At 65.2% G+C, this 54,649-nt stretch carries 56 protein-coding genes and 1 pseudogene (1 of these 57 running past the window's edge); 36 read left to right on the forward strand and 21 right to left on the reverse strand.

Going from position 1 to position 54,649, the window contains the following annotated elements; all coding sequences use genetic code 11:
• The first annotated feature begins 54 nt into the window (after positions 1–54).
• Positions 55–846, forward strand: a complete 792-nt coding sequence (locus tag ACW7G1_RS04640; protein WP_456978552.1) for a BON domain-containing protein — start codon at positions 55–57, stop codon at positions 844–846.
• Positions 847–869: 23 nt separating this feature from the next.
• Here the strand turns inward: ACW7G1_RS04640 and ACW7G1_RS04645 are convergent, their stop codons facing one another.
• The gene (locus ACW7G1_RS04645) at positions 870–1,097 is read right to left on the reverse strand and encodes an RNA-binding S4 domain-containing protein (protein ID WP_456978553.1); all 228 of its coding nucleotides are present in this window, start codon (positions 1,095–1,097) and stop codon (positions 870–872) included.
• 90 nt (positions 1,098–1,187) lie between these two features.
• On the opposite strand from ACW7G1_RS04645, the gene dbpA reads away from it, so the two are divergent.
• Positions 1,188–2,582, forward strand: a complete 1,395-nt coding sequence (dbpA, locus tag ACW7G1_RS04650; RefSeq protein WP_456978554.1) for an ATP-dependent RNA helicase DbpA — start codon at positions 1,188–1,190, stop codon at positions 2,580–2,582.
• A 12-nt stretch (positions 2,583–2,594) separates the two neighbouring features.
• Here the strand turns inward: dbpA and ACW7G1_RS04655 are convergent, their stop codons facing one another.
• Positions 2,595–2,987, reverse strand: coding sequence for a DoxX family protein (locus tag ACW7G1_RS04655; protein WP_456978555.1), 393 nt, complete (start codon positions 2,985–2,987; stop codon positions 2,595–2,597).
• Between the two features lie 53 nt (positions 2,988–3,040).
• Positions 3,041–3,988, reverse strand: a complete 948-nt coding sequence (locus ACW7G1_RS04660) for a DMT family transporter (RefSeq protein ID WP_456978556.1) — start codon at positions 3,986–3,988, stop codon at positions 3,041–3,043.
• A 110-nt stretch (positions 3,989–4,098) separates the two neighbouring features.
• Here ACW7G1_RS04660 and ACW7G1_RS04665 point away from each other — a divergent pair, with 110 nt between their 5' ends.
• Positions 4,099–5,004 carry a DMT family transporter gene (locus tag ACW7G1_RS04665; RefSeq protein ID WP_456978557.1) on the forward strand — a complete coding sequence of 302 codons (906 nt, stop codon included), beginning with the start codon at positions 4,099–4,101 and terminating at the stop codon, positions 5,002–5,004.
• A gap of 21 nt (positions 5,005–5,025) precedes the next feature.
• Here the strand turns inward: ACW7G1_RS04665 and ACW7G1_RS04670 are convergent, their stop codons facing one another.
• Positions 5,026–5,877, reverse strand: a complete 852-nt coding sequence (locus ACW7G1_RS04670) for a DUF72 domain-containing protein (RefSeq protein WP_456978558.1) — start codon at positions 5,875–5,877, stop codon at positions 5,026–5,028.
• Positions 5,878–5,957: 80 nt separating this feature from the next.
• A complete protein-coding gene (locus ACW7G1_RS04675) occupies positions 5,958–6,257 on the reverse strand; it encodes a hypothetical protein (protein ID WP_456978559.1) in 300 nt (99 codons plus the stop codon).
• 123 nt (positions 6,258–6,380) lie between these two features.
• Here ACW7G1_RS04675 and speG point away from each other — a divergent pair, with 123 nt between their 5' ends.
• Positions 6,381–6,995 (forward strand): spermidine N1-acetyltransferase, encoded by a 615-nt coding sequence (gene speG / locus ACW7G1_RS04680; protein ID WP_456978560.1) that lies wholly within the window; start codon positions 6,381–6,383, stop codon positions 6,993–6,995.
• Between the two features lie 8 nt (positions 6,996–7,003).
• Here the strand turns inward: speG and ACW7G1_RS04685 are convergent, their stop codons facing one another.
• The 3 genes from ACW7G1_RS04685 to ACW7G1_RS04695 form a co-directional block, all read right to left on the reverse strand.
• A complete protein-coding gene (locus ACW7G1_RS04685; RefSeq protein ID WP_456978561.1) occupies positions 7,004–7,945 on the reverse strand; it encodes a peptidylprolyl isomerase in 942 nt (313 codons plus the stop codon).
• Positions 7,946–8,044: 99 nt separating this feature from the next.
• Complete coding sequence (locus tag ACW7G1_RS04690; protein WP_456978562.1) at positions 8,045–9,292, reverse strand: polyhydroxyalkanoate depolymerase; 1,248 nt, start codon at positions 9,290–9,292, stop codon at positions 8,045–8,047.
• 86 nt (positions 9,293–9,378) lie between these two features.
• Positions 9,379–9,987, reverse strand: coding sequence for a class I SAM-dependent DNA methyltransferase (locus tag ACW7G1_RS04695; RefSeq protein ID WP_456978563.1), 609 nt, complete (start codon positions 9,985–9,987; stop codon positions 9,379–9,381).
• Positions 9,988–10,117: 130 nt separating this feature from the next.
• Here ACW7G1_RS04695 and ACW7G1_RS04700 point away from each other — a divergent pair, with 130 nt between their 5' ends.
• Positions 10,118–10,540, forward strand: a complete 423-nt coding sequence (locus tag ACW7G1_RS04700; RefSeq protein WP_456978564.1) for a CopD family protein — start codon at positions 10,118–10,120, stop codon at positions 10,538–10,540.
• A gap of 23 nt (positions 10,541–10,563) precedes the next feature.
• Here ACW7G1_RS04700 and ACW7G1_RS04705 read toward each other — a convergent pair whose 3' ends face one another.
• From ACW7G1_RS04705 to bla, 3 genes are read right to left on the reverse strand one after another with little or no spacing between them, the layout of a single operon-like run.
• Complete coding sequence (locus ACW7G1_RS04705) at positions 10,564–12,255, reverse strand: alkaline phosphatase (RefSeq protein WP_456978565.1); 1,692 nt, start codon at positions 12,253–12,255, stop codon at positions 10,564–10,566.
• Between the two features lie 60 nt (positions 12,256–12,315).
• Positions 12,316–12,804 (reverse strand): NUDIX hydrolase, encoded by a 489-nt coding sequence (locus tag ACW7G1_RS04710; protein WP_456978566.1) that lies wholly within the window; start codon positions 12,802–12,804, stop codon positions 12,316–12,318.
• Positions 12,804–13,676: a subclass B3 metallo-beta-lactamase gene (bla, locus tag ACW7G1_RS04715; protein ID WP_456978567.1), complete on the reverse strand. Its 873-nt coding sequence runs from the start codon at positions 13,674–13,676 to the stop codon at positions 12,804–12,806. Before bla ends, ACW7G1_RS04710 begins: the two co-directional genes overlap by 1 nt.
• A gap of 137 nt (positions 13,677–13,813) precedes the next feature.
• Between bla and ACW7G1_RS04720 the strand changes: the two genes are divergently transcribed.
• On the forward strand, positions 13,814–14,305 hold the full coding sequence (locus tag ACW7G1_RS04720; protein WP_456978568.1) for an acyl-CoA thioesterase: 492 nt from the start codon (positions 13,814–13,816) through the stop codon (positions 14,303–14,305).
• 40 nt (positions 14,306–14,345) lie between these two features.
• On the opposite strand, the gene ACW7G1_RS04725 is transcribed toward ACW7G1_RS04720, so the two are convergent.
• Both ACW7G1_RS04725 and ACW7G1_RS04730 read right to left on the reverse strand, forming a co-directional pair.
• On the reverse strand, positions 14,346–15,005 hold the full coding sequence (locus ACW7G1_RS04725) for a C40 family peptidase (protein ID WP_456978569.1): 660 nt from the start codon (positions 15,003–15,005) through the stop codon (positions 14,346–14,348).
• Positions 15,006–15,122: 117 nt separating this feature from the next.
• Positions 15,123–15,623 (reverse strand): C40 family peptidase, encoded by a 501-nt coding sequence (locus tag ACW7G1_RS04730; RefSeq protein ID WP_456978570.1) that lies wholly within the window; start codon positions 15,621–15,623, stop codon positions 15,123–15,125.
• 186 nt (positions 15,624–15,809) lie between these two features.
• On the opposite strand from ACW7G1_RS04730, the gene ACW7G1_RS04735 reads away from it, so the two are divergent.
• The 5 genes from ACW7G1_RS04735 to hutG all read left to right on the forward strand — a co-directional run bounded on the left by ACW7G1_RS04735 (position 15,810) and on the right by hutG (position 21,096).
• Positions 15,810–16,289, forward strand: coding sequence for an FKBP-type peptidyl-prolyl cis-trans isomerase (locus ACW7G1_RS04735; RefSeq protein WP_456978571.1), 480 nt, complete (start codon positions 15,810–15,812; stop codon positions 16,287–16,289).
• A gap of 39 nt (positions 16,290–16,328) precedes the next feature.
• Positions 16,329–17,561 (forward strand): DUF418 domain-containing protein, encoded by a 1,233-nt coding sequence (locus ACW7G1_RS04740; RefSeq protein WP_456978572.1) that lies wholly within the window; start codon positions 16,329–16,331, stop codon positions 17,559–17,561.
• Positions 17,562–17,619: 58 nt separating this feature from the next.
• Positions 17,620–18,876 (forward strand): NAD(P)/FAD-dependent oxidoreductase, encoded by a 1,257-nt coding sequence (locus tag ACW7G1_RS04745; RefSeq protein ID WP_456978573.1) that lies wholly within the window; start codon positions 17,620–17,622, stop codon positions 18,874–18,876.
• Between the two features lie 73 nt (positions 18,877–18,949).
• Complete coding sequence (gene gorA / locus ACW7G1_RS04750; protein ID WP_456978574.1) at positions 18,950–20,293, forward strand: glutathione-disulfide reductase; 1,344 nt, start codon at positions 18,950–18,952, stop codon at positions 20,291–20,293.
• A gap of 23 nt (positions 20,294–20,316) precedes the next feature.
• A complete protein-coding gene (gene hutG, locus ACW7G1_RS04755; protein WP_456978575.1) occupies positions 20,317–21,096 on the forward strand; it encodes an N-formylglutamate deformylase in 780 nt (259 codons plus the stop codon).
• Positions 21,097–21,132: 36 nt separating this feature from the next.
• Here the strand turns inward: hutG and parE are convergent, their stop codons facing one another.
• Complete coding sequence (parE, locus tag ACW7G1_RS04760; protein ID WP_456978576.1) at positions 21,133–23,052, reverse strand: DNA topoisomerase IV subunit B; 1,920 nt, start codon at positions 23,050–23,052, stop codon at positions 21,133–21,135.
• Between the two features lie 223 nt (positions 23,053–23,275).
• On the opposite strand from parE, the gene ACW7G1_RS04765 reads away from it, so the two are divergent.
• The 9 genes from ACW7G1_RS04765 to ACW7G1_RS04805 all read left to right on the forward strand — a co-directional run bounded on the left by ACW7G1_RS04765 (position 23,276) and on the right by ACW7G1_RS04805 (position 30,641).
• A complete protein-coding gene (locus ACW7G1_RS04765; RefSeq protein ID WP_456978577.1) occupies positions 23,276–23,557 on the forward strand; it encodes a hypothetical protein in 282 nt (93 codons plus the stop codon).
• Between the two features lie 160 nt (positions 23,558–23,717).
• Entirely contained in the window at positions 23,718–25,403 is a 1,686-nt protein-coding gene (locus ACW7G1_RS04770; RefSeq protein WP_456978578.1) for a CTP synthase, read from the forward strand.
• Positions 25,400–26,233, forward strand: coding sequence for a 3-deoxy-8-phosphooctulonate synthase (kdsA, locus tag ACW7G1_RS04775; protein ID WP_456978579.1), 834 nt, complete (start codon positions 25,400–25,402; stop codon positions 26,231–26,233). Before ACW7G1_RS04770 ends, kdsA begins: the two co-directional genes overlap by 4 nt.
• An 18-nt stretch (positions 26,234–26,251) precedes the next feature.
• Positions 26,252–27,538: a phosphopyruvate hydratase gene (gene eno / locus ACW7G1_RS04780; protein ID WP_456978580.1), complete on the forward strand. Its 1,287-nt coding sequence runs from the start codon at positions 26,252–26,254 to the stop codon at positions 27,536–27,538.
• 8 nt (positions 27,539–27,546) lie between these two features.
• Positions 27,547–27,864 carry a cell division protein FtsB gene (gene ftsB / locus ACW7G1_RS04785; protein WP_456978581.1) on the forward strand — a complete coding sequence of 106 codons (318 nt, stop codon included), beginning with the start codon at positions 27,547–27,549 and terminating at the stop codon, positions 27,862–27,864.
• A 53-nt stretch (positions 27,865–27,917) separates the two neighbouring features.
• Complete coding sequence (ispD, locus tag ACW7G1_RS04790) at positions 27,918–28,619, forward strand: 2-C-methyl-D-erythritol 4-phosphate cytidylyltransferase (RefSeq protein WP_456978582.1); 702 nt, start codon at positions 27,918–27,920, stop codon at positions 28,617–28,619.
• Positions 28,620–28,642: 23 nt separating this feature from the next.
• On the forward strand, positions 28,643–29,146 hold the full coding sequence (gene ispF / locus ACW7G1_RS04795) for a 2-C-methyl-D-erythritol 2,4-cyclodiphosphate synthase (protein ID WP_456978583.1): 504 nt from the start codon (positions 28,643–28,645) through the stop codon (positions 29,144–29,146).
• The gene (gene truD / locus ACW7G1_RS04800; protein ID WP_456978584.1) at positions 29,143–30,231 is read left to right on the forward strand and encodes a tRNA pseudouridine(13) synthase TruD; all 1,089 of its coding nucleotides are present in this window, start codon (positions 29,143–29,145) and stop codon (positions 30,229–30,231) included. Before ispF ends, truD begins: the two co-directional genes overlap by 4 nt.
• Positions 30,232–30,413: 182 nt before the next feature.
• Complete coding sequence (locus ACW7G1_RS04805) at positions 30,414–30,641, forward strand: hypothetical protein (RefSeq protein WP_456978585.1); 228 nt, start codon at positions 30,414–30,416, stop codon at positions 30,639–30,641.
• A 55-nt stretch (positions 30,642–30,696) separates the two neighbouring features.
• Here ACW7G1_RS04805 and ACW7G1_RS04810 read toward each other — a convergent pair whose 3' ends face one another.
• Entirely contained in the window at positions 30,697–31,254 is a 558-nt protein-coding gene (locus ACW7G1_RS04810) for a Smr/MutS family protein (RefSeq protein WP_456978586.1), read from the reverse strand.
• Positions 31,255–31,461: 207 nt separating this feature from the next.
• On the opposite strand from ACW7G1_RS04810, the gene surE reads away from it, so the two are divergent.
• From surE to ACW7G1_RS04830, 4 genes are all read left to right on the forward strand, one after another.
• On the forward strand, positions 31,462–32,262 hold the full coding sequence (surE, locus tag ACW7G1_RS04815) for a 5'/3'-nucleotidase SurE (protein WP_456978587.1): 801 nt from the start codon (positions 31,462–31,464) through the stop codon (positions 32,260–32,262).
• The gene (locus tag ACW7G1_RS04820) at positions 32,259–32,936 is read left to right on the forward strand and encodes a protein-L-isoaspartate(D-aspartate) O-methyltransferase (RefSeq protein WP_456978588.1); all 678 of its coding nucleotides are present in this window, start codon (positions 32,259–32,261) and stop codon (positions 32,934–32,936) included. Before surE ends, ACW7G1_RS04820 begins: the two co-directional genes overlap by 4 nt.
• 5 nt (positions 32,937–32,941) lie before the next feature.
• Complete coding sequence (locus ACW7G1_RS04825; protein ID WP_456978589.1) at positions 32,942–33,601, forward strand: exopolysaccharide biosynthesis protein; 660 nt, start codon at positions 32,942–32,944, stop codon at positions 33,599–33,601.
• A gap of 84 nt (positions 33,602–33,685) precedes the next feature.
• Positions 33,686–34,417: a peptidoglycan DD-metalloendopeptidase family protein gene (locus tag ACW7G1_RS04830; RefSeq protein WP_456978590.1), complete on the forward strand. Its 732-nt coding sequence runs from the start codon at positions 33,686–33,688 to the stop codon at positions 34,415–34,417.
• 35 nt (positions 34,418–34,452) lie between these two features.
• Here ACW7G1_RS04830 and ACW7G1_RS04835 read toward each other — a convergent pair whose 3' ends face one another.
• Together ACW7G1_RS04835 and yhbY are read right to left on the reverse strand one after the other, a co-directional pair.
• Positions 34,453–34,827 (reverse strand): Mth938-like domain-containing protein, encoded by a 375-nt coding sequence (locus ACW7G1_RS04835; RefSeq protein WP_456978591.1) that lies wholly within the window; start codon positions 34,825–34,827, stop codon positions 34,453–34,455.
• 38 nt (positions 34,828–34,865) lie between these two features.
• Complete coding sequence (yhbY, locus tag ACW7G1_RS04840; protein ID WP_456978592.1) at positions 34,866–35,171, reverse strand: ribosome assembly RNA-binding protein YhbY; 306 nt, start codon at positions 35,169–35,171, stop codon at positions 34,866–34,868.
• 79 nt (positions 35,172–35,250) lie between these two features.
• On the opposite strand from yhbY, the gene rlmE reads away from it, so the two are divergent.
• The 11 genes from rlmE (at position 35,251) to ACW7G1_RS04895 (ending at position 48,319) form a co-directional block, all read left to right on the forward strand.
• Positions 35,251–35,883 (forward strand): 23S rRNA (uridine(2552)-2'-O)-methyltransferase RlmE, encoded by a 633-nt coding sequence (rlmE, locus tag ACW7G1_RS04845; protein WP_456978593.1) that lies wholly within the window; start codon positions 35,251–35,253, stop codon positions 35,881–35,883.
• 66 nt (positions 35,884–35,949) lie between these two features.
• Positions 35,950–37,866 carry an ATP-dependent zinc metalloprotease FtsH gene (gene ftsH, locus ACW7G1_RS04850; protein WP_456978594.1) on the forward strand — a complete coding sequence of 639 codons (1,917 nt, stop codon included), beginning with the start codon at positions 35,950–35,952 and terminating at the stop codon, positions 37,864–37,866.
• A 79-nt stretch (positions 37,867–37,945) separates the two neighbouring features.
• Positions 37,946–38,800, forward strand: coding sequence for a dihydropteroate synthase (gene folP / locus ACW7G1_RS04855; RefSeq protein WP_456978595.1), 855 nt, complete (start codon positions 37,946–37,948; stop codon positions 38,798–38,800).
• 181 nt (positions 38,801–38,981) lie between these two features.
• Entirely contained in the window at positions 38,982–40,490 is a 1,509-nt protein-coding gene (gene putP / locus ACW7G1_RS04860; RefSeq protein WP_456978596.1) for a sodium/proline symporter PutP, read from the forward strand.
• Between the two features lie 45 nt (positions 40,491–40,535).
• Positions 40,536–41,492, forward strand: a complete 957-nt coding sequence (gene miaA / locus ACW7G1_RS04865) for a tRNA (adenosine(37)-N6)-dimethylallyltransferase MiaA (protein ID WP_456978597.1) — start codon at positions 40,536–40,538, stop codon at positions 41,490–41,492.
• Positions 41,493–41,619: 127 nt separating this feature from the next.
• Positions 41,620–41,901 (forward strand): RNA chaperone Hfq, encoded by a 282-nt coding sequence (hfq, locus tag ACW7G1_RS04870; RefSeq protein ID WP_456978598.1) that lies wholly within the window; start codon positions 41,620–41,622, stop codon positions 41,899–41,901.
• Between the two features lie 67 nt (positions 41,902–41,968).
• Positions 41,969–43,276, forward strand: coding sequence for a ribosome rescue GTPase HflX (gene hflX / locus ACW7G1_RS04875; protein ID WP_456978599.1), 1,308 nt, complete (start codon positions 41,969–41,971; stop codon positions 43,274–43,276).
• A 96-nt stretch (positions 43,277–43,372) separates the two neighbouring features.
• Positions 43,373–44,515 carry an FtsH protease activity modulator HflK gene (gene hflK / locus ACW7G1_RS04880; RefSeq protein ID WP_456978600.1) on the forward strand — a complete coding sequence of 381 codons (1,143 nt, stop codon included), beginning with the start codon at positions 43,373–43,375 and terminating at the stop codon, positions 44,513–44,515.
• On the forward strand, positions 44,512–45,375 hold the full coding sequence (hflC, locus tag ACW7G1_RS04885) for a protease modulator HflC (RefSeq protein WP_456978601.1): 864 nt from the start codon (positions 44,512–44,514) through the stop codon (positions 45,373–45,375). Before hflK ends, hflC begins: the two co-directional genes overlap by 4 nt.
• A gap of 171 nt (positions 45,376–45,546) precedes the next feature.
• Positions 45,547–46,839, forward strand: a complete 1,293-nt coding sequence (locus tag ACW7G1_RS04890; RefSeq protein WP_456978602.1) for an adenylosuccinate synthase — start codon at positions 45,547–45,549, stop codon at positions 46,837–46,839.
• A 118-nt stretch (positions 46,840–46,957) separates the two neighbouring features.
• On the forward strand, positions 46,958–48,319 hold the full coding sequence (locus ACW7G1_RS04895; RefSeq protein ID WP_456978603.1) for a sulfatase-like hydrolase/transferase: 1,362 nt from the start codon (positions 46,958–46,960) through the stop codon (positions 48,317–48,319).
• Here the strand turns inward: ACW7G1_RS04895 and ACW7G1_RS04900 are convergent.
• From ACW7G1_RS04900 to ACW7G1_RS04910, 3 genes are all read right to left on the reverse strand, one after another.
• Positions 48,316–48,678 carry a response regulator gene (locus ACW7G1_RS04900; RefSeq protein ID WP_456978604.1) on the reverse strand — a complete coding sequence of 121 codons (363 nt, stop codon included), beginning with the start codon at positions 48,676–48,678 and terminating at the stop codon, positions 48,316–48,318. The two genes, ACW7G1_RS04895 and ACW7G1_RS04900, sit on opposite strands and share 4 nt — an antisense overlap.
• A complete protein-coding gene (locus ACW7G1_RS04905) occupies positions 48,675–52,664 on the reverse strand; it encodes a chemotaxis protein CheB (protein ID WP_456978605.1) in 3,990 nt (1,329 codons plus the stop codon). The genes ACW7G1_RS04900 and ACW7G1_RS04905 overlap by 4 nt, the downstream gene beginning before the upstream one ends.
• Positions 52,665–52,826: 162 nt before the next feature.
• Positions 52,827–53,285 (reverse strand): hemerythrin domain-containing protein, encoded by a 459-nt coding sequence (locus ACW7G1_RS04910; RefSeq protein WP_456978606.1) that lies wholly within the window; start codon positions 53,283–53,285, stop codon positions 52,827–52,829.
• Between the two features lie 273 nt (positions 53,286–53,558).
• Between ACW7G1_RS04910 and ACW7G1_RS04915 the strand changes: the two are divergent.
• Positions 53,559–54,338: pseudogene (locus ACW7G1_RS04915) on the forward strand (type I restriction-modification enzyme R subunit C-terminal domain-containing protein); the annotation flags it as partial.
• A 14-nt stretch (positions 54,339–54,352) separates the two neighbouring features.
• Here the strand turns inward: ACW7G1_RS04915 and ACW7G1_RS04920 are convergent.
• Positions 54,353–54,649, reverse strand: partial view of a hypothetical protein gene (locus ACW7G1_RS04920; RefSeq protein ID WP_456978607.1) — the 3' portion only. It continues 42 nt past the right edge of the window; the window shows 297 of its 339 coding nt (coding positions 43–339); its start codon lies off the right edge, out of view — the gene reads right to left on this strand; it ends in the stop codon at positions 54,353–54,355.

Below are 54,649 nucleotides of genomic sequence, written 5' to 3' on the forward strand. Positions count from 1 at the left end.
GCGGTGACGTGCCAGCAGGCTCGGTGCATCCAACGCAACGGAAGGAGGTGACCGGTGCAAGACAGGAACAGGAACAACGTCGGCAATGATCTCAAGGCGATGGCCCAGGACGTCGTCGACATGGGCGCGCAATGGGTTCAGTCGGGGCGTGAATGGATGGATGAACGCAGAGACGGGATGACCCACCGTAACCAGGCCCCCGATGGATCGCGACGAGACCAGAACCAGTACCGGCATGACGCCAACCCCCGTTCTCGCGCGGATCAGACGGAACCTGAGGTTGGCCCCGGCTATGCCGGCGCCGGGCCGGATACGTATCTGGGCGAAAACGTGACCCGCCACGCCCAGCGCTATGCTGTGCCTGGCGACACCCAGCCCGACTATTACGACCGCCCGGGTTACAGCCAGACGGCTTACGCCGGAGCAGACTATCGCGGACCGCAGCGGCGCAGTTACAGCGGCATGGGGCCCAAAAACTACGTTCGCTCCGACGGTCGCATCAACGAGGACCTGTGCGAGCGGCTGAGCCGGGACCACGATGTGGACGCCAGCGACATCGAGGTCAAGGTTGTCGATGGCACCGCGACGCTGGACGGTACGGTCGCGCAACGCTGGATGAAACATCGCGCCGAGGATCTGGCGGATGGCTGCAGCGGTGTACGCCACGTGGAGAACCGGATCCGCGTGCGGGCGGCGGCCGACGGTGATGACCGGCAGCCCTGGTCGTCCGGGACGGCCAGTGCGCAGGCGGCACCGGATGTCGCTGGTAGCGCCGGTGTCGCCAGCGATCGCGGTGGCGCGGCATCAGGCAGCAGCACGCCAGGAGGCAGCACGACGAGCGGATAAGCCGCGTCGCCGGGCACGAGCGGTCAGGACGCCGGGATCACCCTGATTTCGGCGTCTCCCAAGGTGACAACCTGGCCTGCCCGGATCTTGCAGGTCTTGCGCAACTCGGTCACGCCATCCACGGCGACGGCACCGCTGGCGACCATGGCCTTGCCGGCGCCGCCGCTGTCGCACAGCCCGGCCAGTTTGAGCAACTGGTTGAGTTCGACATGGTCGTGGGCGGGATCGAGTTCGAAAACGGATGCTTGCATCGGCGGCTCAGTCAGCGGGGAGGGTGCAGGGTCGCAGCCTGCATGAACGTGCGCAATACCTGACCGGCCGGCAACCTGCGATCATGGCGCATGACCCAGACTGCCACCGACCCGTCCTTCGCTTCGCTATCGCTGCCCACGAACCTGATGCAGGGCGTCGAGGCGCTGGGATACCGGCAGCTGACCCCGATCCAGGCGCAGTCGTTGCCGGCGATCCTGGACGGCCGTGACGTAATTGCACAGGCGCCCACCGGCAGCGGCAAGACCGCGGCGTTCGGTCTGGGCCTGTTGCACCGCCTGGATCCGGCGCGGATCCAGACCCAGGCGTTGGTGCTGTGCCCCACCCGGGAACTGGCCGATCAGGTTGGAAAGCAACTGCGCAAGCTGGCGCTGGGTATCCCCAACCTGAAGGTATCGGTGCTGTGTGGAGGCATGGCGCTGGGGCCGCAGCTGGCGTCACTGGCGACCCACGACCCGCAGGTGGTGGTCGGCACGCCCGGACGCATCCAGGAATTGCTGCGCAAGAAGGCTCTGCATCTTCGCGGGGTGCGCACGCTGGTGCTGGATGAGGCCGACCGGATGCTCGACATGGGCTTCGAGGAGCCGATCCGGGAGATCGTCGGCAAGACCCCGAAGGATCGTCAAAGCCTGCTGTTCTCGGCGACCTTTCCCGATGCCATCCGCGGGCTGGCGAACGCGATGCTGCAGCAGCCACTGGAAATCACCGTGGAAGCGGCCGAAAGCCAGGCCCCGATCCAGCAGCTTTTCTACGAGGTCGAGTCCGCGCGCAAAACGCCGTTGCTGGCTGCGTTGCTGCTTGAGTTCCGTCCCGTGTCCTGCGTGGTGTTCTGCAACATGCGCCGCGATACCGCCGAGGTGGTCACGTCGCTTGAGCACTACGGTTTCACCGCGCTGGCCCTGCATGGCGATATGGAGCAGCGCGATCGTGACGAGATCCTGGTGCGTTTCGCCAACCGCAGCTGCAGCGTACTGGTCGCCAGCGATGTCGCCGCGCGAGGGCTTGACGTCGAGGACCTGGCAGCGGTGGTCAATTACGAGCTGCCGACCGATCCGGACATCTACGTGCACCGCATCGGCCGCACCGGTCGTGCAGGCAAGGATGGATTGGCCCTGAGTCTGTGCGCGCCGCGCGAAGTACCCCGTGCGCTGGCGATTGCCGAACACACGGGTACTGCACTGGCTTGGCGACGCGGCACACCGCTGGCCGGCAAGGCCTCCGGGGTGAAGCAGGCGGCCATGGTTACCCTGCGGATCGATGCCGGGCGCACCGACAAGTTGCGACCTGGCGATATCGTCGGCGCATTGACCGGCGATGCCGGTCTGGCGGCCTCGGCAGTGGGCAAGATCGACGTCTTCGCAACCCGTTCCTACGTCGCCATTGCCCGCGACCAGGCCGACACCGCGCTGGCGCGGTTGCGTGCAGGAAAAATCAAGGGTCGCCGCTTCCGGGTCAACCGGATCTAGGCGGGTTTGCGGCTATCGGCCGTTGACGCTGAACCGTCCCGGGCCAAGCAACGCGATCGCCAGCCCGGTGACAAAGTACATCCCCTGCAGTTCCAGTGCCCAGCCGCCACCGCTCATGCTGCCCAGTTGACCGGCATGAACGAGAACGACGGCGACGATCATGTTGATGGCAATCAGCAGCCCGCCAATCCGCGCGTGGAAGCCGATCAGCACCATCAACGGCGCTACCACCTCGCCGATCAGTACCGCGTAGCCGAGGAAGCCGGGCAGGCCGCGCGCCTCGACCATGCCGGTGATGGACGCCAGACCGCCGTCAAGTTTGGAGAGTCCGTGGAGCAGGATCAGTAGCCCCAAAGCGACCCGCAGGAACAGTTTGGCGAGGTCTTGCTGCAGCGCTGGATTCATCGGAGCGGTCCTGGTCGGGAGGAGGGGACAAGCATACGTTTGATTCTGCTCGACTATTCCACCACGCTCTTGGATTCCGTCGTCACCAGCATCTCGGGGTGCTCGACCCGGCGTGGCTTGCCGAGCAGCGGATGGACGAACACGGCCGAAAGGATGATCAATACGCCCAGGTAGAAATATATCGTCAGTTCGTGCTGTTCACCCAACAGCAAAATGGCCAGCACGATGGCGTAGACCGGCTCCAGATTGACCGCCAGCTGGGCGGAGAAGGCGCTCATGTGGCGCAATGCCACCAGCGACAGCGCGAACGGAAGCAGTGTGCAGGCCAGCGCCAGCACCAGTAACAGGACCATATCGCGACTGCCGGGCATCACCAGCAAGTCGCCGGAGAAGGCGGGAAACACCAGCGGCATCACCGGCGCCAATGCCGTCAGCGCAAGGGTACCGGCGCCCAGTTCCAACGCGGTGACCGTCAACGGGTCGGCGTGGTGGACCAGTCGTTTGTTGAGCGATCCGAACAGGGCCACGAACAAGGCCGACAGCGCACCCACGGCAATGCCGATCCGCATGTCGGCAGGGACGCCGCCGACGATCAGCGCGACGCCTGGTAGCACGGCAACGCCCAGGGCCAGGTCGCGTCGATTGAATCGGGTACGTGCCAGGCTGGGTTCGATCAGCGCGGTGAACACCGTGGCCAGTGCCATGCAGGTTGCACCCACCGAAGCGTTGGCCAGTTTGATCGCGCCGTAGAAGGTCAGCCAGTGCAAGGCCACCAGCACACCGATGCCGGCGTAGGCCCATAACAGCCTCGCCGGCATCGCGCGCAGTCCGCGCCAGACCCTGGGCAGCAAAGCCAGCGCGACCACCACGATCAGCATCCGTGTCCACACCAGGGGCAGGGCCGGAAGCGTGATCAGCTTGCCCAGGATCGCCGTGAACCCCCACAGCAGCACGCAAAAGTGGATCTGCAGGAAGGCCCTGCTGTGCGGAGTCATCGGCATGGCGTGATGGGTGGCGGGGTTTCGGTCAGAACCAGTAATTATGCGCTTGCGATGGCGGGCCAGTGGAGGACAATGGCGGCTCGATTCAAGCCAGACCGGTCCATCGCGCCATGCCCACCACACAAGCCTGCGTTGCCGAACTTTCCGTTACCGCCACGTCGGAGCGTGCCTGGCTGGCGCCGCTGGAGCTGGTCGTGCTGGCCGCGATCTGGGGTGTGTCGTTCATGTTCCAGCGCGTTGCCGCGCCCGAGTTCGGCACTGCGGTGCTGTCGGAATTGCGGCTTGCGTTTGGCGCCCTGGTACTGCTGCCGTTCCTGTGGCGCGGTCGCGCGGCATTTCCGCTCCGGGCCTGGCCAAAAGTGATCCTGCTGGGCGCGATCAACTGCGCGATCCCGTTTGCCCTGTTCGCCTGGGCCGCCCAGCACGCGCCCGCCGGTATCAGTGCGATTGCCAATGCCACCGCGGTGTTGTTCACCGCCCTGATCGGCTTTTTGTTCTTCGCCGAGAAAATCGGGGTACGTCGGGCGATCGCCTTGCTGGTGGGTTTTGTCGGCGTGGCCGTGCTGGCCAGCGGTGAGACTGCCGGCGCCAGCATCGGCTGGGCGGTTGCAGCGGGCTGTACGGCATCGTTCCTGTATGGCGTTGGTGGGCACATGCTGCGCCGCTACTTCTCGGGCATGCCACAGGCCGCATTGGCCGCGGCGACCCTCGGGGCATCGGCCCTGCTGACGTTGCCGTTCGCGGTCGCACAATGGCCGGCACAATCGGTATCGATGAACGCGTGGCTGTCGGCCATCCTGCTCGGGGTGCTGTGCACCGGCGCGGCCTATGCGGTGTATTACCGGCTGGTGCAGCGCATCGGGGCCAGCCGCGCGGTCACGGTCACCTACCTGGTGCCGCTGTTCGCGGTCGGCTGGGCATGGTGGTTGCTGGACGAGCCGGTGACCTTGTCGATGGGAGTCGCCGGCGCGCTGATCATGGGTAGCGTGGCGATCAGCCAGAAAGCCCGCAAGTGATGGGCACGCCGTGGTGTCGGATCAGTTGCGAAGCTGCTCGATCAGCGCCATCGCGGCGGCGGGGTTGCGGCGCTTGGCCGCGCTGATGAAGAAGACGAATACGTCGCGCGGCTTGTCCGTCGCGATGGCGCTCGGGCCGATCCGCGGCACATCCCCGGGTTCACGCCCATCGGCCCAGATGCGCGCGCGCCTGGCCCAAAGCGCCAACTCTTCGGCGCTGTAGCCGCTGCTGAGCCCGGCTTGCGAGCGCATCAGCCGCAGGTACACGAAATCCGCGGTCACGTCGGCAAACGACGGGTACTCCCTGGAGTCGGTGAACACGGTGGCCATGCCGCGGCTGCGAACCATCGCGAGGTAGTTGGCATCGACGAAATCGGGCGCGCGCACGTCCAGTACGTGTCGCAACGGATGCCCGTCGACCTGGGGCGGCAGCAGGTCGAGGAACCTCTCGAAGTCGTCATGGGCGAGTTGGGTGCCCCGGTCGAACTGCCAGACGATGGGACCCAGACGGTCGCCCAGGGCGGTGATGTCGGCAAGAAAACCTTCCACCTGGCCGCCCGCGCTGGCCAGCACGCGCGACTGCATGATGCGCTTGGGTGCCTTGAGCGAGAACACGAAGCCGGGAGGGGTTTCGCTGGCCCAGCGCGCATAGGTTTCGGGTTTCTGGGTGCCGTAATAGGTGCCGTTGATCTCGATCGCGCTGAGCTGGCGACTGGCGTATTCGAGCTCGCGGCGCTGGACCAGCCCGGCGGGATAGAAGCTGCCGCGCCAAGGCTCGTACGTCCAGCCACCGACGCCGACCCTGATGCCGTCGATCGCATTCACTGCGTCGGCGGTCGCGGCAAACAGGTCGTCGTGGTTTTGGCGGCTCATGGGGGCCAGTCGAGGGCGAGTGTCCAAAGGATAGCGCCGCGATGTTAACTGGCCGTTCCTGTTCGTCGTTGGTAGCGCTGTTATTGCTCCGCTTCGGCGCTCTCGAACTCGACCAGTACCTCCAGATCAAACGCCAATGCCTCCACGGTCTCGCGCACCTTCTGCGCAGTGGCGTTGTCGGGCGCCTCGATCTCCAATACATGGGTGCCCGGACCCATGTTGTCGATCGAGCCGGCCGAGCTGGAGTCGGGGTCATCCATGTGCGGCATCAGGCCGGAGATTTCCTCGACGTGTTCGATGCCTGGAATGCTGGTCAGCAGGTCGGCGATCGCGCGTGCATCGTCTTCGCCGCCGGTGATTCGGATACGTAACTGGGGCATGGCAGCGGTCTCTGGTGTGGGGGTGTCAGGCTAGGCAGGCGGCGGCCAAGATGGCGTGACGGACAGCGTGATGGCTGCAGCGTCCTCACCTGGATTGGCCTTCGACTCGTTTAGGCTTGGCCCATGGAATCCGATAAGAATCCGCGCGAAACCCCGGTTGCACCGGTCGTGACCCTGCGGCCGCTTGAGCGCAGCGACCTGCATTTCGTCCACGTCCTGAACAACAACCGCAGCGTAATGGGCTACTGGTTCGAGGAGCCGTACGAGTCGTTCGTCGAGCTGGAAGAGCTCTACCGCAAGCACATCCATGACCAGTCCGAGCGACGCTTCATCGCCGAGCACCAGTTCACCACCGGACACGATTCCAGCGGGCAGGCAATCGAGGCCCCGGCACACGAGCGGGTCGGCCTGGTCGAGCTGGTGGAGATCGACCACCTGCACCGCCGTGCCGAGTTCCTGATCATGATCACCCCTGAGCATCAGGGCCGTGGCTTCGCCAAGGCCGCCACCCGCAGCGCCATCAACTACGCATTCCGGGTACTCAACCTGTACAAGCTGTACTTGCTGGTGGACGTCGACAATGCCGCGGCGATCCGGGTCTACGAAGGCGCGGGCTTCAAGCGCGAGGGCGTGCTGGTGGACGAGTTCTTCAGCGATGGCCGCTACCGCAGCGTGATCCGGATGTGCATGTTCCAGCACGAGGTGCTGGGCAGCGAAGTTACCCGACGCGACGGTTGAGGTCGTGACTACGGGGTGACGGCAGGCGCTTGCCGGGTTGGCAACAGCACGTTGCACAGGTCGATATGCCCGGCCGATACCTTGTACCAGTCGCCACCGCGGTTGCGGCGCGCTTCGGTAACGGCATCGAAGGTTGCGCTGTCGGTACGCAGCAACTGCAGCGTGCTGCGTGCATCTGCGGGGACCTCGCTGGCCAACTGGATCGTGTTGATCACGGTACGCCGGTCCGGGTCTTCGTAGACACCCATGGGCTCCGGTCCGCGCGGGATCACCGATAGCAGCTCGATGCCGTCGATCACACGCCCGACCAGGGTGATGTTGCGGTCGAGTTGGCGCGGGGACTGGCCGGTGACCACGTACAGTTCGGCGCCGGTGCTGGAGTCGGCCGCCATCGCCCGCCCGGCGCCGAGCGCGCCGTAGCAATGCGCCATCCACGCGGTCTTGGCCTCGGGGTCACGCGCCGCAGGGAAGCCCGCGACAAACCCCACTTGCGGCGCCCAGCCGTCAACGTCGGGCAGGACACGGAAGTCCAGACCCACCGACGAACGCTCGAACTCGGCCGGCAACTGTGTCTTGGCGGTGCCGAGCGACTTGGCGTTGGCCGCGTCCGCATCGGGATCGCCAAACTGGACCACGAAGTTGTCCTGCGAACGGTAGATGCTGAGCCCGTCCCAGAAGCCTTCCTTCGCCAGCGTGCTGATGTTGCCGACGTGTTGCGGAGCGAACTGCGGCGCCAATTCGATCACCACCCGCCCACCCGCGAGGTCCATGTACAGGGTGTTGGCCGGGTCAGGTGTGCGCCAGTGCTCCGCCGGTGAGGCGTCGAGGATGTCCTGGACCGATGGTGGTGTTGCCTGGCGCGCCGCCTCGGTGGTTTCCGGCTCCTGCGCGGCTGCCGCGAACGTGAAAGTGAGCAACAGGGCGGTCGCTAGCAGGCGTGGTTTGGGCACGGTAGGGCTCTCGGGGTCGGTGATGCTCGGTGATGCCGATTCTGGCTGAATCCCCGAGCGTCCGCCACCGACCGGCACGGACGGGAAGAACGTGCGCCCTCAGCCCGCATACCTGGCGATGAAGTCGCGTACCTGCGGGTAGACCTGCCCGCGCCAGCGGCGACCACTGAAGATGCCGTAGTGACCAGCGCCCTCAATGGTGGCGTGCTCCCGGTCGCGTTCGTTGATCCCGGTGCACAGCGTGTGCGCGGCGCGGGTCTGGCCCTGGCCGGAGATGTCATCCAGCTCGCCCTCGATGGTCAGCAGCGCGGTGTCCTTGATCGCCCTCGGGTCGACCCGCTCGCCCGCCACGTCCCACAAGCCGCGTGGCAGCAAGTGTTGCTGGAACACCACCTGGACGGTGTCCAGGTAGTACTGGGCCGGCATGTCGAGCACCGCGTTGTACTCATCGTAGAAGCGGCGGTGTGACTGGGCAGCGTCCAGGTCGCCGTTGAGCAGGTCCTGGTAGAAGTCCCAATAGGATTGCGCATGGCGCTCCGGATTCATCGCCATGAATCCGCTGTGCTGCAGGAAGCCCGGGTAGACCTTGCGGCCGTGGCCGGGATAGTTTCGCGGGACCTCGTGGATCAGGTTGTCCTGGAACCATGACAGCGGCTTGTGGACCGCCAGGTCGTTGACCTGGGTCGGACTCTCGCGCGGGTCGATCGGCCCGCCCATCATCACCATCGAGCGCGGGGTGGCCTCGCCGCGCGCCGCCATCAGTGAGATCGCCGCCAGTACCGGCACGGTCGGCTGGCAGACGCTGATCACATGCAGGTTGTCGGCACCGATGGTGCGGATGAACTCCTCGATGTAGGCAACGTAGTCGTCCAGCCCGAACGTGCCCTCACCGGCATCCACCATGCGTGCGTCGGTCCAGTCGGTGATGTAGACCTTGTGGTCGCGCAGCAGGGTGGTGACGGTATCGCGCAACAGGGTGCTGTGATGGCCCGACAGCGGTGCGACCACCAGCACCGGCGGTTGCCCCTTCAACTCGCGGATGTTGTCCGCATCGTCGGCGTAGCGCTTGAACCGCAACAGCCGGCAGAACGGCTTGTGCAGCATTTCGCGCTCGATCACCGGGTAGGCGGTGCCGTCGATATCGATGGAATGGATGCCGAACTCGGGCTTCTCGTAGTCCTTGCCCATGCGGTACAGCAGCTCGCAGCCCGCCGCGAGCTGACTGGCGCCGGGCAAAGATCCCGCGAAGTTGCTGGGAGTGCTGAGCATTTTTGCGCTGGCATCGGCCCAATAGGTCATGGGAGCCATCCACGCGCGGCCCAATTCGTGCATCTGGTATAGCGGCATGTGAAGCCTTCGTTGGTAATGTTGCGCTGCAGCGTAGCGGATCGGGCGTGCGAAAACGTGAACTGGCGAGACCCGGTTCACTTTCTTCAGGCCGGCAACTCCAGTGCGGCGGCGTCAGCGCATCGCTCCAGGCTCAGCCAAAGGTGGGAACCCAGGGCCTGCAGACCGATACTCGAGAAGCGCTGCCGATAGAAACTGGCCGGTCGTGCCTTGAAGCCCTCGGTGTCACCGTCAATCCTGTCGCTGCGGGTGAAGGTTTCCAGAAAGGCGATGCCGCCGCAAAGATCGGCCAATGCCGGCAGGCCACGGTCCAGTTCACGACTTGGCAGGTAGTGCAGTACGTCGCTGCACACCAGCAGGTCGACCGGTGCGCAGGGGCGCAGGTGCTCGAAGTCGGCGAAACGTGCGTAGTGCAGATTACGCCGCGGACCAAACCGGGTGATGGCGTACTGGCTGCTGTCAAAGCCCAGGTACTGCAGGTTCGGCCGCAGCTTCAACAACGGTGCGCGCCAGCCGCCTTCACCGCAGCCGATATCCAGCACGCTGCGGATCGGGCGTTCCAAGTGGTATTCAGCGGTAGCGACCGCCATGGCTACCTTGCGTGAGAGCCTTGCGGGCCCGCTGATCGCCTTGTCGCCCGAGGCGCGGTTGCGGTACCACTGGTCGAAATAGGCTTGGTCGTACTGCTTGGTCATGGGCTTTGCTGCGGCAGTGGGGAGTCAGGATGAAAGCGACGCGGTCGCAGGGCCAGGTCGGCACCGCGTCGTGTCATCCTAGCCGACGACATGCCAAACAAACGCCCAACCCACCGAGGACCTCGACTGCATGAATGCCTATCTCTGGACGAAGACGTTCCACCTTGTATTCGTGATCGCCTGGATGGCAGCGGTGTTCTACCTGCCGCGGATCCTGGTCAACATCGCCGAGGCAGGTGATGAGCCGTCGGTGCGTTCCCGGCTGACCCTGATGGGCAAGCGGCTGTATCGCTTTGGCCACGTGATGTTCGGGCTGGCGGTGATCCTGGGTTTGGCGCTGTGGATGCATTTCGGGATCAGCGGCGCCTGGCTGCACGCCAAACTGGTGCTGGTGGCGGTGCTGCTGGGTTACTACATCGTCAGCGGTCGTTGGCTGAAGGGTGTGGATGCCGGTCGTCCACTGCCCTCGTCCAGGGCATTGCGCTGGTTCAATGAAGTCCCGGTAGTGCTGTTGATCATGATCGTGTGGCTGGTGCTGGCCAAGCCGTTCTAGGCCAGCACCCGTCATTACGCGCCTCAGTCTACGGTGAGGGCGTCCGCCACCGGCAACTCCACCGGCACGCCGTCGGCGTTGCAGTAGCCGGCCTCGCACATGGCCTGGCGCAGGTGCGGGGTGGACTGCAGCAGGAAGTGGAAGATGGTGTTCTGCTCCACGCTGCCACGCACCGCCGTGCTGCCGGGCCCGCTTGCCCAGATGCCGACGTCGTCACCGCCATGCGATTCGGAGCTGGTGGGGACCAGTGCTTCCTGCATGTAGTCGGGTGCGGCGGTGTCGACGTCGGTCAGGTCCGGCCGGCCGATCGCGGCAGAATATTCCTTCGGGCTGTGCGGGAAGGTCTTGGGGCCCGCCGCCTGGCGGTCGCTGGCGCCGGTATAGCCGGGTCCGTTGGCATAGCTGAGCGTGGTGTAGGGCATGCCGCGGGCGTCTTGCGCCAGCTCCAGTTCACCGTCCTTGTCGGCTTCGTGGACCTTGCCGAGGATCGGGTTGCCGCGCGCCGGGTAGCCGACAAAGCTGAGGGTGTGTGCGTGATCGGCGGTGACCATGATGAGGGTGTCATCGGTCGACGTCAGCCGGGCCGCCTCCTCGACCGCCTGGCTCAGGGCAATGGTGTCGGTCAGCGCCCGATAGGCGTTGCCGTCGTGATGGGCATGGTCGATCCGGCCTGCCTCGACCAGCAGCACGTAGCCGTTGGGATTGTCGGCCAGGCGACTGATCGCGGCGCGGGTCATTTCTGCCAGGCTCGGCTCCCCGGCGGCGTCATCGGGGCGATCGTTTTCGTATTGCATGTGGCTTGGCTCGAACAGCCCCAGCAGTGGTGCACCGGCAGGCGCGGCCGCAAACTGCGTCGCGTTCCACACGTAGGCGCCGTCGGGATGGCGCTGCTGCCAGGTGGCGATCAGGTCATGACCGTCCTCGCGTCGGCCGGATTTGTCGGGGTATTCGGGGTCCACCTGGTCGGCGGGCATGAAATTGGTGCGGCCGCCGCCCATCAGCACGTCCAGACCATTGCCGTAAGGCGACTCGATCATCTGGCGAGCGATATCGATGCAGCCGGCAGCCTTCGCTTCGGCCGACATCGCGGCATCACTCTCCCAGTTGCGGCTGGCCGAATGGCTTGCCGTCGCTGCCGGGGTCGCATGGGTGGCCCGGGCGGTGGTGACCACGCCGGTAGCCATGCCGCTGGCAGCTGCCAATTCCCATAGGGTGGCCATCGGTGCCGCCAGCCCGCCTGCGCAGTCACCGAACTTGGCGGATTGGCCAATGCTGATCACGCCGGCGCGGGTCTTTACCCCGGTCGCCATCGCGCTCATGGTGCCGGCCGAGTCGGGGGTCTGCTGGTCGGTGTTGTAGGTCTTGCTCAGGGCCGTGGCGGGGAAGTGCTCCCAGCTCAGCCGGTTGTGTTCGCCCGGCGTGCCTTTGCGCTGGCCGTCGAGGATGCGCGCAGCGGCCACCGTTGGCAGGCTCATCCCGTCGCCTACAAACAGGATCACGTTTTTTGCCTGGCCGGCCATCGCGCCGCGCTCGGCGGCCTGTGCGGCGCCGTCGACGAACCACCAGGCGGCGGTCTCGTCTTGCGGGTGCTCGATCGTCGGCACGCTGACCTGGACCGCATCGGCGACGGATGCGCGTGGGGGTGCGATAGTCGCGCACGCGGCGACGAGCAGGACGGGAACCAGGGTGAGACAGGCGCTGCGCGGTGTGGACATCGATAGGACCCTTGAGCGGAATGGTCTGATTATGCCGGCTAAGTGTTGCATCCTGAATCACTATGCCCGCGAGTAGCGCCACGACACCATCGCGCCATTCTGGTACGGCATAACGCCGTGGAACGCGAGCGGATTGCCGTCGAAGATCAGCGGCAGGAACTCTCGGTCGCCCTCCCACATTGGAAATTCGTGCAGGCGTTCAACCGGCACCCACTCCAGGGATCCCTCGACGTTGCTGGTGAACGGCGTGCCGCTGAACCGGGTGATCAGGAACACGAAGCCGAACCAGTCCTCGCCATTGGGACCAAACCCGGGCCAGCTGATGGTTCCGCGCAGGCTGAGCTGATCGCACTCGATGCCGGCCTCCTCGAAAATCTCCCGACGCATGCCGGCGACCACGTCCTCGTCGGCCTCCAGCTTGCCGCCCAGGCCGTTGTATTTGCCCAGGTGCTGGTCGTCGGCACGGGCATTGCGGTGGATCATCAGCACTTCTCGACCGTCCGCCGACAGGACATAGCCAAGCGTGGCGACGATGGGGCAATAGGGCATCAGTCGGTAGCCTCCCGTTGCGCGGCCAATTGCCGGTCGAAGTCGCGCTCGGCATTGTCGGCGTACTCGCGGCAGGTCATCGGGTGCGGGTGGGGAGCTTCGGTTGAGGCGGGCCGCCAGCCGACGCCCTCTGGATGCGGTGCAATCAGCAGGTCGCAGGGCAGGGCCCGTACCGTTGCAAAGCCGTGGCGATACGCATCCACGATCTGCGGGAAACGCGGGTTGTCGATCAGTTGATAATCCGGAGCGCTCAGGCTGTCTGCGTAGGCGATGCGCAACGGTTGGCCGTCGTGCTGGTCGCTCCAGGTCCAGCTCATCGAACCCGGGGTATGGCCCGGGGTGAAATGGACCGTGAATGCAATGCCACCGAACGCGACGATTTCCCCGTCCTGCAGTAACCGGTCGGCATGCACCGGGGGAAAGAGGAGGCGGTCGTCATAGTTGATGTCGTTGCTGCCGCCGCGGGCGAGCAGGGCGGCCGACTCGGCGTTGCTGACCAGCGTCGCCCCCGTCGCGCGCTTGATCGCGGCCAGTGGACCGGCGTGGTCGGCATGGGCGTGGCTGTGCAAGATCAGCTTGAGCTCGTGAGGCGCAACACCCAGTGCCGCCATGTGCTGCAGCAGCATGTCGGCGGCCTGCGACAGGCCGCCGTCGACCAGCACGGCGCCGTCGGTGGTTTTCACCAGCAACGCGCTGAGGCCTTCGGTACCGATGTACCAGGTGTGTTCTGCGATCTGGAAGGGCGCCACCGGTTGGCGCCAACTGTCGCGCGTCACGTAAGCTTCTGACTGAGGCAGGATCGGGTCGGTGGCCACTGCTATTGTCGGCCAGAGCAGGGCGAAGGTCAGCAGCGATACACGGATATTCAACATGTCGGAACCACGGTGGGCACGATAGTGTCGGCGATCCCGCCCGTGGGGACCAGAGCAAGGGAGAAATCAATGACGGCATTCGCACACGACGTGGTTTCCCCAGTCATCAGGTTCGACGCGACGCGCGGATTGCGGGCATGAAGGGGCAGCAACGCGATTTGACGATGCGCTTCCTCGCCGAGCCGGCCGACGTCAACTACGGCGGCAAGGTCCACGGTGGGGTGGTGATGAAGTGGATCGACCAGGCCGGCTATGCCGCAGCGGTGGGCTGGAGCGGTACCTACGCCGTGACGGTGGCGGTTGGCGGCATCCGTTTCGTGGCCCCGATCCGGATCAGCGACCTGGTTACCGTGCGCACCCGGCTGGTCCACACCGGCACCAGCAGCATGCATTTCGCGGTCGATGTGAGCGCGCGCGACCCGATGGGCGGCGAGCCCAGGCTGTGCACCCACTGCATGATCGTGTTTGTCGCGCTGGATGCGGTAGAGGGCAAGCCGACGACGGTGCCCACCTGGGATCCGGTCAATCAGGAAGACCGTCACCTGGCGGAGTACGCGATGCAGGTGATGGAGTTGAGCAAGGGGATCGAACAGACGGTGGAGCGCTATCGGGTGGCCGGCGACCTGTAGCCGCCCGACCTGCAGGCAACCCGGCCCGTGGCGGGCGGTCTCAGCTGCCGTGCAGGCGACGGGCTTGCACGTATTTTCCGCTCCAGTAGCCGGTTTCAAGGCTGGATACCATCACATCCTTGCCGGTGCTGGGAGCGTGCACGAAGCGGCCTTCGCCCAGGTAGATGCCGACGTGGTTGATCCGGCCCCTGTTGCCGAAGAACACCAGGTCGCCCTCGGCCAGATCGGATTTGTCGGCGACCGGTTCGCCAGCGTTGGCTTGTTCGCGTGAGACTCGCGGCAGGTCGATACCCAAGGCGTTCTGGAACACATAACTGACCAGTCCGCTGCAGTCGAACCCCTTGTCGGGCGAGGTGCCGCCCCAACGGTACGGGGTGCCCAACAGTGTCAGGGCGCGTTGCAGGAGGTTTTTTGCCTCCCGGTCGGGCGGGGTGTAATCGGCGGCGGCGGCGGCGGTCTTGCCCGACGCCAGCATGCCGCTGATATCGCCGGCCAGGCTGAGTGCACGATCAGGCAGCGTCATCGCGTCGGGCATCAACACCGGCATCTCGATGGATCCAGGCCCCGGCGCCGCTTCGGTGGCGAACGCGGGAGTCATCGCAACGGACAAAACGCAGCCCAGCAAGAAGCGGTAGCGGGCGGACGCGCGGCGTGAAGAAGTGCAGGCGGTGCGGATTTGGCCGTGGATCGGAATTGTCACGCGGTCATCACTTTGTGATCAACGGTGGATGATGGACGTGAAAGCGGCGTGATTGGTTTATAATTCGTTAAAAATTTGTGAATAAAAAGCAACGCAGTTCATGTTTTTACCGGCACCTCAGCGAACCACCCGTTTTGCGCCGGTGTAATGGTCGCGCCAGTAGTAACCGTCCAGATGGTCCAGCCGCACCGTGCCGCCGCTGCTGGGGGCGTGTACGAAACGACCGTTTCCCACGTAGATGCCGACGTGACTGACGTGACCGCCGCTGCCGAAAAAAACCAGGTCTCCGGCCGTCAGTTGTTGGGGTTTGATGCGTGGTCCCTGATAGGCGGCCAGCGCGCTGGATGTGCGCGGCAGGTCGATCTGCAACATGTCCTGGTAGACATAATTGACCAGTCCGCTGCAGTCGAAGCCCGACTGCGGGGTGTTGCCGCCCCATTTGTAGGGCGTGCCAACCAGGCTGATCGCGCGCATCAATACCGCGTTGGAGGCCGCAGGATTGGCCGGGGCGACTACCGCCCAGTCGCGCGAACCGGGCGGTGGCGCGGTGCTGCGAACGCTCTGTTCGCCCCCGCCGCAGCTGGCCAGCAACACCCCGGTCAGGGGCAGCAAAAGCATCCGTGTCCATTGCGCTGGCAGGCTTTGCGCTGGCGCAAGGGCGATGATCCCGGGATAATGCGCGGCTTTCGTCATCCTCATAGCTTCACTGCTGGCGCGGATGACGGCAACCACCCGCCGCGGCCAGATCATTGGCGCCACCAGCGCCGCGATGCCTCCATACCGTCCCGCCCATCGAGCCATGCCATGAAAATCGAGAAAGATCGTGTTGTCAGCTTCCACTATTCCGTCGCCGAGCAAGGCAAGGAATCCCTCGAGAGTTCGGAAGGTCGCGAGCCGCTGATGATCCTGGTCGGCCACGGCAACATCATTCCTGGCCTGGAGCAGGCGATGGAAGGCCACGAAGCCGGCGAGAAGTTCACCGCGGAAGTCGCCGCCGCCCAGGCCTACGGCGAGGCCCAGCCCGGGTTGACCCAGCGGGTGCCGAAAAAGTACTTCAAGAACACCCGCCTGGCGCCGGGAATGCAGGTCGCGCTGCAGACCAAGTTCGGCCCGCGCCCGGTGACGGTGCAGAAGGTCGGCATGAGCGTGGTCGACGTCGACCTCAACCATCCCATGGCCGGCAAGGACCTGCGCTTCGATATCGAGATCGTCGATGTTCGCGAGGCCAGCGCCGAGGAAATCGACCACGGTCACGTCCACGGCGACGGCGGCCACCAGCACTGACCGCAGCATCGGTTGGCCGCCTGGCCCCGGAGTAGCGTCATGAGTTCCACCGTGTTGGCGCCACTGGCGCCGTCGGAACGGATCGACAGCCTGGATGTGTTGCGCGGGCTGGCCCTGCTCGGCATTGCGTTGATGAATGTCGAGTATTTCACCGCGCCGCTGGCGGGGATGGAGCAAGGCATCGCCCCCGGGCAACGCGGGTTGGACTGGCTGGCCGATGCGTTCGTCTACGTGTTCGTGCGTGGCAAGTTCTGGGCCTTGTTCTCACTGCTGTTCGGGATGGGGTTCGCGATCATGCTCGATCGTGCGCAGTCCGCAGGCCGCAGTTTCGCGCCGTTGTATCTGCGACGGACGTTCGGCTTGCTGTTGATCGGCCTGGCCCACGCGTGGTTGATCTGGGCCGGCGACATCCTGGTGTCGTACGCGGTGACCGCGGTGGCACTGCTGTTGTTCCGGCACACCGCGACCGGCGATCTGTGGAAGTGGGGCGCCGGCTTGTGGGCGGTACTGGTGGCAGTGATGTTGCTGGGCGGGGCGACGATGATGCTCGACGGTGACGTCGCGTCGGGCCCGGATGCCGTCCAGGGCGCGGCAGTGGTGGAAGCCCTGCGCGACGCCGAGGTTGCCGCGTACTCCGCCGGCAGTTACGCCGAGGCAACCGCGGTGCGATGGCGCTATTTCGCCCACGTGCTGGGCCTCAACGTATTCCTGGTTCCCTTGGTGTTGGGCACGTTCCTGCTGGGTGCGTGGCTGGTGCGCAGTGGCGCGATCGGGCAGCAGCAGGTCCATCGCCGGTTATGGGTGTCGCTGGTCTGGTCCGGTGGCCTGGCCGGCCTGGCGCTCACCGCGGCCAGTCTCGCAATCGATAGTGACCCTGGCGGCACCCGGCCCAGTGGCGAGCAGGTGGTGGCGATGACGTTGCACATGGCTGGTGCGCCGTTGATGTCGCTGGCGTATGTGGCGGTCGTGGTGCTGGCATTGCACCGCGCGACATGGCTGCGCGTGTTCGCGCCGGCCGGGCGGATGGCGTTGACCCAGTACCTGGCGCAATCGGTCATCGGCACCCTGGTGTTCTATGGCTACGGACTGGGGCTGTGGGGCGAGGTTCCGCGGGCGTGGCAAGTGCTTGGCGTGTTGCTTGTATTCGGCGCGCAACTGTTGGTCAGCCACTGGTGGCTGGGGCGGTTCCGCTACGGTCCGCTGGAATGGCTGTGGCGTGCCTTCACCTATTGGCAATGGCCAACGATGCGGCGTTCGATAGGCGTTCAATAGGCGTTCAATAGATCCGGTGGCGGTCTCCGGTGACGGATTGACCGCGTAAACTGGCGTCATGGAGCATCACGAAGACGTGGTCGTGGTCGGTGCCGGAGTGATCGGCCTGGCCTCGGCGCTGGCCCTGCTTGAAGCCGGGCGCAAAGTGCGCGTGATCGATGCCGGGCAGATCGGCAGCGGCAGTTCGCACGGCAATTGCGGCACCATCACTCCCAGCCATGCGCCACCGCTTGCCGCGCCGGGGATGGTGCGCACGGCGTTGGCGATGATGCTGCGGCCCGATGCCCCGCTGTACATCCGTCCGCGCGTGGATACGGCGCTATGGCGTTGGCTGTGGCGGTTCGCCGGCCGTTGCAACCGGGACGACTGGGAAGCCAGTGCACGGTCCAAGTCCTCGTTGTTGAACGACTCCCGGGCGCGCCTGGTGCAGTGGGTGGAGGGCTACTCGATGGCCTGCGAGTTCGCCCAGTCCGGTGAGGACTATGTCTATCGAAACGCACAGTCGTTCGAGGACGGTCAGAAGGAGCTGGGATTTTTGCGGGAGCTGGGCGTGGCGGTGGAGGTATTTGCCGGCCCGGATTACCAGACCATGGAGCCGGCGGTGAAACCCGGTGTCGCCGGCGCGATCCGGTTCTCCGGCGACGCGGTGTTGCGGCCGGACCGTTACGTGGACGAGTTGGCGCGTGTGGTTCGCGAGCATGGCGGGGTAATCGACGAGCACTGTGCATTGCTGTCGCTGGAAGAAGGCCGCGGCGGCCTGGCCGTGCACACCGGCCAGGGAATCGTGCATGCCTGGGAGGTAGTGATCGCCACCGGCGCCTGGTCACCGCGATTGGCGCAGGCGATTGGAACCGCGTGGCTGGGCGCGGCGATGCAACCGGGCAAGGGCTACTCGATCACCTACTCGCCGCCGACACTGGTGCCCAGGCGGCCGTTGGTGCTGCGCGAGCGCTCGGTCTGCGTGACCACCTGGGAGAGTGGCTTCCGGCTCGGCAGCACGATGGAGTTCAGCGGCTTCGACGACAGCCTCAACCCGTCCCGTTTGGCGGCGCTGGAGCGCGGCGCTGGCGAATACCTGCGCGAGCCCGTTGGTGCCCAGGTGCGCGAGCGGTGGTGTGGCTGGCGGCCAATGAGCTGCGACGACATCCCGATCATCGGTCGCGCACCGGGCCATCGACGGCTGTGGCTGGCGACCGGCCACGGCATGATGGGGGTCAGCATGAGTGCCGGGACCGGGCAGCTGGTTGCCGATTTGATGACCGGGCGCGCGCCGGCCGTCGATCCCACGCCATTTGTACCCGACCGGTTCGTGTAGCGGGCCGATCGGACTGACACGGGCCTGACATCCGCTGCGGCAAGATGGCGAGGTCATCCAGAAGGAGTGATCCATGCAACAAGACTTCGACCTGATCGTGATCGGTGGCGGCTCGGGAGGCCTGGCCGGCGCATTTCGCGCCGCCGAGCATGGTGCCAGCGTGGCATTGCTGGAGCCCGGCCCGCTGGGTGGGACCTGTGTCAATGTCGGCTGCGTGCCGAAGAAGGCAATGTGGCTGGCGGCCGACGTCGCCCAGAAGCTGGTGACGGCCAAGGCGCTGGGCTTTGCAGTGAAGGACTGCGTGCTCGACTGGCCGACTTTCATTGCCCATCGCCAACGCTATATCGGCAACATCCACGAGAGCTATCGCACGCGACTGGACAAAGCCGGCATCGCCGCGTTGCCGGTCCGCGCCCGCTTGCGAGACGCGAACACCGTGCAGTGCGACGACGGCGTGGTCCTGCGTGCGCAACGGCTGCTCATCGCCACCGGCGGCCATGCCTGCAAGCCTGATATCCCGGGCGCCGAGCTGGGCGGCACGTCGGATGATTTTTTCCACTGGTGCGCACCGCCGCCGCGGGTCGCGCTGGTCGGCGGCGGTTATATCGCGGTCGAACTGGCGGGCGTGCTGCAAGCGCTGGGCAGCAAGGTCGAGCTGTTTGTCCGCGGCTCGCGGTTGATCCAGAGCTTCGACCAGGAGCTGTCCACGCAGTTGGCCGAGGATTACCGCCAGGCCGGCATCCAGCTGCATTTCAACGGTGAGGTGACGGCGCTGGACAAGACCGGCGAGGGCATCCGCGTCCGTGGTCAAGGCGCAAGCCACGAGGGCTTCGATCAAGTGCTGTTTGCCACCGGACGCCGGCCCAATACCGGGGCGCTGGGTCTGGATGCAGCCGGGGTCGCCATCGATGAGCGTGGCCACATCGTCGTGGACGAGCGTCATGCGACGTCGGCGGCCAGCGTCTTCGCGGTCGGTGACGTCACCGGCGACCTCCCACTGACGCCGGTCGCAATCGCCGCCGCGCGGCGGCTGATGGATCGGCTGTATGCCGACCAGGACGCGCCCTTGGACCAGGACGATATCCCTACGGTGGTATTCAGCCATCCGCCGATTGGCAAGGTCGGGCTGACCGAGGCGAAGGCGCGGGAGAAGTACGGCGACGAGGTTCATGTCGCCCGCGCCAGCTTCAGGCCGATGTTGCAGGCACTGGTCGACGCGCCGCAGCGCAGTCTGTTCAAACTGGTCTGCGTGGGCGACGAGCGGCGGGTGGTCGGCATTCACCTGTTGGGCGAGGCGGCCGACGAGATCCTGCAAGGTTTCGCGGTGGCGCTCAAACGCGGCATCACGCTGGCCGATCTGCGCGACACCGTGGCCATCCATCCGACCAGCGCTGAAGAAGTCGTGCTGATGGGTTGAGCGTGAGTCAATACACTATGCCCATGGATATTCTTGAACTTCACCGCGGCACCGCGCCGCTGCTGGTCAGCCTCCCGCACGACGGCAGCGCGATACCCGACGTGCTGGCCCGCAGCATGACGCCGGAAGCCCGGCGCGCTCCCGATACCGATTGGCATGTGTCGCGCCTGTATGCGTTTGCGCGCGAGTTGGGTGCATCGGTACTGGTGCCCAGGTACTCCCGTTACGTGGTTGATCTCAACCGGCCGGCCGATGACACCTCGCTGTATCCAGGGCAAAACACCACTGGTCTGTGCCCGGCGGTTCGCTTCAATGGCGAGCCGGTGTACCTGCCCGGTCAGGAGCCCACGGCTGCAGCGGTTGCGGCGCGGATCGAGCAGTACTGGCAGCCATACCATGCCGCGTTGGACGATGAGCTCAATCGCATCCGCGCCGAGCACGGACGCGCGGTGCTATGGGAAGGTCACTCGATCCGGGGCAGCAAGCTGCCATTCCTGTTTGACGGGCGACTGCCGGATCTGAACCTGGGGACCGCCGCCGGAGCCAGCTGCTCGCCTGCGACACAGCAGCGGATCGAGTCGGTACTGGCGGCGCAGACCGGGCATGACTGGGTCGCCAACGGCCGCTTCAAGGGCGGCCACATCACCCGTCATTACGGCGCGCCGGCAAGTGGCATCGATGCGGTGCAGCTGGAGATCAGCCAGCGCTGCTACATGGACGAGCAGTCGCGGGAGTACCAGGAAGACAAGGCGACGCGGTTGCAGATCGTTTTGCGCCGGCTCCTCGAGGCCGCGCTTGGTTGATGGACAGGGTTATTGCCCCGTTGGCCCGCGTTGCCGTCACACGTCGAGCGTTGCCAGGTCGCCCTTGTCTTCCAGCCACGCCTTGCGGTCACCGGCACGTTTTCGGGCCAGCAGCATGTCCATCAGCGCATGGGTCGCTTCCGCATCATCGACGGTCAATTGCACCAGCCGGCGGGTGTCGGGGTGGACGGTGGATTCGCGCAACTGCGACGGGTTCATTTCGCCCAGGCCCTTGAAGCGGGTGACGTGGACGACGCCCGACGAGCCCTTTTTACGTTGCGCCTTCTCGCGTTCGATCTTCTCCAGCAGGATCCGTTTTTCCTCCTCGTCCAAGGCGTAGAACACCTGCTTGCCGAGGTCGATCCGGAACAACGGCGGCATCGCCACGAACACGTGGCCGGCGGCTACCAGGGCGGGAAAGTGCTGCAGGAACAACGCACACAGCAGGGTTGCGATGTGCAGGCCGTCGGAGTCCGCGTCGGCCAGGATGACGACCTTGCCGTAACGCAGGCCGGTGATGTCGTCCTTGCCGGGGTCGCAGCCGATCGCGACCGCCAGGTCGTGGACTTCCTGCGAGGCCAGCACGCTGCCCGAGGCGACCTCCCAGGTGTTCAGGATCTTGCCGCGCAACGGCAGGATCGCCTGGAAGTCCTTGTCGCGGGCCTGGCGCGCGCTGCCGCCGGCGGAGTCGCCCTCGACCAGGAACAGCTCGGTGCGCGACAGGTCCTGGCTGATGCAGTCGGCCAGCTTTCCGGGCAGCGCCGGTCCCTGGGTGACCTTCTTGCGGGTGATCTGTTTTTCGGTTTTCAGCCTCGCGCTGGCGCGCTCGATCGCCAACTGGGCGATCTTCTCGCCCAGTTCGACGTTCTGGTTCAGCCACAGGGTGAAGGCATCCTGCGCGGCGGCTTCCACGAAGCCGGCTGCCTGGCGCGAGCTCAGTCGTTCCTTGGTCTGGCCACTGAACTGCGGGTCCAGCAACTTGATGCTGAGCACGAAGGCGACCCGGTCCCATACGTCCTCTGGCGCCAGCTTGACGCCGCGGGGGAGCAGGCTGCGGATATCGCAGAACGCGCGCAATGCATCGGTGAACCCGCTGCGCAAGCCATTGACATGGGTGCCGTGCTGCGCGGTCGGGATCAGGTTGACGTAGCTTTCCTGTACCAGCTCGCCATCCGGTGCCCAGACCACCGCCCAGTCCACGGTCTCGGTGTCCTTGCTGGAGTTGCCAAGGAACAATTCGGGCGGCAGCAGTTCACGCTTGGGCTGGTCGGCGCTCAACTCGTCGAGCAGGTAGTCGCTCAGGCCGTCCCGGTAATGCCATTCGACGTTCTCGCCGCTCGCAACGTCATTCAGCTTTACCGTCAAGCCGGGGCACAGCACGGCCTTGGCCCGCAGCAGGTGCTTCAACGAGCGCAGGTTGAATTTGGACGTGTCGAAGTACTTCGGATCGGGCCAGAAATGTAGCCTGGTGCCGGTGTTCTTCCTGCCGACACTGCCGACCACTTCCAGCGGTGAGGCGCGGTCGCCATCGGCGAAGCTGATCCGGTATTCGCTGCCATCGCGCTTGATATAGAGGTCCAGCCGGGTCGACAACGCGTTGACCACGCTGACGCCGACGCCGTGCAAGCCGCCAGAGAATGCGTAGTTCTTGTGGTTGAATTTTCCGCCTGCGTGCAACCGGGTCATGATCAGTTCGACGCCGGGAATGCCTTCGTCCGGGTGGATGTCGACCGGCATGCCACGTCCGTCATCGCTGATCTCGCAGCTGCCGTCGGCATGCATGACCACCTCGACCGTCTTTGCGTGACCGCCCAGCGCTTCGTCGACCGCATTGTCGATCACCTCCTGCGCCAGGTGGTTCGGGCGGGTGGTGTCGGTGTACATGCCCGGGCGGCGGCGGACGGGGTCCAGGCCGGACAGGACTTCGATATCAGCGGCGTTGTAACTGTTGTTCATCAAGTGGTCGATTGCGCGCAGCGGGCAGGTGAGGGAATGGATGGAAAGCTCGCCAGAATGCGTGGCGCCACCCGTGATGGTCAAGGTGGGGGTGCACCGGAACATCCCAGTCGCGGTCAATTCCTACGTGTTCAGGCAAGGGCATGGCGTCAGGCGGTAGGGTCGCCAGGTCGCGTAGGGGAGCGGCAACGCATCCCACAACCCGCTCACGGAGATCCTACTGATGAATATTCGCAAGCTCCTGTTGCCGATGGCGATTGCCGCGTTGATCGCAGCGCCAGCCGCCTTCGCCCAGAGTGCCGACGCCGATGCACAGGCCGCCGCTGCCGCTGCCGCGCAAGCGCAGGCCACCGACTCGGCGGCCGATGCCTCCAAGCCGGCCAAGGCGGTGGAAAAGGCGCGCACCGATGCCAGTGCAGCGGGAAACACCGCCGCGGACGCCAAGGCTGAGCAGAAGTACGAAGACCAACCGGTGGAACCGGAAGAGGAAGGCTGGCGCAGCTGACTGACGCCCAACACTGGTCCGAACGCCCCGCTTGCCGGGGCGTTCTGCTTTGCCAGACGCGTGGAGCATTTCCGGAAGCCGCCAGCAGCCGTCGAGGCCGAACGGTCGCAGTGCGCGCGTCCAGCCTGTAAACTACGGCTTTCCAGCGGCAGTAAAACGCATGACTCCCCTGATTTTCGTCACCGGTGGCGTGGTGTCTTCGCTCGGCAAGGGCATTGCGGCAGCCTCACTGGCAGCCATCCTCGAAGCCCGCGGCCTGCGTGTGACGATGATGAAGCTCGACCCGTATATCAACGTCGATCCGGGCACGATGAGTCCGTTCCAGCATGGTGAGGTGTATGTCACCGACGATGGCGCGGAGACGGATCTGGACCTGGGCCACTATGAGCGCTACGTCCGTACCCGCCTGAGCCGCAAGAACTCCATCACCACCGGTCGGATCTACGAAAACGTGATCCGCAAGGAGCGCCGCGGCGACTACCTGGGTGGCACCGTGCAGGTGATTCCGCACATCACCGACGAGATCAAGCGCGGTATTTTCGATGCGACCGACGGCTTTGACGTCGGCCTGGTCGAGATTGGCGGGACGGTGGGTGATATCGAGTCGCTGCCGTTCCTTGAGGCAATCCGCCAGATCCGCACCGAGCGCGGCCCCGAGAAGGCACTGTTCATGCACCTGACGCTGGTGCCGTTCATCGCGGCCGCCGGCGAGCTGAAGACCAAGCCGACCCAACACTCGGTCAAGGAATTGCGCTCCATCGGTATCCAGCCCGACATCCTGGTGTGCCGTTCCGAGCAGCCGTTGCCCGACAACGAGCGTCGCAAGATCGCCCTGTTCACCAATGTGTCCGAGCGCGCGGTGGTCTCCGCGGTCGACCTGGACAACATCTACAAGATGCCCGCCCGCTTCCAGGAGCAGGGGCTGGACGATCTGGTGGTGGAGCGCCTGCGGCTGGATGCCGGCCCTGCCGACATGACCGAGTGGGATGCGGTGGTCGAGGCTGCGGAGAATCCGGTCGACGAAGTCACCATTGCGATCATCGGCAAATATGTCGATCACCAGGACGCCTACAAGTCGGTGGGTGAAGCGCTCAAGCACGGTGGTTTGCGCCAGCGCACCAAGGTCAAGTTGAAATGGCTGGAGTCCAGCGATGTCGAGCGGCGCGGCGCCAGTGCACTGGCAGGTGTCGATGGCATCCTGGTGCCCGGCGGCTTTGGCGACCGTGGTTTCGAGGGCAAGGTCCTGGGCGCCCGGCACGCGCGCGAGACCGGCATCCCGTATTTCGGCATCTGCTATGGCATGCAGGCCGCCGTGGTCGACTACGCGCGGAACCAGGCCGGCCTGGAAGATGCCAACAGCACCGAAAACGACAAGTCGACTCCGCACCCGGTGATTGGTCTGATCACCGAATGGCGTACCGCGACCGGTGAGGTGGAGCGGCGTAGTGAAGACGGCGATCTGGGCGGCACCATGCGGCTGGGCTTGCAGGAGCAGCGCCTGAAGCCTGGCACCCTGGCCCACCAGTTGTATGGCAAGGACGTGGTGGCCGAGCGTCACCGCCACCGCTACGAGTTCAACAACCGCTATCGCACACAGCTGGAAGACGCTGGCCTGGTGATCAGCGCCAAGTCGATGGATGACTTGCTGGTGGAGATGATCGAGCTGCCGCGTGAGGTGCACCCCTGGTTCCTGGCCTGCCAGGCGCATCCTGAGTTCCTGTCCACCCCGCGCGATGGCCACCCGCTGTTTGTCGGCTTCATCCGCGCCGCGCGCGAGCACAAACACAATGAAGGCCGGGGCGACGAGAACCCCGCTGTCGGCCTGCTGAAAGAGGCAAATGCATGAAGCTTTGTGGATTCGAAATAGGCCTTGACCGCCCGTTCTTCCTGATTGCCGGCCCCTGCGTGATCGAGTCGATGCAACTGCAGCTCGACACCGCCGGCACGCTGAAGGAGATCACAGACGAGCTCGGCATCCCCTTCATCTTCAAGTCCAGCTTCGACAAGGCCAACCGCACCTCGGTGTCGGGCTTTCGTGGCCCGGGCATCGAGGAAGGCCTGAAGGTGCTGGCCGAGGTGAAGAAGCAGATCGGCGTGCCGGTGCTGACCGACGTCCACGAGTACACCCCGATGGACGAGGTCGCCTCGGTCGTCGACGTGCTGCAGACGCCTGCGTTCCTGTGCCGGCAGACCGACTTCATCCAGAAGGTCGCCAGCGCCGGCAAGCCGGTAAACGTCAAGAAGGGCCAGTTCCTGTCGCCGTGGGAGATGAAGCACGTCGCCGACAAGGCGCTGGCGACCGGCAACAAGGACATCATGGTCTGTGAGCGCGGCGCCAGCTTCGGTTACAACAACCTGGTCAGCGACATGCGCAGCCTCGCGGTGATGCGCGACACCGGCTGCCCGGTGGTGTTCGACGCGACCCATTCGGTGCAACTGCCCGGTGGCGCCGGCGGCAAGAGCGGCGGCCAGCGCGAGTTCGTGCCAGTGCTGTCGCGCGCAGCGATGGCGGTCGGCATTTCCGGCATCTTCATGGAAACCCATCCCAGGCCCGAAGAAGCCCTGTCCGACGGCCCCAACGCCTGGCCACTGGGCAAGATGCGCGCCCTGCTGGAAACGCTGATGGCCATTGACCAGGTCACCAAGCAACACGCATTCCTCGAATCCCAACCCTGAGACCCGCACAGACCCGACATGACCGAAATCGCCAAAGTCCACGCCCGTGAAATCCTCGACAGCCGCGGCAACCCGACCCTTGAGGCCGAAATCACCCTGAGCGATGGCAGCTTCGGCCGCGCGATGGTGCCCTCGGGCGCGTCCACCGGCTCCAAGGAGGCGGTCGAGCTGCGCGACGGCGACAAGACCCGCTACCTCGGCAAGGGCGTGCGTACCGCGGTGGGCAACGTCAATACCGCGATCGCGAAGGCGATCACCGGCATGGATGCGTCCGACCAGGCGGGGATCGACAAGCGCCTGATCGACCTGGACGGTACCGACAACAAGGGCCGGCTGGGTGCGAATGCGCTGCTTGGGGTGTCGATGGCGAACGCCCATGCGATGGCCGCGTCGTTGAAGCTGCCGTTGTGGAAGCACCTGGCCGGTGACCGTGCCGCAGTGCTGCCGGTGCCGATGATGAACATCATCAACGGCGGTGCGCATGCCGACAATAACGTCGACCTGCAGGAATTCATGATCCTGCCGGTGGGTTTCGACAGCTTCTCGGAAAGCCTGCGTGCCGGCACCGAAGTGTTCCATTCGCTCAAGTCGGTGTTCAAGGGACGTGGCCTGTCGACGGCCGTTGGTGACGAAGGCGGTTTCGCCCCCGACCTGCGCAGCAATGAAGAAGCGCTGGAAACCATCCTGGAGGCGATCGGCAAGGCTGGTTACCACGCCGGAGAGGACATCCTGCTCGGCCTCGACGTAGCGTCCAGCGAGTTCTACGAGAACGGCAAGTACAACCTCACTGGCGAAGGCAAGCGGCTGACCAGCGAGCAGTTCGTCGACTTCCTCGCCGGCTGGTGCGCGCAGTACCCGATCATCAGCATCGAGGACGGCATGGACGAGAACGACTGGGACGGCTGGAAGCAGCTGACCGGGAAGCTGGGCGACAAGGTGCAACTGGTCGGCGATGACCTGTTCGTGACCAATCCGCGCATTTTCCAACAGGGCATCGACCAGCAGGTTGCCAACGCGATCCTGATCAAGGTCAACCAGATCGGCACCCTGACCGAGACCCTGGAGGCGATCGCGATGGCCGATCGCGCCGGTTACGCGGCGGTCATCTCGCACCGCTCCGGCGAGACCGAGGACACCACCATCGCCGACATCGCGGTGGCGACCACGGCAACCCAGATCAAGACCGGCTCGCTGTCCCGCAGCGACCGGGTGGCCAAGTACAACCAGTTGCTGCGGATCGAGGAGCAACTGGGTGCGGCTGCACGTTACGCCGGTCGCGATGCGTTCGTGTCGCTGAAGCGCTGACCCCTGCCATGCGTTGGCTGGCGCTATTGCTGCTGCTGTTGATCGCGATGTTGGCGTTCCTGCAATACCGTCTGTGGACAGGCGAGGGTGGTCGGGCTTCCGTCGCGGCGCTGGAGCAGGCCGTGGCGCAGCAAAATCGCGAGAACGCGGGCCTGCAGCAACGCAACGACGCGCTGCAGGCCGAGGTCGAAGACCTCAAGTCCGGTGAGGCGGCTGTCGAAGAGCGTGCGCGCAGCGAACTGGGCATGATCAAGCCCGGCGAGACGTTCTACCGGGTGGTCGATCCGGCCGCGCCGGATCGACCGGAACCCGTCCCGGCCGATTGACTTTCACGCCGGCGATGCGTCCCGGGCAACGTCCCGTCCCACTGGAGCGAGTGATGATCTGGACAGTGATACCGGCGGCGGGACGTGGCAGCCGGTTTGGCGGTGACATCCCCAAGCAATACCTGCAGGTCGCCGGTCGACCGCTGATCGAACATGCGTTGGATGCCCTGCTCGGCCATCCACAAATCAGTGGCGTGATGGTTGCGCTGGCGGTGGACGATGAACGCTGGCCCGGCTGGGCATCGTTGCACGGCAAGCCGGTGTTGCGCTGTGTCGGCGGCGGTGAGCGAGCCGACTCGGTGCTGGCCGCGCTGCAGGCATTGCCCGACGAGGTTGGAGAGAATGCACTGGTGCTGGTGCACGATGCCGCGCGTCCCAACCTGGCCGCCGCCGACCTGGCACGCCTGATCGAAGTGGCACAGGCCGACGCGGTTGGAGCGATTCTCGCCGCGCCGTTGCGCGATACGCTCAAGCGTGCCGATGCCGACACCAGGAGTATCGCGACCCAGCCACGGGAAGGTTTGTGGCGCGCGCTGACACCGCAGGCATTCCGCCGTGGCGCGCTGACGGCTGCGCTGTTGCGTGCTCGCGCCGATGGCGTGGTGGTGACCGACGAGGCGATGGCGATGGAGCGCGTCGGTGCCTTCCCACGGCTGGTGGAAGGCCGGGAGGACAACCTCAAGGTGACCACGCCGGCCGACCTCGCCCTTGCCCGCTACCTGTTGTCCCGCGGTACTGCCCAGATTTCAGACTGAAACCCCCGACTGATCCGTTTCCGTTGTCGCAACCAGGACATTCCACATTGAATATTCGTATTGGCCAAGGCTATGACGTGCACGCGTTTGGCGATGGCGACCACGTGGTCATCGGCGGTATCCGGGTGCCACACGAGCGCGGCGTGCTGGCCCATTCCGATGGCGACGTGGTGATCCACGCCTTGTGCGACGCGATGCTTGGAGCGCTGGCGCTGGGCGATATAGGCACCCATTTCCCACCCAGCGATCCGCAATGGAAGGGCGCCGACAGCCGTGCATTCCTGCGCCATTGCAACACCTTGATCGGCGAGCGTGGCTGGCGGGTGGGCAACGCAGACATCACCGTGATCTGCGAGCGTCCCCGGATCGGTCCCCATGCACAGGCCATGCGCGAGTTGCTGGCGGAGGATCTTGGCTGCCAGATCGATGCGGTCAACATCAAGGCCACCACCAGTGAAACACTGGGCTTCACCGGCCGTGGCGAAGGCCTCGCGGCGATGGCGGTTTGCCTGTTGCTACGGCCATGAGCGCTATCGGGTCGAGGGGGACATCGATCATCGAGCCTTTGCGCGCGTCGGGCCCACCGGTACTGAGTGCATGCATTCGCAGTACGCCGGAGGATTTCCGCGTCGAGGAGCTGCCGGGTTTTGCGCCCAGTGGCAGTGGCGAGCACCTGCTGCTGACGGTCGAGAAGCGCGGCATGAACACCGCGTTTGCCGCCAGGAGCATTGCCCAATGGGCCGGTGTCAGCGAGATGGCCATTGGTTATGCCGGCCTGAAGGATCGCCATGCGGTGACCCGCCAGCGTTTCAGTGTCCACCTGCCGAAGAAGGTCTCTCCGGACCTGACGGCCCTGGATACCCCGGGCCTGACGGTGCTTGACCACCACTGGCACGCGAAGAAACTGCCGCGCGGTGCGCTGGCCGGCAATCGTTTCGAACTGGTGCTGCGCGACGTCCGGGGTGAGCGCGAAGCGATCGATGCCCGGCTGGCCACCATCGCCGCCGCTGGCGTCCCCAACTATTTTGGCGGACAACGTTTTGGGCATGGCGGCGACAACATTGCCCGGGCATTGGCGATGTTCGCCGGCCGCAAGGTGCGGCGGGACCAGCGCGGCATGCTGCTGTCGGCGGCGCGCTCGGCGGTGTTCAACCAGTTGCTTTGCGCTCGCGTCGCCGCCGGGAACTGGAGCGGCCTGTCCGCCAATGGCGAGTCGCTGGACGGCGAGGTCTGGATGCTGGAGGGCAGTCGCAGCGTGTTCGGCCCGCAGCCCTTCGATGCAACCCTTGCACAACGGCTGGCGGCCTTCGATATCCACCCGACTGGACCGCTCTGGGGACAGGGCCCGTTGCGCAGCACCGGGGAGGTCGCCGTGATGGAGCAGCAGGTGTCCGGCGAATCGCCGGCGACGGAGCTATGTCAGGGGCTGGAGCAAGCCGGGCTGAAGCAGGAGCGGCGCTGCCTGCGACTGCGACCCGGTGGCCTGGAATGGGACTGGCGGGATGCCGCCACGCTGGAATTGCGATTCCAGTTGCCGCCCGGAACCTACGCGACCGTGGTGTTGGCGGAGCTGGGCGTGGTCACGGAACCGGGCTTCGCTGGCGGCCACTGATGTCTGCAGGTCGGGTTGGGGCCCAATAGCGCGACCTGCCACCAAATCCGGCTGCCGTTGATCGGAAAGTTCGTGGAGGCACTGGCGCTGGCTACCAGGAGGGGTATACCGGAGTTGGGAGCCGAGTGGATCGGACCCCAGACGCGACCCGCGTCCGGCCCCGAACCGTCGGGAGCTGCGTCATGAACCTCTTGTTGCGTATTGCACTGATGGCGTTGTTGGTGGGTGGCCTGTCGGCCTGCGCCAGCATGGATGAGCAATCGGCGCGCGCCACGCCCCAAACCCAGCCGCTGAATGCCGATCAGCTGTACATGTCCATGGTGGAACAGCTGGCCAGCCGTCGTGGCGTCAGGGTGATGTGGGTCAACCCACCACTGAACCCGGACGCGGAATCGCTCGCGGGCCGTTAGTTGGCAGGCGTGTAGTTGGCAAGCGTGTAGTTGGCAAGCGCCGCCCAACGATCAGCTAGCGTCGTCGCTGCCGTGCCAGCACCACCACGACGGCGCCGGCGCCCCCTTGGGCGGGCGGCGGGGAATGGAATGCCAGGACACTGGAGCGATGGCGCAACATGCGATCGACCAGGTTCTTGAGCACCGGTGCGCCGCTGCTGCTGAAATCCGTCCGCTCGCGGCCCCCTTTGCCATGGATGATCCGCACGCAACCAAGGCCGTGGCGGAGCGCATCGTCGAGGAACGCGCGCAGCAGGGCCTCGGCAGTCCGGGCATCGGTGCCGTGCAGGTCGAGTTCTTCCTGGGCGGCCATCTCACCGCGCCGCAGTCGTTGCCAAGCGTCTGCCGGTAAGCTTTCGTGGCGGTAGGAAAGCGGGTCGTTTGCCTCCAATAGTGCTGCGTCCGACGGGTGGCGGAACTCGTCGCGGGCATTGGCCTCGTCTCGTTCGGCCATGCGCGCACGCGGCTTGGGCCGCGGCGGGGCGGGCGGAGGCGCGCGTTCCGGCAGGATTCTCACCGCCCCGATGGCGCGGCGGAACAGTGCCGCATCGTCGTCATCGTGGGGGCCATTCATGGGCGTATCCGGGGAACCGTCAACAAATCCTAACGCGGCAACGCGGTTGTGCAAGCGAGCGGGTCAAAACGAATGGGTTAATACGAGTGGGCAAAAACAGGACTGATGTCGATCGGCGGCTGAGCTGGCCACCACCTTCGGCTATCATGGTGGTTCTGCTTTTCCATTATCTTTTGGCGCCTTGCGTGGCGCCCGCCAAGGGAGTTCATGCGAGTTCTGGTCAGCAACGACGACGGTGTCGACGCCCCGGGCATCCGGGTCCTCGCCGAAGGGCTGCGTGCCGCCGGGCATGACGTGGTGGTGGTGGCGCCCGACCGCGACCGTTCCGGCGCCAGTAATTCGCTCACCCTGGACATGCCGGTGCGCACGATGCAGCAGGACGACGGCAGCTGGCGGGTCTTTGGCACGCCGACCGATTGCGTGCACGTGGCGATCACCGGAATGCTGGAAGACGAGCCCGACATCGTGGTGTCGGGCATCAACAATGCCGCCAATCTTGGCGACGACGTGATTTATTCGGGCACCGTGGCGGCGGCGATGGAAGGCCGCTTCCTCGGACTGCCGGCGGTGGCCGTGTCGCTGGTCACCACCGATCATGTCGGGCGTCATTACGAGACCGCCGCGCGTGCCGCCGTCGAGATCATCGCCCGGCTGCGCACCGATCCGTTGCCGGCCGACACGATCCTGAACGTCAATGTGCCGGATTTGCCCTGGGATGAGATCCGGGGTTTCCAGGTCTGCCGGTTGGGTAACCGCCACCGCGCCGAAGCCTGCGTGCCACAGACCGATCCGCGCGGACGTCAGTGGTGGTGGATCGGCGCCGCCGGACCGGAGCAGGACGCCGGCCCCGGTACCGATTTCCATTCGGTGCACAGCGGACACATCTCGATTACACCGATCAAGGTCGACCTGACCCGTTACCAGGCGCTGGAGCAGGTCGCCAGCTGGGTCGACGGACTGGCAGCCTCGTTGCTGGACCGCGGCAACCGGCACGAGGCATCACCATGAACCTGCGGATGCGATTGCAACCCGAAGCACTCGGGTCGGGCATGACGTCGCAGCGCGTACGTGATCGTCTGGTGGATCGCCTGCGTGGCAATGGCATCACCGACGAGCGCGTGCTCAACGCGATCCGCACCGTGCCCCGGCACCTGTTTGTCGATGAAGCCTTGGCCACGCGCGCCTATGAGGACACCGCACTGCCGATTGGCCACGGCCAGACCATCTCCCAGCCCTGGGTGGTGGCGAAAATGACCCAGACCCTGCTGGAGACCCACCCGGCGAAGGTGCTGGAGATCGGCACGGGCTCGGGTTACCAGGCCGCGATCCTGGCGGCGCTCGGCTTGGAAGTGCATACCGTGGAGCGCATCGGCGAACTGCTACGCACCGCGCGCAAGCGCTTCCGGCAGTTGGGGATGAATGTGCGCAGCAAGCATGACGACGGCCGCATCGGTTGGGCGGAAAACGGCCCCTTCGACGCCATCCTGGTCACGGCCGCGGCGCCGGCACTGGTGGATGCGTTGACCGCGCAACTCAAGCCGGGCGGTTCGCTGGTTGCTCCGGTGGGCGCGGCCTCGTCGCAATCGCTGCTCAGGTTGTACAAGGATGCCAACGGCCGGATTGCCCAGGAATCACTGGGGCCGGTGGTGTTCGTGCCGCTTTTGTCTGGCCTGGTCGACTGACTGCCGTGACCCATCCAGACGCCCCGCAGGAGGCCCGCGATTCCGACGCCGTCGCGCTGGGAGAACAACTCGCCACGATTATCCGCAACTTGCCCGAGGACCAATTGACCCTGGGTGAGTTGCTGGCGGTGTTCGGGGACGAAGGCCTGCTGCTGCTGACCATATTGCTGACCCTGGTCTTCCTGATCCCGGTGTCGATCCCGGGGGTCAGCACGGTGTTCGGTGCGGTGATCCTGCTGGTCGGCATCAGTCGCCTGATAGGACGGCCTTTCTGGCTCCCGGAGAAGCTCAAGGCCAAGGCGCTGCCGGTCGAGAAACTGCGCCCGGGCCTGACCGCCGGGATGGTCTGGGTGGGGCGACTGGAGAAGATCAGTCGACCGCATCGGCTACGGGTGTTTGTCGATGGACGCGCGCAAGACGTATTCAACAATCTCGCCTTCATCCTGGCCGCCCTGTTGCTGATGGCACCGTTCGGATTCATCCCGTTCAGCAATACGCTACCGGGCCTGGCATTGCTGTTTTACGCTGTAGGCATGATCCAGCGCGACGGCGGAGCGATGTTGCTTGGCCATTTGGCGAACATCGGGACAATCATCTACTTTGGCATCCTGATCGGCGGTGGTGGCTTGGCGGCACACGAGTTGTTCCAGCGGCTTTCCAGTTGAGCCACCACCGTCGCTCCGTTGGCATCGATACTTGCCGCCAGCCGCATTGATCTGAACCACCTGGAAGACACAACAAGGCGAATGATGAAGTTGACTCTCCGTTTGTTCCTGCCCATCGCCGCGGCGCTTGCGCTTGCGGCTTGCTCCAGCACGGTGACCCGCGAGGGTGGGGGGGCTTCCACGCCAAAATACGGGGCCAGCAGCGTCGTCCAGCGCGGCGACACGCTGTACCGGATTGCCACGGAGAACGGAATCGCGATGCGCGACCTCGCGGCATGGAACGGTATTCCAGCGCCGTATACGATCTACCCCGGCCAGCGATTGGTGCTGTACCCCAAGGCTGGCGTCGCCGGCAACACGACGCGACCGACGAGCACAACCAAGCCCAGGTCTGCCGCTGCGGCACCTGCACCCCGCAAGCCGACCACGCCGCCGTTGAACAGTGGCGTGGCATGGCGGTGGCCGGTCGACGGGCCGCTGCTGAACCGTTTCTCGGCGGGTGATCCAACCAAGCAGGGCGTTGATATCGGCGGCACTGCTGGTGCGCCGGTCCGTGCCGCGGGCGATGGCACCGTGGTGTATTCCGGATCCGGTCTGGTCGGTTACGGCGAGCTGATCATCATCAAGCACAACGAGCAGTGGCTGTCCGCCTACGGCCATAACCGCAACCGGATGGTCACCGAAGGCACGAAGATCAGCGCTGGTCAGCAGATCGCCGAGCTGGGCCGCACCGGAGCGGCGCGCGACATGCTGCACTTCGAGATCCGCTACAACGGCAAGCCGGTCGATCCGCTGCTGTACCTGCCGGCCAAGTAAGTTCGGCAGGCAGGTCCGGCTGACAGGACAGTCCCTCAGCCGGCGAGGATGAAGCCGGCGACGACCTTGCGACCTTCGCTTGCCAGTACGTTGAACGTGCGTGCCGCCGCGGCGTTGGTCATGACTTCCATGCCGACCCCGTGTGCCAGGCAGGCCGCTCTTGTGGCCGCCGACGGGAATACCTGCTGTTCCCCGGTGCCCAGCAGGATCACCTCCGGTTGCAGCTCCAGCAGGGGCGCAAGTTCCGCAGGCCCCAGCGAGGCGGCATCCGTCACTGCCCAAGTGTCCATCAGGTGATCGGGTGCAATCACGAAACTGCGGGTCAGCCGGCGGTTGTTGACCAGCGCGGAGACGCCGTCGGCGGCGCGCAACGCAAATTCGTAGTCGGGGCGTTCAAGGTTCAGTTCCATCGGCGCATGCTAACAATTGGCCGCGGACATTGCCGTTATCAGCTTCGCGGCAACACGATCTGACGGTTGTCTTCGCTGGCCCGGTAGAGCACTGCGGTGTGGCCGATGCGTTGTACCAGGGCCGATTCGGTACGCGTGCAAAGCTCGCCAATCATCGCGTCACGCGCCTCCCGGTCGCTTGCCGCAATCTTGAGTTTGACCAGTTCGTGATGTTCCAGGGCCAGGTCAATCTCGGCCACAAGGGCGTCGGTGATCCCCTTGCCGCCCACCTGGAGCATGGCTTTGAGGTCGTGGGCCTGGCCGCGCAGGAACCGGGTCTGGGCGTTGGTCAGGACAGTAGCCATCAATGCACGCAAGTGAGGTTGGAAAGGCGCGCAGGGTAACATGGGGGCCCGTCATCCTCGCGATTTTTCGTCCATCCTCATGGCTACCCGCAGCAAAAGCAGCCAGCGCTGGCTCAAGGAACACCATTCCGACCCCTTTGTGAAGAAGGCGCGTGCGGAAGGGTTGCGTTCACGCGCGGCTTACAAGCTGGAGGAACTGGTCGAGCGTGACCGGCTGCTCAAGCCGGGCATGACCGTGGTCGACCTGGGTGCGGCGCCCGGCAGTTGGTCGCAATGGGTGCGAAAGGCACTGGGCGACAGCGGCCGGGTCATCGCGCTGGACATCCTGGAGATGCCGTCGCTGGCCGGGGTGGAGTTCCTTCATGGGGATTTCAGGGAGGATGAGGTCTTATCCGGGTTGGTTGATTGCCTTGATGGAAAGCCGGTGGACCTTGTGCTGTCGGATATGGCCCCCAATAAGAGTGGTGTGGATGCGGTGGATATGCCGCGGGCGTTGTACCTGGCCGAACTGGCGATGGATTTCGCCGACCAGCACTTGCGCGTCGATGGTGCGTTCCTGATCAAGTTGTTCCAGGGCGTGGGTTTCGATGACTATGTGCGCGAGTTGCGACGGCGTTATGCCAAGGTCGCGATCCGCAAGCCGGAGGCGTCGCGCAAGCGTTCTCCGGAGGTGTACGCGCTGGCCCAGGGCAAGCGCGCGGAAATGAAATAACGTGGTCTGCTGTACTCGACACCCGGGGTTCCGGGCCTCTCGCACAAAAAACGTGAACCTTATTAAATGAACGACTTGGCCAAGAATCTGCTGCTCTGGGTGATCGTCGCCGTGGTGCTCATGGTGGTGTTCCAGACCTTCGGTCCGCGTACCAGCGCTCCCGCCGTGCCACTGGCCTACGATCAATTCGTCGAGCAGGTGCAGGGCGACAAGATCGAGAAGGTCAAGATCGCCGAGGATCGCACCACCATCACCGGCGAGCGCAAGGACGGCACGCCGTTCACGACCTTCAGCCCGGGTGACAAGGACCTGGTCAACGACCTGCTGCAGCACGGCGTGGTCATCGAGCAGGTGCCGCCCGGTGGCCCGTCGTTCTGGTCGATCCTGCTCAACTTCCTGCCCATCATCCTGATCATCGCGTTCTGGATTTTCGTGATGAAGCAGATGCAGCAAGGCGGCGGCAAGGGCGCGATGAGCTTTGGCAAGTCGCGCGCCAAGTTGCAGGGCGAGGACCAGATCAAGGTGACCCTGGCCGATGTCGCCGGTTGCGACGAGGCGAAGGAAGAGGTTGGCGAACTGGTCGAGTTCCTGCGCGATCCGAGCCGGTTCCAGAAGCTGGGCGGCAAGATTCCGCGCGGCGTGCTGATGGTCGGCCCGCCGGGTACCGGCAAGACCTTGCTGGCGCGTGCGATCGCCGGCGAGGCCAAGGTGCCGTTCTTCGCGATCTCCGGCTCGGATTTCGTCGAGATGTTCGTCGGCGTCGGCGCCAGCCGCGTGCGCGACATGTTCGAACAGGCAAAGAAGAGCGCGCCGTGCATCATCTTCATTGATGAGATCGACGCGGTCGGCCGTCATCGCGGCGCCGGCCTGGGCGGCGGTCACGACGAGCGCGAGCAGACCCTCAACCAGCTGCTGGTGGAGATGGACGGCTTCGAGGGTGGCGAGGGCGTGATCGTGATCGCCGCGACCAACCGCCCCGACGTGCTCGATCCGGCGCTGTTGCGTCCCGGCCGTTTCGACCGCCAGGTCGTGGTCGGCCTGCCGGACGTGCGCGGCCGCGAGCAGATCCTGCGCGTGCACATGCGCAAGGTGCCATTGGCCGACGATGTCGAGCCGATGACCATCGCCCGCGGAACCCCGGGCTTCAGCGGTGCGGACCTGGCCAACCTGGTCAACGAGGCCGCGCTGTTTGCGGCGCGCAGCAACGCCAAGGAAGTCCGCATGGACCACTTCGACAAGGCGCGCGACAAGATCATGATGGGCGCGGAGCGGCGCTCGATGGCGATGAGCGAGGACGAGAAGAAGCTCACCGCATATCACGAGGCCGGTCACGCCATCGTCGGCCGCGTGGTGCCGGAGCATGACCCGGTCTACAAGGTCACCATCATTCCCCGTGGCCGCGCGCTGGGCGTGACCATGTACCTGCCCGAAGGCGACAAATACAGCTTCAACCGCACCGCAATCGAGTCACAACTGGCATCGCTGTATGGCGGACGGGTTGCCGAGGAGCTCATCTTTGGTGCCGACAAGGTCACCACTGGCGCGTCCAACGACATCGAGCGCGCAACCAAGATGGCCCGCAACATGGTCACCAAATGGGGCCTGAGCGACGAGATGGGGCCGATCTCCTACGGTGAGGAAGATGACGAGGTGTTCCTGGGCCGTTCGGTCACCCAGCACAAGAGCGTCTCCGATGACACCGCGCGCAAGATCGACGAGGTCGTTCGCGGCATCCTCGACAAGGCGTTCCAGCGCACCACCGAGATCCTGACCAAGCACTTGCCCGAGCTGCATGTGATGGCCGATACCTTGCTGCAGTACGAGACCATCGATGCCCACCAGATCGACGACATCATGGCCGGGCGCACGCCAGGACCGCCGGCCGACTGGGAAAAAGACGCGAACGGCGTGACCAAGTTGCCGCCTCCAAAGGATGACGCCAACACGCCTGGAACGATCGGTGGGACCGCCGAGCAGACCTGAGCGGGTCTTGCCCCATGACACTTGCTGCGTGACACCGGAAAGGCCAGAGTTCGCTCTGGCCTTTTTTATTGAGCAACCGATGTTTGACACCGCTCCGACACTGGATTGCAACGGCCGATTGTTGCGCCTTGACCAGCCGCGCGTGATGGGCATCGTCAACGTCACCCCGGATTCGTTCTCCGATGGTGGCCAGCACGACACCCTGGAGGCGGCGGTTGCACACGGCCTGCGGTTGGCCAGCGAGGGCGCGGACATCCTCGACATCGGCGGCGAGTCGACCCGTCCGGGTGCCGATGATGTTGCCGTCGAGGAAGAGCTGCGCCGGATAGTCCCGGTGGTCGAACGACTGGCTCGCGAGACCACGCTGCCGATCAGCGTCGACACGTCCAAGCCCGAGGTCATGCGCGCGGCGGTGGAGGCCGGCGCCGGCATGATCAATGATGTCTATGCGCTCCGCCAGGACGGCGCGCTCGCCACCGCCGCGGAACTCGGCGTGCCGGTGGTGCTGATGCACATGCGCGGCGAGCCGCGGAGCATGCAGGACGCCCCGCATTACGACGACGTGGTTTCCGAGGTCCACCGTTTCCTGGCGGAACGCATTTTTTCCGCCGAGATGGCCGGGATCGCCAAAGCCAGGATCGTCATCGACCCCGGCTTTGGCTTCGGCAAGACCCTGACCCACAACCTGGTCTTGCTGGCGCGGCTGGAGCAACTGGTGGATCTGGGGGTGCCGGTGCTCGCGGGCCTGTCGCGCAAACGAAGCATTGCCGAGTTGACCGGCCGGGAGCCAATGGAGGAACGGGTGAGCGGCTCGGTCGCTGCGCACCTGATCGCCGCGCAACGCGGAGCCCGGCTGCTGCGCGTGCACGATGTGGCCGCGACGGTGGATGCACTCAAGGTATGGAATGCAGTGGCCGCACTAGCCAAAAAATGACCAGGTTGATCGCAACCCTTGCGGAGTAAGCGGCTCCGATGGTTATCCACAAGTTGATCCGATGGCTTGTCCACAGCCCCTGTGCATAACCCGGGGGCTGAACCATCCGGAAAGGTGCGTTAGGCTGGCCCATTCGCGCCGCCGCCGCGGCCGTTTTTCCGAACACGGGGACCTGTTGCCAATGACAGCCAGTGCACCGCTACTCATAACGTTTTCCATCTACCTTGCGGTCGTGATCCTGATCGGGTTCGTCGCCTGGCGCTCGACCAAGACATTCGACGATTACATCCTGGGCGGCCGCTCGTTGGGCCCGTGGGTGGTCGCGCTTGCTGCTGGCGCTTCGGACATGAGTGGCTGGTTGCTGATGGGCTTGCCCGGCGCGATGTACCTGGGCGGCCTGTCTGAAGCCTGGATCGCAATGGGGCTGATCCTGGGCGCCTTCTTCAACTGGATGTACGTGGCCGGTCCGTTGCGGGTGTACACCGAGCGCGCTGGCAACGCGCTGACCATCCCCGACTATTTCACCCATCGCTTCCAGGACAAGGACCGCATCCTGCGGGTGTTGTCAGCACTGGTCATCCTGGTGTTCTTCGCGATTTATTGCGCTTCCGGCGTGGTCGCTGGCGCGCGCTTGTTCGAAAGCGTGTTCGGCCTGCCCTATGAAGAAGCCCTGTGGTGGGGCGCAGGGGCGACGATTATCTACACCCTGGTGGGCGGCTTCCTGGCGGTGAGCTGGACCGATACCCTGCAAGCGGGGCTGATGTTCTTTGCGCTGTTGCTGACGCCGGTCATCGTGATCATGACCAACGGCGGTTTCGAAGCCAGTGTCGCCCTCATCGGGCAGATCGACCCCGGCAACCTGGACTGGTTCCGCGGTGGAGAGATGGGCTTCATCGGGGTCGTGTCGATGTTGGCCTGGGGGCTGGGCTACTTCGGTCAGCCGCATATCCTGGCGCGATTCATGGCCGCCGACAGCGTTACCTCGATGCCCAAGGCGCGCCGGATCGGCATGGCCTGGATGATCCTGTGCCTGCTGGGCTCGGTCTCGGTGGGCTTCTTCGGCATTGCCTATTTCAATGCCCACCCCGAAGTGGCCGGCCCGGTGAATGAGAACGCCGAGCGCGTATTCATCGACCTGGCAACCCTGTTGTTCAATCCATGGATCGCAGGGGTCCTGCTGTCGGCGATCCTGGCCGCGGTGATGAGCACGCTGTCGTGCCAGTTGCTGGTCTGCTCCAGCGTGATGACCGAGGACTTCTACCGCGGCTTCCTGCGCCACCACGCCAGCCAGCGCGAGCTGGTCTGGGCCGGTCGTGCCTCGGTGGCGTTGATTGCGTTGCTGGCGCTATGGCTGGCGCGCGATCCGGACAGCCGCGTGCTTGGGCTGGTCAGCTACGCATGGGCGGGCTTCGGCGCGGCCTTTGGTCCGGTGGTGCTGTTGTCGCTGTTCTGGCAGCGGATGACCCGCAATGGCGCGCTGGCCGGCATCGTGCTCGGCGCGGCTACCGTGATCGCCTGGAAGTTGGTCGCGGTCGATCGGCTCGGTTTCGAGCTCTACGAGATCGTCCCCGGCTTCATCGTGGCGACCCTGGGCATCATCGTGGTCAGCAAACTTGACCGCGAGCCGCCGCAGGAGATCCAGGTGTTGCACCAGCAGGTGCGAGCCTCGCTGCGTGAAACCGGATATTGATGCGGGGCCAGTCCCGCACCCCATGACGAGCGCCGGCGGAGTGGCATGAACGATCCACGTCCGCTGGCGATCGCGCTGATGGGGCCGACCGCGTCGGGCAAGACGGCGCTCGCGCTGGACTGGGCCCAGCGCTTGGGTGGCGAGATTGTCAGCGTTGATTCGGCGCTGATCTACCGCGGCCTGGATATCGGCGCCGCCAAACCCGGCGTCGATGAGATGGCCGCCGTGCCGCACCACCTGATCGACCTGCGCGAACCCTGGCAGCCGTACTCGGCGGCCGAGTTCGCCGTTGCCGGCCGCGCCGCGCTGGACGACATCGTCGCCCGTGGCAAGTTGCCGATCCTCGCCGGCGGTACCGGCTTGTATTTCCACGCCTTGTTGAAAGGGCTGTCGGCCATGCCGAGCGCCGATGCACCGACGCGCGCCCTGCTGGCGGCCGAGGCGGCCGAGGTGGGCTGGGCCGCGATGCACGCCCAGTTGGCGCGCATTGATCCGCAGGCGGCGCAGCGCATCCACGCGACCGATGCGCAACGGATCCAGCGGGCGCTGGAGGTATACCGGCTGTCAGGACGGACCATCAGCGACTGGCAACGCGAGCCATCCCCACCGCGCCTGCCTTTCCGGGTGCTCAAGCTGGTGCTGGCCCCGCAGGACCGGGCCGTCCTGCATCAACGCATCGAGCGTCGTTTCGACCTGATGCTGGATGCCGGCTTCCTGGAGGAAGTCCAGCGCCTGCGCACCATGCCCGAGTTGCAGGCGCATCGCGCTCCACTGGAGTTGCCAGCATTGCGAGCGGTAGGTTACCGCCAGGCCTGGGAACATCTGGATGGCGCTTTCGATGCCGCCGGCTTCCGCGACCGTGCGATATACGCCACCCGCCAGCTGGCCAAGCGTCAGCTGACCTGGCTGCGTGGCCAACTGGACGCGCGCTGGTTCGACCCGGCCACCCAGGCGGACGCGCTGGATACGGCGCTGCGGATGTTCATCCGCCAACGCCACTGAGCCAGCCTGCGGCTACATGCGCTACCATCGCCCCATCGCTGCTGTGGGGTCGGTATTTGGCGATGGGACGGCTCCGCCAAACGGAGCGGCCAACCATAACTAGAAAGACAATGTTGGGGAAAATTTGATGTCCAAGGGACAATCTTTGCAGGATCCTTTCCTGAATGCGCTGCGTCGCGAACGCGTGCCGGTTTCGGTCTACCTGGTCAACGGCATCAAGCTGCAGGGCACGATCGAGTCGTTCGACCAGTTCGTGGTGCTGTTGCGCAATACCGTCAGCCAGATGGTCTACAAACACGCCATTTCCACCGTGGTGCCGGCGCGCAACGTCCGGGTCGGCCCCAGTGGCGGTTATGTCCAGTCAGGCGAAGGCGACGGTGAGCGCGCGCAGGACGCTGCCGCCGACTGACCTTGTGTTTGCCCGCCACGCACCCATCTGGTGGGCATGACCTGTCGATTCGCGGAGTCCGCAACCTTTGTTTGAACGCTCCCGCAAGGGTGAGAACGCCCTGTTGATCCAGCCCCACGCCGGTGGACCACCCGACGAGGGGCAGGTGGAAGAGTTTGCCGAGCTGGCTCGTTCGGCCGGGGCCAACGTGGTGGCCACCCTGACCGCGCGCATTGATCGGCCCAATGCCTCGATCCTGATCGGAAGCGGCAAGCTGGAAGAAGTGCAGGCCGCCGCAGCGGCCAGCGGCGCTGACCTGGTGTTGGTCAACCATCCGCTCAGCCCGGTCCAGGAGCGCAACCTGGAGCGCGCGTTGCAGTGCCGGGTGGTGGACCGCACCGGCCTGATCCTGGACATCTTCGCCCAGCGCGCCAGCAGTCATGATGGCAAGTTGCAGGTCGAGCTGGCCCAGCTCAAGCACATGTCGACCCGCCTGATCCGCGGATGGACCCACCTGGAGCGCCAGCGCGGCGGCTCCATCGGGCTCCGTGGGCCGGGTGAGACCCAGTTGGAGACCGATCGCCGGTTGCTGCAAAAACGCCTGGAACAACTGCAAAAGCGCCTGCAGAAAGTCGAGGTGCAGCGCAACCAGATGCGCCGTGGCCGCGTCCGTAGCGAGTTGCCGCGGGTCGCCCTGGTTGGCTACACGAACGCCGGCAAGTCGACGCTGTTCAATGCGTTGACCGGTGCCGGCGCCTACGCCGCCGACCAGCTGTTCGCCACCCTGGATCCGACCGTGCGCCGGATGGAACTGTCCGGCAGCGCCGTGGTACTGGCCGATACCGTCGGTTTCGTCCGTGACTTGCCCCATGAGCTGGTCGCCGCGTTCCGCTCCACCTTGTCGGAGGCGCGCGAAGCGGACCTGCTGTTGCATGTCATCGATGCCGATGATCCGCTGCGGGACGAGCGGATCGCCCAGGTCAACGAGGTGTTGGCCGAGATTGGTGCCGGCGATCTCCCGCAGATCCTGGTATTCAACAAGATCGACCGGCTTGAGCAGGTACGACCGCGGATCGATCGGCCGGGTGAAGGCCACTCGCGGGTCTGGGTCTCGGCGCGCGATGGCCTCGGCCTGGATCTGCTGCCCGAAGTGATTGGCGAGGCGCTGCAGCTTCGCCACGTGACCGGCACGGTGGAGCTGTCCTCAAGCGCAGGACGGCTGCGCGCCCGTCTGCACGAGCTGGGGGCCGTACGCGAGGAGCATGCCGCCGAGCACGGTTGGTCACTGCGGCTGGAGATCACCGAAGAAGACGTGCAACGGCTGTATACGCAGCCGCACGGCGATGCCCTGCAGCCACTGCTGGAGTCGCTGGAGCTCCCATCCGATACCGTTTGATCGCACGCTTGCTTGAGGCAAGCGCCGCCCCCACCTAGAATCATCGGTCGCCTGCCGGACAATGCAGGACGGCGTCTATCGACATTAGGAGCAGGCATGGCCTGGAACACCCCTGGCAGTGACAATTCCGGCAGCGGCCGGCCACCCCGGCAGCGCCGACCCGGCGGCAATGGTCTGGACGAGATCGTCGATCGCTTGCGCGGCCTGTTCGAAGGCGGCGGCAATGGCGGTAACAGCGGCATCGGGCGCTGGGTCCTGGTGGTTTTCGTGCTGTGGCTGGTATTCAACAGCTTCGTGCTGGTGAACGAGCAGCAGCGTGGCACCGTGCTGCGGTTTGGCCATTACTCGCGCGTCCTGCAACCGGGGCCGCATTTCAAGTTGCCATGGCCGGTGGAGACGGTGATCAAGATCAACGCCACCGAGATCAAGACCTTCGGCACCAACGTGCCGGTGCTGACGCGGGACGAGAACATCGTCCAGGTCGAGATCAACGTCCAGTACCGGGTCAGCGATCCGTACAAGTACCTGTTCGGGACCCGTAACGCCGACGCCATGTTGAAGCAGGCATCGCTCAGCACCGTGCGTGAGCAGGTGGGACGTTCCACGCTGGACACCGTGCTGGGCGCCCGCAACGCGCTGGCGGTGTCGGCAAGGGAGCAATTGCAGGCCTCACTGGATGCCTACCGCACCGGGCTGGTCGTGACCGAACTGAGTCTTCCCAACGCGCGTCCGCCCGATGAGGTCAAACCTGCGTTCGACGACGTCAACAGCGCCCAACAGGACAAGGACCGACTGATCAGCGAGGCTGAAGCCTACGCTGCCCAGGTGGTTCCGGAAGCGCGCGGCCAGGCGGCACGCGTGCGAACCGTTGCCGAGGGTTACAAGGCCGCATCGGTCGCACGGGCAGAGGGTGACGCCGATCGCTTCTCGATGCTGGTCGATGCCTACCACGATGCGCCGGAAGTCACCCGCAAGCGCTTGTGGCTGGAGACCGTGCAGGACGTGCTGTCGGGCAACCGCAAGGTCGTTGGCGGCGACTCGCGCCAGCTGATCTATGTCCCCATGTCCGAGGGCGCGGGTGGCGGAAAATCCAGCTCCACCGGCACCTCGTCGGCGCCGCTGCTGACACCGCAGTTGCTGGAGTCCGGAGCGCTATCCGATTCGGCATCCAAGTCCGGCGGAGCCAATCGTAGCGATCGCAGCTCCAGACCCACTGGCCGCCCGGAGGTGAGCCGATGAAACATTCCATATGGATTGCGATGGGCGTCGCCGTGTTGCTGCTGTTCATGGGCTCGACCTATGTCGTCCGCGAGGGCCAGGTCGCGATGGTGCTCAACCTCGGGCGTGTCGATCGCACCGGCCTGGAGCCGGGGCTGCACTTCAAATGGCCGCTGGTGGAACGTGCGATGGTGTTCGACCGCCGCCTGATGGTGCTTGACGCCGAGCCCGAGCGTTACCTGACCTCCGAGCGCAAGGACGTCAGCGTCGACTTCTTCACCGTCGGCATGATTGAGGATGTGCGCGCGTTCTATCGCGCCACCGGCGGCGACGAAAGTCTTGCCATCGACCGTCTTGCGCCGATCATCAAGGACTCGTTGCGTAACGAAATCAACGCCAGGACCTTGAAGGAAATCGTCTCTGGTGATCGTTCCGAGATCATCGAGCGGCAACTGGACGGGATCAATGAAGGTGCCGCCACGGTCGGGGTACGGATCATCGACCTGCGCATCAAGCAAATCGACCTGCCGACCGACAGCCAGGTGATCCAGGACGTCTATCGCCGCATGAGCGCGCAACGCCACCAGGTGGCCAGCCGCCTGCGTGCGGAAGGTGCCGAGCAGGCCCAGACCGTGCGGGCGCAAGCGGACCGGGAGCGGACCGTGATCATTGCCGAGGCGGAACGCGATGCACAGCGCCTGCGCGGTCAGGGTGACGCGGAAGCGACGGCGGCCTACGCCAAGGCGGCCAACAAGGACCCGGCGTTCTATGCCTTCCAGCGCAGTCTGGAAGCGTATCGCGACGCGTTCAGCGATGGCCAGGGCGTGATCATGCTCGACAGCGAGGATGATTTCCTGCAGTACTTTGGTAACGACCGGTAAGTCTGGCGGTCCGTTCACCCGGGACGGGTCACGGGGCTAGCCCTGTGACCCCGAAACCCGGATAATGCACAAAAGCCGGCTGGGGGCATTCCCCGCCCGGCTTTTTCTGTGAGTGGAAACCTTCCGCACAGTCGGCCGCGTCGGCCTCTCAATGCTTCAGGAGCATGCGTAATGGGTCAGTCAGTCGTCGTTCTCGGTGCCCAGTGGGGCGATGAAGGCAAGGGCAAGATCGTTGACCTGCTGACTACGCAGATCGGTGCGGTGGTGCGCTTCCAGGGCGGCCACAACGCCGGCCACACCCTGGTCATCAATGGCAAGAAGACCGTACTGCACCTGATCCCGTCGGGCATCCTGCGCGAAGGCGCACTGTGCCTGATCGGCAACGGCGTGGTGCTGCACCCCGGCGCCCTGCAGAAGGAGATCGCCGAGCTGGAGGCCGAGGGCATCGAGGTGCGTTCGCGCCTCAAGATCAGCCCGGCGACGCCGCTGATCATGCCGTACCACATCGCCCTGGATCAGGCGCGTGAGAAGGCCGCCGGCGGCAAGGCCATCGGCACCACCGGTCGTGGCATCGGCCCGGCGTACGAGGACAAGGTCGCCCGTCGCGGCATCCGTGTCTCCGACCTGCATTACCCGGAGCAACTGGCCGAACTGCTGCGCAGCGCGCTCGATTACCACAACTTCGTGCTGACCAAGTACCTGGGTGTGGACGCGGTCGACTTCCAGCAAACCCTCGACGAGGCGCTGGAATTCGGCGAGTACGTCGAGCCGATGAAGTCCGACGTTGCCGGCATCCTGCACGACCTGCGCAAGCAGGGCGCGCGCGTGCTGTACGAAGGCGCGCAGGGCTCGTTGCTCGACATCGACCACGGCACCTATCCCTACGTCACATCAAGCAACACCACCATCGGCGGCGCGATGGCCGGCACCGGTGTCGGCGCCGATGCGATCGATTACGTGCTCGGCATCGCCAAGGCCTACGCGACCCGCGTCGGTAGCGGCCCGTTCCCGACAGAATTGCACGACGACGTTGGCCAGGGCCTGCGCGACCGCGGTCAGGAGTACGGTGCCACCACCGGTCGCCCGCGTCGCTGCGGCTGGATCGACATCGTCGCCCTCAAGCGTGCGGTCGCGATCAGCGGCATCAGCGGTCTGTGCATCACCAAGCTGGACATCCTGGACGGCATGCCGACCCTGAAGATGTGCATCGGCTACCAGTACCGCGGCAAGCAGACCGAGTACGCGCCGCTCGATGCCCAGGGTTGGGACGAATGCGTGCCGGTCTACCTGGAGTTCCCGGGCTGGGAGGAGAGCACCCACGGCATCACCGAATGGGACAAGCTGCCGCCCGCCGCCCGCGCTTACCTGCGCGCGCTGGAAGAGCTGTCCGGCTGCCCGCTGGCGATGGTTTCCACCGGTCCCGACCGCGATGCCAACATCGTGCTGCAGGACCCCTGGGCATAGGCCGCGATAGTCGTCTTCCCGGTCTGTGGCACGGGTAATGGAAGCCACCCGGCGGGTTTCGCCGGTTCGACGGACCTCGACCTGGGCCCGTATTACGTGGGTCCTGGTTGCTTTCCTGTTGCTTCCCAACCTGCTTTTCGCGCTGCTGGGCCGTGTCTGGTTTATCGATCGGGCCTGGGTCAATCTCGACTATCTGATCGTTGGCGCGGTGTGCATCTGGCTGGGGAACCGGGTGGTCGCGTTCGCGGTATTCGTACTTATCTGCGCCGACCTGTTGTTCGCGATTGCCCCCGGTTACCACCTCAGCATTGCCAGCGTACTGGGGTCGGCGACCGAGCTGCTGTCACTCGGCCCGGTCTACGTCGTGACCCAAACGGGGCTTGTCCTGGCCGTTGCGGGCTTGTGTACGTGGCTGATGGCCAAGTCCTGGGTGTGCTCCCGCAGCAAGCCGATCGTGACCGTGACTTGCCTGGTCATGGCGCTGGTGGCGGTCGTCGTCGATGTTCGCGTTTCCGGCCACAGGGTGGAGGCGCTGGGGGCTTCCGTGGTCGCGCCCAACCTGGCGGCTTCGACCGCCAACAGCCTGCGCATCGCCTTGGCGACGTGGGATTCCGATCCCGGCGACCAGGTGCAGCAGTCGATGGCTGCGGCCAGCAGCGTCCTCGGCGACCGACTCGCCAGTGCCGATCCGATGTCACGTCATATCGTGCTGGTGCTGGTGGAATCACTGGGTTCCTATGTGGATGCCGACCTCAACTCGCTGCAGTTGCGAGCCTTCGACGGACTTGCGGATAACCCGCGCTTTGCCGTGCAGTCATCGGGTTACGTCGGCTTTGAAGGCTCCACGGTGCCTGCCGAGTTGCGCGAGCTTTGCGGCATCAGGATGCTTTCCGTGCATCCTGATCCGGACGCACTGCCGGCCGAAAACTGCCTGCCTGCACGCATGCGCAAGGCTGGCTATACAACACTGGCAGCGCACGGGTTCATGGGGACCTTCTTCAGTCGCAACCTCTGGTATCCGGCCCTCGGCTTTGATGAGATCTGGTTTGGTTCCCGGTTCAGCCAGCTGCTGGATAAGCCGCGGCGATGCGGGGTGGCGTTCAACGGGGTTTGCGACCGGGCGGCATGGAAGGCATTGGTCGAGCACGTGCGGCAGTTGCGGGACCAGCGTACCTTCAGCTACTGGCTGACGATCTCGACCCACCTGCCGGTACCGAGCCCGGACGCGAGCATCGACCAGGCAATATGCGAAGCCCACCCGGTGAGCCGGGCCAACCCCGAGGTCTGCAACCTGCTGGCGTGGCACAACGCCTTGTTCGTGGACATCGTCCACAGCCTGCAGACCCGGATGCCTGGTGACACCACCATTGTCCTGGTTGGCGACCATGCGCCGCCGTTCCTGGATGCAGGGACCCGTGCGCTGTTCGATCCCGCACGCGTGCCGTATGTCGTGATTGCGCCGGTACCCGTGCAGCACTAGTCGCGCAACAGGGTTCTCACCGCCTGTTTCAGCTGTGCCACTACATACGGCTTCTGCAACATTGGGCAGCCGTGGTAGTCGTCCGGCAGGCCGTCCTCGCCGTAGCCGGAGGTGAACAGGAATGGGATGTCGCGTTCGCGCAGTGCCTGCGCCACCGGGAATACCTGCACTCCGGCCAGATTGATGTCGAGGATCGCACCGTCGATGGGCTCCGCCGTCGCCAGCGCGAGCGCGGTGGGCACCCGCGAGGCCTTGAGTACGCGATAACCGGCATCAACCAGGATGTCCTCGAGCATCATCGCCAGATGCATCTCGTCCTCGACGATCAGCAGGCACCCGGGGGCGAGACCGGTGTTCACAATGGGCTCTCGATTTCCGCCATCGGCAATTCGATCCGGCAGGTCACGCCGGCCGGATCGAACTGCAGTGCCGCCGTGCCTTGCAGCTCGTATCCAAGTCCCTCGCTGATCAGGCGTGAACCAAAGCCCCGCCGGGTCGGTGGGGTGACCGGGGGTCCACCACTCTCGGTCCACAGCAGGTGCAGCCACGGCACCTGTTCGGACACGCGTGTCTCCCATTGCACCGCGACCCGCCCGTCGGGCACCGACAGCGCGCCGTACTTGGCCGCGTTGGTTGCCAACTCGTGCAGGGTCATGCTCAGTGCCAGAGCGGCCTTGGGGTTGAGCTTCAGGGCTGCGCCGCTCAACTGGACCCGGCTTTCGTTGTCATGCTGGTAGGGCGCCAGCTCGCTGAGCACGATCTCGCGCAGCCCCGCGCCGCTCCAGGCGTCGACGGCCAGCAGGTTATGGGTGTTGGACAAGGCATGCAGGCGTGACAGGAACGTGGCGCGGAACTGGTCCAGGTCCGTGGAGTGGGCCGCCGTCTGCTGCGCAATGGCCTGCACGCTGGCCAGGGTGTTCTTGACCCGGTGGTTGAGCTCGCCCAGCAACAATTGCTGGTACTCGGCCGCGCGGTGACGTTCGCTGATGTCCTGCAGTATCGCCAGCACCCGATCGGGCCTGCCGCCCGGATCGGTGAGCAGGGAGACACTGTTGTCGACCCAGACCTCCGATCCGTCGGGCCGCAGATAGCGTTTCTCCATCTGGAACGCTGGGCCGCCTGCCATTAGTGTGTGCAGCTGCCCCATGTAACCGGGCACGTCGTCGGGATGGGTGATGTCCTGTTTGCGCATCCCGGCCAGGGTTTCGGCACTGCGTTCCACGATGGTGCAGTAGGCCGGGTTGACTTTCAGGAACCGGCCGGTGGCGTCGATTTCGGCGATCCCGACCGTCGTCTGCTCGATCAGCTGCTCCAGGTGGCGCTGGCTGGCTTTCAACTCGGCATCGATGCGTTGCCGCTCGCTGTTATCGCGGGCGATCAACGACCCGGAGATGGCCGTGCCGTCCATGTCCAGCACCGGCGAACACGTTACGGCGACCGGTACCTGGCTGCCGTCCTGTCGCACCCACTGCATTTCCATTTCGGTCGATCCGCGGTGCTTCGCGCATGCCTCCAGCAGTTGCCGGGTCTGCTCGGTGCTGTCGGGTGCCAGGACCGAGATCGATTGACCAATCGCCTGGCTCGCCGTATGGCCCAGGATCCGATGGGCACTGGCATTCCAGCTGGTGATGGTGCCGTCCAGGCGATGGCCGATGATCATCTCCCGTGAGGAGTCGACAATTGCCGCCAACCGGGCGCGCTCGATCCGGTACTGCTGGCGTTCGCTGATGTCGACGAAGGTCAGCACCACGCCGTCGATGACGTTGTCGACGGTGCGGTACGGGCGAATGCGCAACTGGAACAGCAGTCCGGAGTCGCTGGCCGGCAACTCGCGCTCGACCATGGCCAGGGTACGCAGCACCTGGCCGGCGTCGTGCCGCAGGTCCGGGTAGTCGATCCGCGAGGCGATCTCGGTGATCGGCCGGCCGCGGTCGCTGTCGCGCAGGTGGTACACCGCGGTCATCGCCGGGGTGAAGTTGCTGACCCGCAACTGCGCGTCCAGGAACAGGGTCGCGATCTGGGTGCTGTCGAGCAGATTCTGCAGGTCGTTGTTGAGGTGGGCGAGGCTGTCGTTCTTGTCCTGGATCTCCGCATTGACCGTCTGCAGCTCTTCGTTGATCGACTGCATCTCCTCCTTGGAGGTTTCCAGCTCTTCGTTGGACGATTGCAGCTCTTCGTTGACCGACTGGTACTCCTCGTTGGTCGACTTCATTTCCTCGCCGGTCATCGCCTGCTGCTCGATCGCGGCCTGCAACTCGGCGCGTGCGTTGGCCAGTTCGTCTTCCAGTCCCTGGACCACCGCGGTGCCGCGATCGTCGGAATGGTCGCTGTCGGCTTCGCCGGCCGGCACCGTTTCAATCTCGTCGAACGCCAGCACGCACAGCGGCACGCCGGCATCGCGGATGGGTAGCGGTACCGCGATCAGCCGCAGGCGTTGACACTGGTCACCGATCGACACGCTCAAACCGCTCTGCAGTACCGGCTTGCCAGCGTCTACGGCCTGTTTTACCACGCTGCGCGCGGCCACCCGCAGGCCACGGTGCAATAACCCGAACAGGTTGAGGCTGGCCGCGCCCGCCGCCGGCTCCAGGTAGCGCCCGGTGTTGCCGGCGAAGCGCACGATGTCGTGCTGCTCGTCGATCACCACATAGGCTGGCGAGTACTTCTCCAGTGCTCGGCGTGCGCCGAGGTCGATCCAGTCTTGGGCCCCGCTGCCGGCCCGCGTCTCGGTGCCGCGCTTCGCCGGCGTGTCGCGCGCCGGCTTGCCGCGCTCGGGCAGCGCCGGCAAGCCGACCCCGCTGTCGGCGCGGCGGGCGTAGAGACGGTGGCTCTTGTTGATCACGGTGAACAGCTTGGCGCTACGGCCAAGGCCCTCCGATGAGCCCAGCAGCAGGTAACCATCCGGTCGCAGCGCGTAATGGAAGGTTCGCAACAATCGTTCCTGCAGGTCGGAATTGAGGTAGATCAGCAGGTTGCGGCACGACACCAGGTCCATGCGCGAGAACGGCGGGTCCTTGATCGCGCTGTGCGGCGAGAACACGCACATCTCGCGGATCGACTTGGCCACGCACCAGTCGTCACCGTCCCGGGTGAACCAGCGCTCCTGACGCTGCTCGGAGACGCCGACCAGCGGTGACTTGTAGCGTCCCGCACGGGCGGCGCTGACCGCGCGGTCGTCGATGTCGGTGGCGAAAATCTGCACCTTCGGGTCGGCCTTGTCATGCAGGCCCATGGCCTCCCGCAACGCGATCGCGATGGAATAAGCCTCCTCGCCAGTGGCACAACCCGATACCCAGACCCGCACCACGTCGTCGGCGCCCTTGCTGGCCAGCAACTTCGGGATCGCCGTGGTTTGCAACGCCTCGAACGCCTTGGGGTCACGGAAGAACTCGGTGACCCCGATCAGCACCTCGCGGAACAATTGCTGGTGCTCCTCGGGGTGCCCGCGTAGATAATCGATATAACCGGGGACCGTCTCGACCTGGACCACATGCATGCGGCGCTGGATGCGCCGGGTCAGGGTCTTCTCCTTGTATTGACTGAAGTCGTGTCCGACCTCGGCACGCAACAGGCGACAGATCGTGCGCAGGTGCGCGGCCAGGTCCTGGCGTTCACCGTCCGCGCCTTTGTCGCTGTCGGTGGCCCGCAGATGCTGCAGATGGGCGAGCAGCCGCGCCGGCATCTCCTCTACCGGCAGGATGGCGTCGACCAGGCCGGTGGCGGCGGCGCTGGCCGGCATGCCGGTCATCGCGACGTGGTCGAAGCCGGACTGGGCCAGAGTCAGGCCACCGCATTCCTTGACTGCGCGCAGGCCACGGGCGCCATCGCTACCGGTGCCCGACAGCACGATGCACACCGCACAGTCGCCCTGGTCATGCGCCAGCGAAGTAAAAAACGTATTGATTGGCCAGCGGTATTGCCGCGGCGGCGCGGGCTTGCTGACCGCCAGCGCGCCGTCGACGATCGTCAGGGTGGCGTCCGGTGGGATCACGTAGATGTGGTCGGCCTGCACCGGTTCGCCGTCGACGGCCTCCAGTACCGGCATCGCGGTGCCACGACCGATCAGTTCGGTCAGCAGGCTGGTGTGCTGTGGCGCCAGGTGCTGGACCAGCACGAACGCCATGCCGCTGTTGACTGGCATCTGCGCGAAGAAGTTCTTGAAGGCCTCCAGTCCGCCGGCGGACGCGCCTATGCCGACAATCAGCAGCGGCCCGGTGTCCGGTAACGACGCGGTCCCGGCGTCCGTCGCCCCAGCGTCCGGCCTTGCGGCCTGCTCGGGAGCGACAGCTACGCTGGTGGCGCCGGGGCCGGTGTCGCCCGAAGGCTTGGCGTTTTCTTGCGGCATATGGGAGACGTCACACGGCGGGAAGCCAGTATGCACGGGCGCCGCAGGGGGGCGATGTGAATGGATGCGCCAGGAGGCATGGACTTGGCACTGGCGATGGTCTCCACCGGCTCCGACCGCCATGCCAACATCGTGCTGCAGGACCCCTGGGTCTGACTGACGTCAATCCTTCTCCAACTGCTTACGCATCCGCGCGTAGTCCCGCCGATACTGCCCGGCCAGGCGCGTCTTCTGCGCCTCGCTGAGGATCTTCCCGGACATCTGGAAGAACTTTTTCTCCTCCTCACGCAGGTGGTGGTGCACCTCGTGCGAGAGTTCGCGTGCCTTCTCGATCCAGGCATCGCCGTCGGGCTTCAGCGCCTGCACGTCGGCAACCAGTTCGTCGATCTGGTGATGCTCATGCAGGGCATGGCGGGCCGAGTCCAGACCGGCGTCGTCCATCAGCATCGGGGCGTAGAGGTAGCGCTCCTCGGCCGCCTCGTGCGCCTCCAGCTCTACCCGCACGTCCTTGAACAGGCTGATCCGCGCCTGCGTGCCCGGCTTGCTGCGCAACAGCTTGCGTAACAATGAACGTTGGATCTCATGGCTTTCGCGTAGGGCGTCGTAGAGAGTGTCGGGCATGGCGGGGCTCCGGGAGCGGGGGAGTGGTCGACCATGCCCGAACCGGCGTCAAGGCCGCGCATGCCTGGGTCAACCAAGTAAATCGGAGCGACTCGGGTTCGATCAGATCACCCGAGTAATCATTGATACTGCGTTTCTTGCGCAACGCGGCCTGCGCGGGCTCCAACGCCAGTACGGTCTCGGCGAAGCCATAGGTGGCCACTACCATCACGTCGACATCGCTGAACGGTGCAGTGCCCCCGGCGAGACTGCACTCACCGACCGCTTCACCCGGGCCGAGGCACCCGCCTGTACGACGGCAAGGATTTCTTCGCCGTCTACGATTTCGTGAAAGCGCACCACCACTTCAGCGACCCGGAATGGGACGGCGAGCCGATCGATCCGGAGTCGCCGGGTCCGCGCCCGCCCAGCGATGATGATGATCCGTCGCCGCCGCGCGAGCCGAAGCCGCCGGAGCCGCGGCCAGTGAAGATCCAGGTCAAGCTGGCCGACGGCAAGGCTCGCCAGATCCAGAGCATGATGGCCACGACGTTCTGGAGCGCAGACGGCAAGCCGATGTCGGCCGCGCAGTTTCTCGAAAGCCTGTTCGGCACGTTGCCGGAGTTCTTCAAGGACGAAGATCAGCTGCGGGAGATATGGAGCGAGTCTGCCACCCGCAAGGCGCTGCTGACCGGCCTGGGGGAGAAAGGCTTCGGCCGCGACGCGCTGGCCGAAATGCAGAAGGCCATTGAGGCCGAAGACAGCGACCTGTTCGATGTGCTGGCTTACGTGGCCTACACGCGCGCGCCGATCACGCGCGGGGAGCGTGCGGTCATGGCCAAGGCGAGCATGAGCACCAGCTACAAGAGCAACCGCCAGCTGGCGTTCCTGGAGTTCGTACTGGGCCACTACGTGGATCAGGGCGTTGACGAACTCGATCTCGACAAGCTGTCACCGCTGTTGCGGCTCAAGTACCACGCCATCTCCGATGCGGCTGCCGACCTGGGCACACCCGAGCAGATCCGCAACGTGTTTATCGGGTTTCAGAAGTACCTCTACCAGGATCCGCGTTAGGGTCGATTGCCGGGTTACTCCGCCTCCATCCGAGGTTGCATGAAGATAACGAGCTCCTCGCACGCCGGTGCGGTGCAGCCGAAATAACGGACGTTCTCTCCCTGCATCCAGTACCCCTTCGCACCGCCATTTATTCTGAAGTCCCAGCGCACCCCATCCTCGATCAACTCCCCCTCGATCATGCAGCGGGATGTGTCGTACTCATGGACGTAGGTCCGTGCGTCGATCGGCATGCTCAATCGGAAGAATGCTTCCGCCTGATCGTGGTCCAGCATCCATATGCTGCACTGGCCCGGGAATTTCCTGAAATC

This window comes from Lysobacter sp. A378, from assembly GCF_054052125.1.

What these genes read in the sequence shown, in the direction of transcription:
- truD (WP_456978584.1), top strand. Translation starts at nt 29,143, where the DNA reads ATGAGCGCTATCGGGTCGAGGGGGACATCGATCATCGAGCCTTTGCGC.
- ACW7G1_RS04765 (WP_456978577.1), top strand. Translation starts at nt 23,276, where the DNA reads ATGAATATTCGCAAGCTCCTGTTGCCGATGGCGATTGCCGCGTTGATC.
- hflK (WP_456978600.1), top strand. Translation starts at nt 43,373, where the DNA reads ATGGCCTGGAACACCCCTGGCAGTGACAATTCCGGCAGCGGCCGGCCA.
- ACW7G1_RS04655 (WP_456978555.1), bottom strand. Translation starts at nt 2,987, where the DNA reads ATGAATCCAGCGCTGCAGCAAGACCTCGCCAAACTGTTCCTGCGGGTC.
- ACW7G1_RS04745 (WP_456978573.1), top strand. Translation starts at nt 17,620, where the DNA reads ATGGAGCATCACGAAGACGTGGTCGTGGTCGGTGCCGGAGTGATCGGC.
- miaA (WP_456978597.1), top strand. Translation starts at nt 40,536, where the DNA reads ATGAACGATCCACGTCCGCTGGCGATCGCGCTGATGGGGCCGACCGCG.
- ACW7G1_RS04690 (WP_456978562.1), bottom strand. Translation starts at nt 9,292, where the DNA reads ATGCCGCTATACCAGATGCACGAATTGGGCCGCGCGTGGATGGCTCCC.
- ACW7G1_RS04675 (WP_456978559.1), bottom strand. Translation starts at nt 6,257, where the DNA reads ATGCCCCAGTTACGTATCCGAATCACCGGCGGCGAAGACGATGCACGC.
- ACW7G1_RS04695 (WP_456978563.1), bottom strand. Translation starts at nt 9,987, where the DNA reads ATGACCAAGCAGTACGACCAAGCCTATTTCGACCAGTGGTACCGCAAC.
- eno (WP_456978580.1), top strand. Translation starts at nt 26,252, where the DNA reads ATGACCGAAATCGCCAAAGTCCACGCCCGTGAAATCCTCGACAGCCGC.
- ACW7G1_RS04700 (WP_456978564.1), top strand. Translation starts at nt 10,118, where the DNA reads ATGAATGCCTATCTCTGGACGAAGACGTTCCACCTTGTATTCGTGATC.
- yhbY (WP_456978592.1), bottom strand. Translation starts at nt 35,171, where the DNA reads ATGGCTACTGTCCTGACCAACGCCCAGACCCGGTTCCTGCGCGGCCAG.
- folP (WP_456978595.1), top strand. Translation starts at nt 37,946, where the DNA reads ATGTTTGACACCGCTCCGACACTGGATTGCAACGGCCGATTGTTGCGC.
- ACW7G1_RS04665 (WP_456978557.1), top strand. Translation starts at nt 4,099, where the DNA reads ATGCCCACCACACAAGCCTGCGTTGCCGAACTTTCCGTTACCGCCACG.
- ACW7G1_RS04730 (WP_456978570.1), bottom strand. Translation starts at nt 15,623, where the DNA reads ATGCTTTTGCTGCCCCTGACCGGGGTGTTGCTGGCCAGCTGCGGCGGG.
- rlmE (WP_456978593.1), top strand. Translation starts at nt 35,251, where the DNA reads ATGGCTACCCGCAGCAAAAGCAGCCAGCGCTGGCTCAAGGAACACCAT.
- gorA (WP_456978574.1), top strand. Translation starts at nt 18,950, where the DNA reads ATGCAACAAGACTTCGACCTGATCGTGATCGGTGGCGGCTCGGGAGGC.
- hutG (WP_456978575.1), top strand. Translation starts at nt 20,317, where the DNA reads ATGGATATTCTTGAACTTCACCGCGGCACCGCGCCGCTGCTGGTCAGC.
- parE (WP_456978576.1), bottom strand. Translation starts at nt 23,052, where the DNA reads ATGAACAACAGTTACAACGCCGCTGATATCGAAGTCCTGTCCGGCCTG.
- ACW7G1_RS04720 (WP_456978568.1), top strand. Translation starts at nt 13,814, where the DNA reads ATGAAGGGGCAGCAACGCGATTTGACGATGCGCTTCCTCGCCGAGCCG.
- ACW7G1_RS04830 (WP_456978590.1), top strand. Translation starts at nt 33,686, where the DNA reads ATGAAGTTGACTCTCCGTTTGTTCCTGCCCATCGCCGCGGCGCTTGCG.
- ACW7G1_RS04905 (WP_456978605.1), bottom strand. Translation starts at nt 52,664, where the DNA reads ATGCCGCAAGAAAACGCCAAGCCTTCGGGCGACACCGGCCCCGGCGCC.
- surE (WP_456978587.1), top strand. Translation starts at nt 31,462, where the DNA reads ATGCGAGTTCTGGTCAGCAACGACGACGGTGTCGACGCCCCGGGCATC.
- ACW7G1_RS04910 (WP_456978606.1), bottom strand. Translation starts at nt 53,285, where the DNA reads ATGCCCGACACTCTCTACGACGCCCTACGCGAAAGCCATGAGATCCAA.
- ACW7G1_RS04770 (WP_456978578.1), top strand. Translation starts at nt 23,718, where the DNA reads ATGACTCCCCTGATTTTCGTCACCGGTGGCGTGGTGTCTTCGCTCGGC.
- bla (WP_456978567.1), bottom strand. Translation starts at nt 13,676, where the DNA reads ATGTTGAATATCCGTGTATCGCTGCTGACCTTCGCCCTGCTCTGGCCG.
- ACW7G1_RS04705 (WP_456978565.1), bottom strand. Translation starts at nt 12,255, where the DNA reads ATGTCCACACCGCGCAGCGCCTGTCTCACCCTGGTTCCCGTCCTGCTC.
- hfq (WP_456978598.1), top strand. Translation starts at nt 41,620, where the DNA reads ATGTCCAAGGGACAATCTTTGCAGGATCCTTTCCTGAATGCGCTGCGT.
- ispD (WP_456978582.1), top strand. Translation starts at nt 27,918, where the DNA reads ATGATCTGGACAGTGATACCGGCGGCGGGACGTGGCAGCCGGTTTGGC.
- ACW7G1_RS04890 (WP_456978602.1), top strand. Translation starts at nt 45,547, where the DNA reads ATGGGTCAGTCAGTCGTCGTTCTCGGTGCCCAGTGGGGCGATGAAGGC.
- ACW7G1_RS04805 (WP_456978585.1), top strand. Translation starts at nt 30,414, where the DNA reads ATGAACCTCTTGTTGCGTATTGCACTGATGGCGTTGTTGGTGGGTGGC.
- ACW7G1_RS04660 (WP_456978556.1), bottom strand. Translation starts at nt 3,988, where the DNA reads ATGCCGATGACTCCGCACAGCAGGGCCTTCCTGCAGATCCACTTTTGC.
- ACW7G1_RS04835 (WP_456978591.1), bottom strand. Translation starts at nt 34,827, where the DNA reads ATGGAACTGAACCTTGAACGCCCCGACTACGAATTTGCGTTGCGCGCC.
- ACW7G1_RS04820 (WP_456978588.1), top strand. Translation starts at nt 32,259, where the DNA reads ATGAACCTGCGGATGCGATTGCAACCCGAAGCACTCGGGTCGGGCATG.
- kdsA (WP_456978579.1), top strand. Translation starts at nt 25,400, where the DNA reads ATGAAGCTTTGTGGATTCGAAATAGGCCTTGACCGCCCGTTCTTCCTG.
- ftsB (WP_456978581.1), top strand. Translation starts at nt 27,547, where the DNA reads ATGCGTTGGCTGGCGCTATTGCTGCTGCTGTTGATCGCGATGTTGGCG.
- ACW7G1_RS04670 (WP_456978558.1), bottom strand. Translation starts at nt 5,877, where the DNA reads ATGAGCCGCCAAAACCACGACGACCTGTTTGCCGCGACCGCCGACGCA.
- hflC (WP_456978601.1), top strand. Translation starts at nt 44,512, where the DNA reads ATGAAACATTCCATATGGATTGCGATGGGCGTCGCCGTGTTGCTGCTG.
- ACW7G1_RS04740 (WP_456978572.1), top strand. Translation starts at nt 16,329, where the DNA reads ATGAGTTCCACCGTGTTGGCGCCACTGGCGCCGTCGGAACGGATCGAC.
- ACW7G1_RS04735 (WP_456978571.1), top strand. Translation starts at nt 15,810, where the DNA reads ATGAAAATCGAGAAAGATCGTGTTGTCAGCTTCCACTATTCCGTCGCC.
- ACW7G1_RS04710 (WP_456978566.1), bottom strand. Translation starts at nt 12,804, where the DNA reads ATGCCCTATTGCCCCATCGTCGCCACGCTTGGCTATGTCCTGTCGGCG.
- ACW7G1_RS04810 (WP_456978586.1), bottom strand. Translation starts at nt 31,254, where the DNA reads ATGAATGGCCCCCACGATGACGACGATGCGGCACTGTTCCGCCGCGCC.
- ACW7G1_RS04645 (WP_456978553.1), bottom strand. Translation starts at nt 1,097, where the DNA reads ATGCAAGCATCCGTTTTCGAACTCGATCCCGCCCACGACCATGTCGAA.
- putP (WP_456978596.1), top strand. Translation starts at nt 38,982, where the DNA reads ATGACAGCCAGTGCACCGCTACTCATAACGTTTTCCATCTACCTTGCG.
- ftsH (WP_456978594.1), top strand. Translation starts at nt 35,950, where the DNA reads ATGAACGACTTGGCCAAGAATCTGCTGCTCTGGGTGATCGTCGCCGTG.
- dbpA (WP_456978554.1), top strand. Translation starts at nt 1,188, where the DNA reads ATGACCCAGACTGCCACCGACCCGTCCTTCGCTTCGCTATCGCTGCCC.
- speG (WP_456978560.1), top strand. Translation starts at nt 6,381, where the DNA reads ATGGAATCCGATAAGAATCCGCGCGAAACCCCGGTTGCACCGGTCGTG.